This is a genomic window from Streptomyces sp. NPDC005393 (assembly GCF_040606675.1).
In the GTDB taxonomy this organism is placed as follows: Bacteria; Actinomycetota; Actinomycetes; order Streptomycetales; family Streptomycetaceae; genus Streptomyces.
Window position 1 is genome coordinate 1 of record NZ_JBEXFG010000001.1, and the last position, 56,736, is coordinate 56,736.

General features: G+C 70.1%; 51 protein-coding genes and 2 pseudogenes (1 of these 53 only partly in view). 30 read left to right on the forward strand and 23 right to left on the reverse strand.

The annotated features are described in order from the left end of the window. Window positions 1–456 precede the first annotated feature (456 nt). Complete coding sequence (gene ychF, locus ABZS71_RS00005; protein ID WP_355857866.1) at window positions 457–1,545, forward strand: redox-regulated ATPase YchF; 1,089 nt, start codon at window positions 457–459, stop codon at window positions 1,543–1,545. 717 nt (window positions 1,546–2,262) lie between these two features. Here the strand turns inward: ychF and ABZS71_RS00010 are convergent. After that, the gene (locus ABZS71_RS00010; RefSeq protein ID WP_355851136.1) at window positions 2,263–2,673 is read right to left on the reverse strand and encodes a TraR/DksA family transcriptional regulator; all 411 of its coding nucleotides are present in this window, start codon (window positions 2,671–2,673) and stop codon (window positions 2,263–2,265) included. A 22-nt stretch (window positions 2,674–2,695) separates the two neighbouring features. Then, a complete protein-coding gene (locus ABZS71_RS00015; protein WP_356206101.1) occupies window positions 2,696–3,535 on the reverse strand; it encodes an MBL fold metallo-hydrolase in 840 nt (279 codons plus the stop codon). A 183-nt stretch (window positions 3,536–3,718) separates the two neighbouring features. Between ABZS71_RS00015 and ABZS71_RS00020 the strand changes: the two genes are divergently transcribed. Beyond that, window positions 3,719–3,874 carry a DUF6131 family protein gene (locus tag ABZS71_RS00020; RefSeq protein ID WP_355851130.1) on the forward strand — a complete coding sequence of 52 codons (156 nt, stop codon included), beginning with the start codon at window positions 3,719–3,721 and terminating at the stop codon, window positions 3,872–3,874. Window positions 3,875–4,287: 413 nt separating this feature from the next. Here the strand turns inward: ABZS71_RS00020 and ABZS71_RS00025 are convergent, their stop codons facing one another. Further along, window positions 4,288–5,709 (reverse strand): M1 family metallopeptidase, encoded by a 1,422-nt coding sequence (locus tag ABZS71_RS00025; protein ID WP_356206104.1) that lies wholly within the window; start codon window positions 5,707–5,709, stop codon window positions 4,288–4,290. 179 nt (window positions 5,710–5,888) lie between these two features. Between ABZS71_RS00025 and ABZS71_RS00030 the strand changes: the two genes are divergently transcribed. The 7 genes from ABZS71_RS00030 to ABZS71_RS00060 all read left to right on the forward strand — a co-directional run bounded on the left by ABZS71_RS00030 (window position 5,889) and on the right by ABZS71_RS00060 (window position 13,022). Further along, window positions 5,889–6,641 carry a GntR family transcriptional regulator gene (locus tag ABZS71_RS00030; RefSeq protein ID WP_356206106.1) on the forward strand — a complete coding sequence of 251 codons (753 nt, stop codon included), beginning with the start codon at window positions 5,889–5,891 and terminating at the stop codon, window positions 6,639–6,641. A gap of 175 nt (window positions 6,642–6,816) precedes the next feature. Beyond that, window positions 6,817–7,017 (forward strand): hypothetical protein, encoded by a 201-nt coding sequence (locus tag ABZS71_RS00035; RefSeq protein WP_355851148.1) that lies wholly within the window; start codon window positions 6,817–6,819, stop codon window positions 7,015–7,017. Window positions 7,018–7,104: 87 nt separating this feature from the next. Beyond that, the gene (locus ABZS71_RS00040; RefSeq protein WP_356206108.1) at window positions 7,105–8,808 is read left to right on the forward strand and encodes an APC family permease; all 1,704 of its coding nucleotides are present in this window, start codon (window positions 7,105–7,107) and stop codon (window positions 8,806–8,808) included. Between the two features lie 148 nt (window positions 8,809–8,956). Then, entirely contained in the window at window positions 8,957–9,142 is a 186-nt protein-coding gene (locus ABZS71_RS00045) for an SPOR domain-containing protein (RefSeq protein ID WP_355851118.1), read from the forward strand. A 47-nt stretch (window positions 9,143–9,189) separates the two neighbouring features. Then, window positions 9,190–9,588 carry a (deoxy)nucleoside triphosphate pyrophosphohydrolase gene (locus ABZS71_RS00050; RefSeq protein WP_356206111.1) on the forward strand — a complete coding sequence of 133 codons (399 nt, stop codon included), beginning with the start codon at window positions 9,190–9,192 and terminating at the stop codon, window positions 9,586–9,588. A gap of 141 nt (window positions 9,589–9,729) precedes the next feature. Further along, window positions 9,730–10,164 carry an ATP-binding protein gene (locus ABZS71_RS00055; RefSeq protein WP_355851113.1) on the forward strand — a complete coding sequence of 145 codons (435 nt, stop codon included), beginning with the start codon at window positions 9,730–9,732 and terminating at the stop codon, window positions 10,162–10,164. 170 nt (window positions 10,165–10,334) lie between these two features. Further along, a complete protein-coding gene (locus ABZS71_RS00060; protein ID WP_356206113.1) occupies window positions 10,335–13,022 on the forward strand; it encodes a SpoIIE family protein phosphatase in 2,688 nt (895 codons plus the stop codon). A 61-nt stretch (window positions 13,023–13,083) separates the two neighbouring features. Here the strand turns inward: ABZS71_RS00060 and ABZS71_RS00065 are convergent, their stop codons facing one another. The 4 genes from ABZS71_RS00065 to ABZS71_RS00080 form a co-directional block, all read right to left on the reverse strand. Continuing rightward, window positions 13,084–13,854, reverse strand: a complete 771-nt coding sequence (locus tag ABZS71_RS00065) for a succinate dehydrogenase/fumarate reductase iron-sulfur subunit (RefSeq protein WP_355851111.1) — start codon at window positions 13,852–13,854, stop codon at window positions 13,084–13,086. Further along, complete coding sequence (locus ABZS71_RS00070; RefSeq protein ID WP_356206116.1) at window positions 13,851–15,797, reverse strand: fumarate reductase/succinate dehydrogenase flavoprotein subunit; 1,947 nt, start codon at window positions 15,795–15,797, stop codon at window positions 13,851–13,853. Before ABZS71_RS00070 ends, ABZS71_RS00065 begins: the two co-directional genes overlap by 4 nt. A 15-nt stretch (window positions 15,798–15,812) precedes the next feature. After that, window positions 15,813–16,658 (reverse strand): hypothetical protein, encoded by an 846-nt coding sequence (locus ABZS71_RS00075; RefSeq protein WP_355851105.1) that lies wholly within the window; start codon window positions 16,656–16,658, stop codon window positions 15,813–15,815. A 63-nt stretch (window positions 16,659–16,721) separates the two neighbouring features. Then, window positions 16,722–17,006, reverse strand: coding sequence for a hypothetical protein (locus ABZS71_RS00080; RefSeq protein WP_355851102.1), 285 nt, complete (start codon window positions 17,004–17,006; stop codon window positions 16,722–16,724). 307 nt (window positions 17,007–17,313) lie between these two features. Between ABZS71_RS00080 and ABZS71_RS00085 the strand changes: the two genes are divergently transcribed. From ABZS71_RS00085 to ABZS71_RS00115, 7 genes are all read left to right on the forward strand, one after another. Next, window positions 17,314–19,443 carry an ABC transporter family substrate-binding protein gene (locus tag ABZS71_RS00085; RefSeq protein WP_356206118.1) on the forward strand — a complete coding sequence of 710 codons (2,130 nt, stop codon included), beginning with the start codon at window positions 17,314–17,316 and terminating at the stop codon, window positions 19,441–19,443. A 245-nt stretch (window positions 19,444–19,688) separates the two neighbouring features. After that, a complete protein-coding gene (gene typA / locus ABZS71_RS00090; protein WP_356206121.1) occupies window positions 19,689–21,554 on the forward strand; it encodes a translational GTPase TypA in 1,866 nt (621 codons plus the stop codon). A 526-nt stretch (window positions 21,555–22,080) separates the two neighbouring features. After that, the gene (locus ABZS71_RS00095; RefSeq protein WP_356206124.1) at window positions 22,081–23,724 is read left to right on the forward strand and encodes an ABC transporter substrate-binding protein; all 1,644 of its coding nucleotides are present in this window, start codon (window positions 22,081–22,083) and stop codon (window positions 23,722–23,724) included. Window positions 23,725–23,873: 149 nt separating this feature from the next. Then, complete coding sequence (locus tag ABZS71_RS00100; RefSeq protein ID WP_355851090.1) at window positions 23,874–24,800, forward strand: ABC transporter permease; 927 nt, start codon at window positions 23,874–23,876, stop codon at window positions 24,798–24,800. Further along, the gene (locus tag ABZS71_RS00105) at window positions 24,793–25,788 is read left to right on the forward strand and encodes an ABC transporter permease (RefSeq protein WP_355851087.1); all 996 of its coding nucleotides are present in this window, start codon (window positions 24,793–24,795) and stop codon (window positions 25,786–25,788) included. The genes ABZS71_RS00100 and ABZS71_RS00105 overlap by 8 nt, the downstream gene beginning before the upstream one ends. Before the next feature lie 20 nt (window positions 25,789–25,808). Further along, a complete protein-coding gene (locus ABZS71_RS00110) occupies window positions 25,809–26,858 on the forward strand; it encodes an ABC transporter ATP-binding protein (RefSeq protein ID WP_356206830.1) in 1,050 nt (349 codons plus the stop codon). Continuing rightward, window positions 26,851–28,005: a dipeptide ABC transporter ATP-binding protein gene (locus ABZS71_RS00115; protein ID WP_356206127.1), complete on the forward strand. Its 1,155-nt coding sequence runs from the start codon at window positions 26,851–26,853 to the stop codon at window positions 28,003–28,005. Before ABZS71_RS00110 ends, ABZS71_RS00115 begins: the two co-directional genes overlap by 8 nt. An 80-nt stretch (window positions 28,006–28,085) precedes the next feature. On the opposite strand, the gene ABZS71_RS00120 is transcribed toward ABZS71_RS00115, so the two are convergent. The 3 genes from ABZS71_RS00120 to ABZS71_RS00130 all read right to left on the reverse strand — a co-directional run bounded on the left by ABZS71_RS00120 (window position 28,086) and on the right by ABZS71_RS00130 (window position 29,217). Further along, window positions 28,086–28,361, reverse strand: coding sequence for a hypothetical protein (locus ABZS71_RS00120; protein ID WP_356206129.1), 276 nt, complete (start codon window positions 28,359–28,361; stop codon window positions 28,086–28,088). Next, complete coding sequence (locus tag ABZS71_RS00125; protein WP_356206131.1) at window positions 28,358–28,717, reverse strand: hypothetical protein; 360 nt, start codon at window positions 28,715–28,717, stop codon at window positions 28,358–28,360. The genes ABZS71_RS00120 and ABZS71_RS00125 overlap by 4 nt, the downstream gene beginning before the upstream one ends. 62 nt (window positions 28,718–28,779) lie before the next feature. Further along, entirely contained in the window at window positions 28,780–29,217 is a 438-nt protein-coding gene (locus ABZS71_RS00130) for an ATP-binding protein (protein WP_356206134.1), read from the reverse strand. Window positions 29,218–29,338: 121 nt separating this feature from the next. Between ABZS71_RS00130 and ABZS71_RS00135 the strand changes: the two genes are divergently transcribed. The 3 genes from ABZS71_RS00135 (at window position 29,339) to ABZS71_RS00145 (ending at window position 31,230) form a co-directional block, all read left to right on the forward strand. Further along, window positions 29,339–30,223, forward strand: a complete 885-nt coding sequence (locus tag ABZS71_RS00135) for a helix-turn-helix transcriptional regulator (protein ID WP_356206137.1) — start codon at window positions 29,339–29,341, stop codon at window positions 30,221–30,223. A gap of 10 nt (window positions 30,224–30,233) precedes the next feature. Next, window positions 30,234–30,434: a DUF397 domain-containing protein gene (locus tag ABZS71_RS00140; RefSeq protein WP_356206140.1), complete on the forward strand. Its 201-nt coding sequence runs from the start codon at window positions 30,234–30,236 to the stop codon at window positions 30,432–30,434. Between the two features lie 274 nt (window positions 30,435–30,708). Next, a complete protein-coding gene (locus ABZS71_RS00145) occupies window positions 30,709–31,230 on the forward strand; it encodes a hypothetical protein (RefSeq protein WP_356206142.1) in 522 nt (173 codons plus the stop codon). Here ABZS71_RS00145 and ABZS71_RS00150 read toward each other — a convergent pair. From ABZS71_RS00150 to ABZS71_RS00170, 5 genes are read right to left on the reverse strand one after another with little or no spacing between them, the layout of a single operon-like run. After that, window positions 31,220–32,257 carry a dipeptide ABC transporter ATP-binding protein gene (locus tag ABZS71_RS00150; protein WP_356206144.1) on the reverse strand — a complete coding sequence of 346 codons (1,038 nt, stop codon included), beginning with the start codon at window positions 32,255–32,257 and terminating at the stop codon, window positions 31,220–31,222. The genes ABZS71_RS00145 and ABZS71_RS00150 overlap by 11 nt on opposite strands. Beyond that, complete coding sequence (locus tag ABZS71_RS00155) at window positions 32,250–33,410, reverse strand: ABC transporter ATP-binding protein (protein ID WP_356206146.1); 1,161 nt, start codon at window positions 33,408–33,410, stop codon at window positions 32,250–32,252. The genes ABZS71_RS00150 and ABZS71_RS00155 overlap by 8 nt, the downstream gene beginning before the upstream one ends. A 30-nt stretch (window positions 33,411–33,440) precedes the next feature. After that, window positions 33,441–34,499, reverse strand: coding sequence for an ABC transporter permease (locus ABZS71_RS00160; RefSeq protein WP_356206148.1), 1,059 nt, complete (start codon window positions 34,497–34,499; stop codon window positions 33,441–33,443). Next, window positions 34,492–35,415 carry an ABC transporter permease gene (locus ABZS71_RS00165; protein WP_356206151.1) on the reverse strand — a complete coding sequence of 308 codons (924 nt, stop codon included), beginning with the start codon at window positions 35,413–35,415 and terminating at the stop codon, window positions 34,492–34,494. Before ABZS71_RS00165 ends, ABZS71_RS00160 begins: the two co-directional genes overlap by 8 nt. Window positions 35,416–35,418: 3 nt before the next feature. Beyond that, window positions 35,419–37,053, reverse strand: a complete 1,635-nt coding sequence (locus ABZS71_RS00170; protein WP_356206153.1) for an ABC transporter substrate-binding protein — start codon at window positions 37,051–37,053, stop codon at window positions 35,419–35,421. Window positions 37,054–37,182: 129 nt separating this feature from the next. Between ABZS71_RS00170 and ABZS71_RS00175 the strand changes: the two genes are divergently transcribed. Next, window positions 37,183–37,965 carry a GNAT family N-acetyltransferase gene (locus ABZS71_RS00175; RefSeq protein ID WP_356206155.1) on the forward strand — a complete coding sequence of 261 codons (783 nt, stop codon included), beginning with the start codon at window positions 37,183–37,185 and terminating at the stop codon, window positions 37,963–37,965. A 52-nt stretch (window positions 37,966–38,017) separates the two neighbouring features. Next, window positions 38,018–38,410 carry a hypothetical protein gene (locus tag ABZS71_RS00180; protein WP_356206158.1) on the forward strand — a complete coding sequence of 131 codons (393 nt, stop codon included), beginning with the start codon at window positions 38,018–38,020 and terminating at the stop codon, window positions 38,408–38,410. A gap of 8 nt (window positions 38,411–38,418) precedes the next feature. On the opposite strand, the gene ABZS71_RS00185 is transcribed toward ABZS71_RS00180, so the two are convergent. From ABZS71_RS00185 to ABZS71_RS00205, 5 genes are all read right to left on the reverse strand, one after another. Then, window positions 38,419–39,519, reverse strand: coding sequence for a dipeptide ABC transporter ATP-binding protein (locus ABZS71_RS00185; protein WP_356206159.1), 1,101 nt, complete (start codon window positions 39,517–39,519; stop codon window positions 38,419–38,421). Window positions 39,520–39,538: 19 nt separating this feature from the next. Then, a complete protein-coding gene (locus ABZS71_RS00190) occupies window positions 39,539–40,609 on the reverse strand; it encodes an ABC transporter ATP-binding protein (protein ID WP_356206162.1) in 1,071 nt (356 codons plus the stop codon). A gap of 20 nt (window positions 40,610–40,629) precedes the next feature. Beyond that, entirely contained in the window at window positions 40,630–41,607 is a 978-nt protein-coding gene (locus tag ABZS71_RS00195) for an ABC transporter permease (protein WP_356206164.1), read from the reverse strand. Between the two features lie 116 nt (window positions 41,608–41,723). Beyond that, complete coding sequence (locus ABZS71_RS00200) at window positions 41,724–43,514, reverse strand: ABC transporter substrate-binding protein (protein WP_356206166.1); 1,791 nt, start codon at window positions 43,512–43,514, stop codon at window positions 41,724–41,726. Between the two features lie 80 nt (window positions 43,515–43,594). Further along, complete coding sequence (locus tag ABZS71_RS00205) at window positions 43,595–44,599, reverse strand: ABC transporter permease (RefSeq protein WP_355851038.1); 1,005 nt, start codon at window positions 44,597–44,599, stop codon at window positions 43,595–43,597. Window positions 44,600–45,044: 445 nt separating this feature from the next. Here ABZS71_RS00205 and ABZS71_RS00210 point away from each other — a divergent pair, with 445 nt between their 5' ends. Then, window positions 45,045–46,202, forward strand: coding sequence for a hypothetical protein (locus ABZS71_RS00210; protein WP_356206169.1), 1,158 nt, complete (start codon window positions 45,045–45,047; stop codon window positions 46,200–46,202). Here the strand turns inward: ABZS71_RS00210 and ABZS71_RS00215 are convergent. Then, window positions 46,109–48,391, reverse strand: a complete 2,283-nt coding sequence (locus ABZS71_RS00215) for a prolyl oligopeptidase family serine peptidase (RefSeq protein ID WP_356206171.1) — start codon at window positions 48,389–48,391, stop codon at window positions 46,109–46,111. The genes ABZS71_RS00210 and ABZS71_RS00215 overlap by 94 nt on opposite strands. Window positions 48,392–48,709: 318 nt before the next feature. On the opposite strand from ABZS71_RS00215, the gene ABZS71_RS00220 reads away from it, so the two are divergent. The 6 genes and pseudogenes from ABZS71_RS00220 to ABZS71_RS00245 form a co-directional block, all read left to right on the forward strand. Then, on the forward strand, window positions 48,710–48,904 hold the full coding sequence (locus ABZS71_RS00220) for a hypothetical protein (RefSeq protein WP_355851029.1): 195 nt from the start codon (window positions 48,710–48,712) through the stop codon (window positions 48,902–48,904). A gap of 65 nt (window positions 48,905–48,969) precedes the next feature. After that, window positions 48,970–49,854 carry an N-acetyl-1-D-myo-inositol-2-amino-2-deoxy-alpha-D-glucopyranoside deacetylase gene (gene mshB, locus ABZS71_RS00225; protein ID WP_356206174.1) on the forward strand — a complete coding sequence of 295 codons (885 nt, stop codon included), beginning with the start codon at window positions 48,970–48,972 and terminating at the stop codon, window positions 49,852–49,854. Further along, window positions 49,851–50,219, forward strand: a complete 369-nt coding sequence (locus tag ABZS71_RS00230) for a DUF6113 family protein (protein WP_355851023.1) — start codon at window positions 49,851–49,853, stop codon at window positions 50,217–50,219. The genes mshB and ABZS71_RS00230 overlap by 4 nt, the downstream gene beginning before the upstream one ends. A gap of 196 nt (window positions 50,220–50,415) precedes the next feature. Next, window positions 50,416–52,497 carry a peptidoglycan binding domain-containing protein gene (locus ABZS71_RS00235; protein ID WP_356206176.1) on the forward strand — a complete coding sequence of 694 codons (2,082 nt, stop codon included), beginning with the start codon at window positions 50,416–50,418 and terminating at the stop codon, window positions 52,495–52,497. Window positions 52,498–52,632: 135 nt separating this feature from the next. After that, a pseudogene (locus ABZS71_RS00240) lies at window positions 52,633–52,824 on the forward strand (ATP-binding protein); the annotation flags it as partial. 2 nt (window positions 52,825–52,826) lie between these two features. Next, a pseudogene (locus ABZS71_RS00245) lies at window positions 52,827–53,148 on the forward strand (response regulator transcription factor); the annotation flags it as partial. 18 nt (window positions 53,149–53,166) lie between these two features. Here the strand turns inward: ABZS71_RS00245 and ABZS71_RS00250 are convergent. Then, window positions 53,167–53,994: a transglutaminase-like domain-containing protein gene (locus tag ABZS71_RS00250; protein ID WP_355851017.1), complete on the reverse strand. Its 828-nt coding sequence runs from the start codon at window positions 53,992–53,994 to the stop codon at window positions 53,167–53,169. Window positions 53,995–54,439: 445 nt separating this feature from the next. Beyond that, window positions 54,440–55,450, reverse strand: a complete 1,011-nt coding sequence (locus ABZS71_RS00255) for a GNAT family N-acetyltransferase (protein WP_356206179.1) — start codon at window positions 55,448–55,450, stop codon at window positions 54,440–54,442. Between the two features lie 114 nt (window positions 55,451–55,564). Between ABZS71_RS00255 and fdxA the strand changes: the two genes are divergently transcribed. Further along, the gene (gene fdxA, locus ABZS71_RS00260) at window positions 55,565–55,891 is read left to right on the forward strand and encodes a ferredoxin (protein ID WP_355851011.1); all 327 of its coding nucleotides are present in this window, start codon (window positions 55,565–55,567) and stop codon (window positions 55,889–55,891) included. Window positions 55,892–56,025: 134 nt separating this feature from the next. Then, window positions 56,026–56,736, forward strand: partial view of a succinyldiaminopimelate transaminase gene (dapC, locus tag ABZS71_RS00265; RefSeq protein WP_356206182.1) — the 5' portion only. Its footprint extends 387 nt past the window's final position; the window shows 711 of its 1,098 coding nt (coding positions 1–711); its start codon is at window positions 56,026–56,028; its stop codon lies beyond the right edge, outside the window.

Consider the following 56,736-nt stretch of genomic DNA (forward strand, 5'->3'; position numbering starts at 1 on the left):
GCTCCAGCCCAAAGCCGCTACGCCGACCTCGTACGGCTTCCTCGCGCGGCATCAAGAGCCGAGTGAACAGCGTTAAAGCGAGCCCATGACGCCAGGCGGCGCGCGCCGCGTCGTCCCGGCGCCCGGGACGCCCGCGGCACCCGGGCCGCGCCGCCCGCGCCTGCCCTGCCCTGCCCCGTGCTCCTGCCTCGGCCCGGATACGTGTCGTCCGCGGCCGGGCGGGGCGACGGGGCCGCCGCACGGCGGGGCGTACGTGTGCTGTAGTACTCCACCCGACCAACGTAGGTCGACGGAAGGTGGGAATCCGCCCTTGGACACGCCCTTCGCAGGACCTTGGCAGTGTGTTCGACCGATAGTCAGCCCGGCTGGGTGATCGGGAGCGGCCCCGTAGACTGGTGGACCGGCCCCCAGGGGCCCGTCCCTGACCCCACGTTCTCGCTACGGGAAGTCGCCACCGTGTCGCTCACGATCGGAATCGTCGGTTTGCCGAATGTCGGCAAGTCGACCCTGTTCAACGCCCTGACCAAGAACGACGTGTCGGCGGCCAACTACCCGTTCGCCACCATCGAGCCCAACGTCGGCGTCGTGGGCGTCCCCGACCCCCGCCTCGACAAGCTCGCCGAGCTCTTCGGCTCGGCCCGCAAGCTCCCCGCCACCGTCGACTTCGTCGACATCGCCGGGATCGTCAAGGGCGCGTCGGAGGGCGAGGGCCTGGGCAACAAGTTCCTGGCGAACATCCGTGAGTCCGACGCCATCTGCCAGGTCATCCGCGCCTTCAAGGACGAGAACGTCGTCCATGTCGACGGCAAGGTCTCGCCCAAGGACGACATCGAGACGATCAACACCGAGCTGATCCTCGCCGACCTCCAGACCATCGAGAAGGTGCTGCCCCGCCTGGTCAAGGAGTCCCGGATCCAGAAGGACAAGCAGGCCCAGGTCAAGGCCGTCGAGGAGGCCAAGGCCATCCTCGACGAGGGCCGCACCCTCTTCTCCGCCGGCATCGTCCAGGGCAGCGAGCGCGCCGCCCTCCTCCACGAGCTGCACCTGCTCACCACCAAGCCCTTCCTCTACGTCTTCAACGTCGACGAGGAGGAGCTGACCGACGACTCCTTCAAGGCCGAGCAGCGCGCCCTCATCGCCCCGGCCCAGGCGATCTTCCTCAACGCCAAGCTGGAAGCCGACCTCGCCGAACTCGACGACGAGGAGGCCCTCGAGCTCCTCCAGTCCATCGGCCAGGACGAGCCGGGCCTCGCCACCCTCGCCCACGTCGGCTTCCGCACCCTGGGCCTCCAGACCTACCTCACCGCAGGCCCCAAGGAATCCCGCGCCTGGACCATCAAGAAGGGCGCCACGGCCCCCGAGGCCGCCGGTGTGATCCACACCGACTTCCAGAAGGGCTTCATCAAGGCCGAGGTCATCTCCTTCGAGGACCTGGTCGAAACGGGCTCGGTCGCCGAAGCGCGCGCGGCCGGCAAGGCCCGCATGGAGGGCAAGGACTATGTGATGCGGGACGGGGACGTCGTGGAGTTCCGCTTCAACGTGTAGCGCTTCGCGGGGCCGCGGGGGTCACGCCCTTCGGGGCGTGGCCCCGTTTCTCTTCCCGTGCCGGGGAGTGGTGCCGTCCGTCTCCCTGGGGCATACAGGGAGACGGACGGGCCGGGGGCGGGCCGCCGAAGACGTGTCTGGCTTCAGCCCGCACCTCCTTCGCGAAATGCTTGACCTCAATGCTTGGCCTCATACTTGCGCCAGATCAAGTGCTTTGGGATGGGGGCGTGTGCGGGGTGCGCGGTGCGGGGGTTCGCGGTTCGGTTGGGTGCGGCGCCGTTTCGCGCCTTCGGCGCCTGGGAGCATCGGGCGGGGAGGGGGCGGGGCCGGGGCCGCGTCGCCGTCCACCGGGCCGGTGGGGCGGACGGCCGGTTGCGGGCTCGGTGGTGCCGCGCCCCAGGCCGATGCCGTCCGCCGGGCCGGTGCCTCCTGGAGAACGGTTGATGTGGCACTTGCGCCAGATCAAGCGTTTTTTGGAGGGGTACCCCAGGTGCGGCCGGAAGCGAGACTCGCCTGGCCGGCTCCGACCGTCGCCGGGGCACCGGCTGGCCGGGTGATGAGACAGACGGCGAAGCCGAATGGCCATCGGGCGGTCTGCTGAGGTGCCGAACGAGGCGTCTGAGGAGTCCTCCGAGTGCTGCGGGACGGCCTGAGAACCGCGTTTTCGCAGGTGGTGGCTCGGTGCTCAACGTTCCGCTTCAAGTACCGCTTCGCAGGTCAGCGGGGGTCATGCCCTCCGGGGCGTGGCCCCCGCACCCGTTTCTCTTGTCGCTTCGTGCAGGCGACGCACAGCCCGGCATGGGGCAGGGCCATCACGCGGTCCCGCCCGATGGGGGCGCCGCATGCGGTGCAGACGCCGAAGGTCTGGTCCCGGATGCGGGCAAGAGCGGCGAGGGTTCGTTCCAAGAGGGCTTCGGCGTTTTCGATGCGGGTGTGCAGCTCCTGGACGGTGACGGCTTTCGCGCCGGTGTCCGCGGCGTCCAGGTCGCAGTCGGCGCGCAGCGCGGACTCCGTCTCCCGTGCGCCGGCGATCTCCGCGCGGAGCCGGTCTCTCTGATCCGACAGCGTGGCCGTCGCCTCTTCGAGGTCTTCCGCCCCCAGGGGCCCGCTCCTTCGTGGGCCGTTCATCGTGCCTTCCTACGGCCGGGGGCTACGAGGTGAGGGGGCCGTCGGCGTTGACGGTGACGCGATCGCCGCGGGCGCAGTGCAGCAGGGTGGACGGGAATCCGGGCCGATGCGTCTCCCAGAGAAAGTCGGAGAGCGGTGAGCGCATGACGGTGTAGTCGTCGTAGTGCACGGGCAGCACGCGGTGCGGCCGTACCGTCTCCACGAGGGCGGCTCCCTGGATGGCGTCCATCGTCACGATCACTCCGCCGGGGAATCGGGTGCCGCCGAGGTGGATCACCGCGAGATGCAGGTCCGGGCAGCGGCGGGCGATCTCGTGGATGCCCGGGAACATGACGGTGTCACCGGTGATGTAGAGGCGCAGCCGGACGGGGCCCCCGGGGTCACCGAACTCCAGCAGGCTGCCCATGACCGGCGGCAGCAGGACGTGCACGCCGGGCGGGCCGTGCCGTCCGGGCAGTGCGGTGACCCGCGCCTGGGTTTCCTCGCGGATCAGGACGTGGTCGTGCCAGGTGGGCAGGCCGGTCGCACGGCTGAAGCCATGCAGCGCCTGGAGGCGCCGGGAGGCGTGCGGGGTGGTGAGGATGGGTAGCGCACGGTCCAGTTTCCGTCGGACGGTACGGTCCCAGTGGTCCCCGTGCAGATGGGACAGGATCACGGCGTCGAGGTCCGCCGGAAGGTCCTCGATGCGCAGTGCCGGCTCGGTCAGCCGCCGGGACACCAGTCCTTTGCCCAGGTAGGCGTATTGCCCTCGGTGCAGGAAATTGGGGTCGGTCAACAGGGTCAGGGCCCCGTAGCGGATGAGCAGGGTGGCGTTGCCGATGAAGAGGATCTCGGCGGCCCCCGGGGGCGGCGCTGATCTCATGGGCGGACCTCCGTCTTCGGTTCCGGCCGGGCCGCGACGAGTACCCCTCGGAGGGCGGCACCCCCGCGGGCCGATCGACGAAGGCGCTGCGGCGGCGATCAGCGGCGGATTCGGCCTGGTGGCCGGGGGGCCGATGGGGGCAGATAGTGGAAGTGGAGCATTCCTGAAAGATCGGAGGACTCCATGATTGCTCTCGGGATCATTCTCCTCATCATCGGGTTTCTGACCGGCATCCATATCCTCTGGACCATTGGGATCATCCTCCTTGTCATCGGAGCGGTCCTGTGGGTCCTGGGCGCCGTCGGGCGCCCGGTCGGCGGGCGTCGGCACTACTGGTAGCGGAGCCGCTGCCAGGTCTGATTTCCGAAGGCCGCTGGGCCTGATCACAGAGAAAGGCTCCTGTACCCGGGGGGATCACCCGCTGGGTACAGGAGCTGCCTGTGAGCTGCCCGGCCTGGCCCTGTGCTGCCGGGGACGTCATGGGCCCGGTCAGGCGGGGGCCGCTCGCCGCGTCCGGGAAGGGCTGCGATACCGGCCGGTCAGTACGGACGCGCGGAACGAAGGAGCGGGAACCATCAACCGGGTAACGGGAGTTATTGATGAAGGTTGTCCAAGCCGCCCTCCGCAACGGTGACCGACCGGGCCGCGAGCCGGTCTTCGAGACCGTCCAGGACGACCTGGAGGCGCGAACGACGTACAAGTCGTGACGCGTCAAGGGGCCGGACCCGAGAGTCCGGCCCCTTCAGCCGTCGTCAGGGCTTCTTCGGTTTGCCGTCCCCGTAGAGCCAGACCTCGAAGAGATGCCCGAGGTCCTTGCCCGATTTCCGCTCGCACAGGGCGATGAACCGGCGGGTGTCGGCGTTGGCGTGGCGGTGATCCTTCAGCCAGGTGCGGAGGATGGTGAAGAAGGTCTTGTCGCCGACCGTCCGGCGGAGTTTGTGGAGGACCATGGCGCCGCGGCCGTAGACGGGTGGGTCCGAGACGCGGCGGGCGGTGGGCGGGGCGGCGGGCGGGAAGTCCCAGATGCCGTCGGACTCGTCGTCCGTGCCGTCGTAGAAGTCGTCGAAGATCTCCTGGGCGGTGCGGCCGTCGTGGTCCTCCTCCCAGAGCCATTCGGCGTAGGTGGCGAACCCCTCGTTGAGCCACATGTCCTTCCAGGCGCGGGGGGTGACCGAGTCGCCGAACCACTGGTGGGCGAGTTCATGGACGATGAGGGCCTCGTCCGGGGCCCCGTCGAAGTACGGCTTGGTCTGGGTCTCCAGGGCGTAGCCGAGGTCGGGCAGATGGTCGACGATCAGGCCGGTGGAGGAGAAGGGGTATGGGCCGAAGGTGCGGGTTTCCCAGTCGATGACGTCGGTGACCTGGTCGGGGAGGTGACCGGGGCCGTCGGTCTCGGTGGGGTCGACGGCGACGTACTGGGGGATGCCGTCGCCGGTGGTCGTGGTCTGGACGTCGAAGCGGCCGATGGCGACGGTGGCGAGGTAGCCGGCCATGGGCTCGCCGGTGTGCCACTGGAAGGTGGTGCGGCCACCGTTGGTCTCCTGGCGCTTCAGCTCTCCGTTGGAGACGGCGGTCAAGCCCTTCGGGACGGTGACGGCGATGTCGTACGTGGCCTTGTCGGACGGGTGGTTGTTGCCGGGGAACCAGGTCATGGAGCCGGTCGGCTCGCCGAGGCCCACGGCGCCGTCGTCCGTCTCGATCCAGCCCTCCTTCGAGCCGTCCGGGTCGGTGAGGGTCTTCGGGGCGCCGTCGTAGACGACGGTGGCGGTGAAGGTACGGCCCCTGGGGAGGGCGGCGGCGGGGGTGAGAGTCAGCTCGGTGCCGCCGCGGGCGGTCCTGGCGGGCCGGTCGTTCACCGTGGCCTTGCGGACCCGCAGCCCGGCGAGGTCGAGGTGGAAGGAGGACAGGGCGCGGGTGGCGCGGGCGGTGATCCGGGCGGTGCCCTTGAGGTGCCGGGAGTCGGGCGTGTAGTCGAGGGTCAGGCGGTAGCCGGTCACGTCGTAGCCGCCGTTGCCGAGCTTCGGGAAGAGCGTGTCGCCGACACCGGCCGCGCCCGCTGTGGCGCCGTGGCCTCCGGCGGGGGGGTCCTGGGCATCGGCGCCGCCGGAGCAGGCCGCGCACAGCACGAGGAGCAGGGCGCCGGGCAGGGCTCGTGAGGAGGGGCGAGCGGGCACGGACGGCTCCTCGGGAAAGTGAGCTGGTCATCGACCATGAAACCCGCTGAAGGGGCCCTTGTCGAAGTAAACGTCCCTGATCTGCGGTTCACCACTTCTAGTGAAGCTCTGGCCTCCAGTTGCATTCGGCAACCCTGGGTTGCCAAGCTGTTGCTGACTGTCAACCACAGGGAGTGCACGTGGCCTTTGGTGACCAGCCCGCATATCTCCGCGTCGCCGACGATCTGAGGAAGAAGATCGCCGCGGGCGAGCTGCCACCGCATGCGCGCCTCCCCTCCCAGGCCCGCATCCGGGAGGAATACGGGGTCTCCGACACGGTCGCCCTCGAAGCCCGCAAGGTGCTGATGGCCGAGGGCCTGGTCGAGGGCCGCTCCGGCTCGGGTACGTATGTGCGCGCCCAGCCCGTGCCGCGCCGTCTGGTCCGCACCGGCTTCCACGCCGCGGGCGAGTCCACCCCGTTCCGGCAGGAGCAGGCCGATGACCGGATCATCGGCACCTGGGAGTCCGGCAGCGAGCAGGAGGAGGCCGGGCCGGAGATCGCCGAGCGGCTAAGCATCGAGCCCGGCGACCGGGTGATGCGCACCCGGTATGTGTTCCGGGCGGCGGGCGAGCCGGTGATGCTCTCCACGTCCTGGGAGCCGTTCGCGGTCACCGGCCGTACGCCCGTGATGCTGCCCGAGGAGGGCCCGCTGGCCGGGCGCGGTGTGGTCGAGCGGATGGCCGCCCTCGACCTGGTGGTGGACAACGTGGCGGAGGAGGTCGGCGCCCGGCCCGGCCGGGCGGAGGAGGTGCTGGCGCTCGGCGGGGTGCCGGGTCATGCGGTGCTCGTCATCTCCCGGACGTTCTTCGCGGGCGGCCGCCCGGTCGAGACGGCGGATGTGGTCGTGCTGGCCGAGCGCTACCGGATCGCGTACCACCTGCCGGTGAAATGACCCCGGGATCGCGCGCCCGATGGCCGGGCACCGGTCACGGGGCGGTGTTCACCGGGAGTTAACGGCCGCCCGTCCGCTGTAACGGGGCGGCAATGCCAGGCCGCCGCCCCTCGTCACCTGCGGCTCCTACCTTCCTCGTTCGGACAGCTCATGGCCCGAACGACAGGGAGCCGGCATGACGGACACGGTCACACCCGAAGCGGGAGTCGGCGCCCCGCGCCGCAGTTACGCCCGGCTCGCCGCGGACGAGAGCCGCGAGGACCTGTGCTGCTCCCTGGACGCCGAGTGCGGCGATGTCTGCCGTAAGGAGCCCCGGGGCGAGCCGGTGCTGATGCCGCTGCCCACTGTCCGTACGGCCACGCTCACCGTCGAGTAGCGCGGTTCCCGCGTTATCTATGGCAAAACTCACAGAAGGCTACGTCAGAGGGGTTAGCGGAAGACGATCATCCGTTTCGCTCGTACGATGGCGCGGATTGTTTCCGGTCGTCGGGGGTCGAAGGGAGTGCCAGGAACGGTGAGTACGGAGCAGGGTTCCCACTCGCATTACCGAAGGTCACTCGGCACGGTGGCCCTCACCGCCGTGGGCCTCGGGTCCATCATCGGCTCCGGCTGGCTGTTCGGCGCCGAGCGGGCCGCGGCGCTCGCCGGACCGGCCGCCATCCTGGCCTGGGTGATCGGTGCGGCCGTCGCGCTGACCATCGCCCTGACCTACTCCGAGCTGGGTTCGATGTTCCCCAAGGCCGGCGGCATGGTCCGGTACGGCCAGTACTCGCACGGCTCGCTCGCCGGATATCTGGCCGCCTGGGCCAACTGGATCGCCATCGTCTCCGTGATCCCGGGTGAGGCGACCGCCTCCGTCCAGTACATGAGCTCCTGGAACTTCGGCTGGGCCCAGGGGCTGTACGACGGGAAGGAGCTGACCGGCAGCGGTGTCGCGCTCGCGTCCGTGCTGCTGCTCTTCTACTTCTTCCTCAACTGGTTCGCCATCACCCTCTTCGTGAAGACCAACACCGCGATCACGGTCTTCAAGCTCGTCGTTCCGGCCCTGACCGCCGGCGCCCTGCTGCTGTCGCACTTCGACACCGGCAATGTCAGCGGCAACGGCGGCTTCACCCCCAACGGCTGGAGCGCGGTCTTCAGCGCCGTCGCCGTCTCCGGCATCGTCTGGGCGTACAACGGCTTCCAGTCCCCGCTCAACATGGCGGGCGAGGCGCGCAACCCCGGCAAGTCGCTCCCCAAGGCCGTCATCAGCTCGATCCTCATCGCGCTGGTGATCTACGTCGCGCTGCAGATCGCCTTCCTGACCGCCGTCCCGGCAGCCGACCTCAAGCACGGCGGCTGGTCCGGTCTGTCGTTCAACTCCCCGCTCGCCGACCTCTCCCTGGCCTGGGGCCTGAACTGGCTGGCGATGCTGCTCTACGCCGACGCCTTCATCTCCCCGTCCGGCACCGGCATGATCTACGCGGCCACCACCTCCCGGATGGTCCAGGGCGTCCAGGAGAACGGCCATCTGCCGGGGATCTTCGGCCGCGTCGACGCCAAGACCGGCATCCCGCGCCCGGCGCTGGTGCTCAACCTCGTGATCGCCTTCGCCTTCCTCGCCGTCTTCCGCGGCTGGGGCTCGCTGGCCGAGATCGTCTCCGTGGCGACCGTGATCTCCTACATCACCGGTCCGGTCGCCGTCATGTCACTGCGCCGCCTCTCCCCGGAGCTGCCGCGTCCGGTGAGGCTGCGCGCGATGCCGGTCATCGCACCGATCGCGATGGTCTTCGGCTCGCTCGTGCTGTACTGGGCCCGCTGGCCGCTCACCGGCAAGGTCATCTTCATCATGGCGATCGGTCTGCCGGTCTGGGCCTGGTACGAGTTGCGCAAGCCGTGGGCCGAGCTGCGCCCGCATCTGGCCGCCGGCGCCTGGATGGTGACCTATCTGCTGGTCATGGCGACGGTCTCGTGGGCCGGCGGCAAGGAGTTCGGCGGCCGTGGCTATCTGCCCGAGGGCTGGGACATCCTGGTCGTCGCCCTGATCGGCCTGACCTTCTACGTCTGGGGCGTCCGCAGCGCATGGCGCAATCCCACGCTGCTGGAGGCCGAGCGCGAGCTGGCCGCCGCCCCCGCCGACGAGCTGAGCGACGAGGGCGACCGGGTGGAGGCCGCCGCGCGCGTCTGAGGGCGTGGCCGGATGCGTGCCTCCTCGTAAGAACACGTATCCGCTGAGTGAAGGTAGGGCGTAGGCTCGGGCATATGCGGATCGGGATTTCCTTAACGGTGTCGCGGAGGCGTGTGCCCGGGCGCGCCACGGCGGAGGGGGCGGGGAGATGAGTGACGGGAACGCTGTGCTGCCCTGGCTCGTCATCCGCCAGGACCACAACGGCAACCGCTACCGCGTCGGCCGCTACGCCACGAGGACGGAGGCCCAGAAGGTGGCCGACCGGCTCGACTCCCAGGGCCAGGAGCAGCTCTACGTGGTCGAGCGGACCGCCGCGACCCCTCAGTCCGGCTAGTCCCGGAGGCTCCGGGCCCCCCTCGCGGCCCCGCTAGGGTGCCACGCATGAGCAAGCGTGTGGTGGTGGGCGGAGCCGTGTTCGACCAGGGGCGGCTGCTGGCCGCGCGGCGCAGCGCCCCGCCGGAGCTCGCGGGCCGCTGGGAGCTGCCGGGCGGCAAGGCCGAGCCCGGTGAGACCCCACAGCAGACCCTGGTGCGCGAGTTGCGCGAGGAGCTGGGCGTGGAGGTCGAGCCGCTGGAGCCGCTGCCGGGCGAATGGGCCCTGCAAGCCGGCTATGTCCTGCGGGTGTGGACCGCGGCCCTGCGCTCCGGTGAACCGCGTCCGCTGGAGGACCACGACGAGCTGCGCTGGCTCACCCCGGACCGGGTGGACGAGGTCGACTGGCTGGACCAGGACCGTCCCGCGGTGGCCGAGGCGGTCCGTCGGCTGCGGGCGGCGGAGTAGGCCTCCGTGCGCCCTCCAACACACCCGCCCGCACTCCCATTGAGCCCGCCTCCGGGCGGTACTCGGACCCGGATATCGGGTATGTGCTGATTAACCTCCCTGAATCCATACATTCCGGCGGGGGCTGCACAGGGGCTGGAAGTGATCGGCGTGAGTGAGAGCGTAGGGGTGGCCGGGCCGGGGCCTGGTTTCGCCGAGTGGGTCTTCCCCGCCGAGCCGGGGTCGGTGCACACTGCCCGCTGTCTGGTCCGTGCGTCGTTGGACGACTGGGGGCTGTCGGCCGTGAGCGATGTGACGGTGCTGCTCGTGAGCGAACTGGTCACCAATTCGCTGCGGTACGCGAGCGGTCCGATCGGTCTGCGCATGTACGCCCGTCGCGAAAAGGCCGAGTCCGATTCCGTACTGATGGTCGAAGTGTCGGATCCGCTGGCCGACCTGCCCCATGAGCGCGCCGCCTCGTCCCAAGACGAGGGCGGCCGTGGTCTGCGCTTGGTCGCCGGCACCGCGCTGCGCTGGGGGACCAGGCGCCGCCGTGCCGGAAAAACCGTGTGGTTCGAGTTGGCTCTGCCTGGTTAGGAGTGTGGGGGGAGCGCTGATCTTGAGCGCTTAACCAAAAGCAGGGACGGGCACCGATGGCGGGCTGAGATAGTGCTGTGATCGTGAAGACCGTACTCCGGATGGCCGTAGTGCTGGATACTCGGCTATCTGAAGCCGGTCGGAGCACCTGAGCCGGAGGGGACGGGCGCATGAGCGAGAAGCCAACGGGGGCTGAGATGCCCGAGGAGACGGTTGGTTCGCAGGTGTCGCCAGTGTCACAGGTATCGCCGATGTCGCATATGTCGTTGATGTCGGCCGTATGGCAGAGCAGTCCGCCCGGGTCCATCTATGACTTCATTCGGGTCGCCTCCTTCTCGCTGGGGCCCGACGGCCGGATCGCGCAGTGGAGTGAACGTGCCACGGAGCTGCTGGGGCTGACGGCCCGGCAGGCCATCGGCAAGGACCCGGTGGAGGCGTTCGTACCGCCGGAGCTGCGGGAGGCCGGCCATCGCAAGGTCGCCGACATCCTGGACGGCCGGGAGTGGACCGGGCTCGTCCCCTTCCGCCGCGCCGAGGCGCCGAACGGCCACGGTATCGCCGAGGTCTATGTGATGCCCGCTCAGGACGAGCGGGGCGAGCGCTCCGCGCTGTGTATCGCGGTCGATATGAACGCGTTGCGCGGACTGGAAACCGACCTTGCCGCTTCACAGGCGGTTTTCGGTCAATCTCCGCTCGGTTTCTTCCTCTTTGGTACCGATCTGCGCATGCTTCGGGTCAACGAGCGCTTTGCGAAGGTTTTCGGCCGCCCCGCCGACGCGTACCGCGGCGCGACCCCGCACGATCTGCTGCCGCGCAGCGAGGCCGAGCGGCTCAACGCCGCCCTGCGCCAGGTCCTGGAAGACGGGCAGTCGCTGACGGACATGCCGATCGTGGGCGACGTGCCGAGCAGCCCCCACCGCCGCCGCTGGTCGGTGTCGCTGTACCGGCTGCACAGCAGCTCGGGCCGCCCCATCGGGGTCGCCGGGCTCGCCACGGATGTCACCGGCCGCCGCCGCGCCGAACAGGAGGCCGCGGGCGTACGCCGCAACCTCGCGCTGCTGAACGAGGCCGGCGCCCGAATAGGCACCTCGCTCGATCTGGAGACCACCGCCCGCGAGCTGCTGGACGTGGCCGTTCCGCAGTTCTGCGATCTGGCCTCCGTCGACCTCTACCAGGGGCTGCTCTCCGGCGACGAGACCCCGCCGGGACTGGCCGACGGCAGCGCCGAGCTGCGCCGTGTCGCCTTCGCCAGCGCCGTCTCGGACGGCCCGGTCGCCTTCGGCGACATCTACCGCGCCGACCCCGACGGCGGCAGGCCCCCCAAGCCCATCCAGGTCGGCGAGGTGCACCGCTACCCCTTCAACTCCCTGTGCGCCAACGCCCTGCGCACCGCCCAGGTCCAGGTCGTCCCCGGGCGCGACAGCGGCGAGAGCGCCGAACTCGGCGCCATGCTGCAGTCCACCCTTGTGGTGCCGATGGTCGCCCGCGACACCGTCGTCGGCCTCGCCCAGTTCTCCCGTACGAAGGGCAGCGAGCCCTTCGGCGAGCGGGACCGCGCGCTCGCCGTCGAGCTGGCCGCCCGCGCCGCCGTCAGCATCGACAACGCCCGGCTCTACCGCAGAGAACACGAGCGCGCGCTGATACTGCAGCGCAGCCTCCTCCCGCCCGGCGACCCGGAGGCCGCCGGGCTCGACATCGCCTGCCGCTATCTGCCGGGGAACGCGGCGACCGAGGTGGGCGGCGACTGGTTCGACGTCATCGAGCTGCCCGGACACCGCACCGCGCTGGTGGTCGGCGATGTGATGGGGCGCGGGCTGCGGGCCGCCGTCGCGATGGGCGAGCTGCGCACCGCCGTACGCACCCTGGCCCTGCTCGATCTGGAGCCCGCCGAGGTGCTCTCCGCACTCGACGAGATCGCCCGCGGGCTGGGCGAGCCCGGCGGCTCGCACACCACCGCGCGCTCCGGCTCACGCGCCGCGCGCGGCGGCCGGGCCGCCGACGGCTCCTCCGATCTGGCCGAGGTCTACCTCGCCACCTGCGTCTACGCCGTCTACGACCCCGTCACCCGCCGCTGCACCTTCGCCAACGCCGGCCATCTGCCCCCCGTCGTCGTCGAACCGGGGGAGAACGCGCTGCTGATGGAGGTGCCGCCCGGGATGCCGCTCGGCGTCGGCGGCGAGCCCTTCGAGGAGATCGAGGTCGAGCTGCCCGACGGCGCACTGCTGGCCCTCTACACCGACGGCCTCGTCGAATCCCGCGACCACGCCCTCGACGAGGGCCTTCAGGACTTCCGTACGGCGCTGTCCACGTACGAGGGCGCGGGAAGCCCCGACAGCTCCCTCGAGGACATCTGCGACCACGTCTTGAACAGCATCGACACCCACCACGGCGAGGACGACATCGCCCTGCTGATGGCCCGGGTGCAGGGTCTGCCGAGCGACTCGGTCGGCGACTGGAAGCTGCCGAGCGACCCGCAGTCCGTCGGCCGCGCCCGTGAGCTGGCCCGTGAGCAGCTGGAGTCCTGGGGCATGGACGACCTGGTGGACACCACCGAGCTGCTGGTCAGCGAGTTGGTGACCAACGCCCTGCGGTACGGCGAGGGCGAGATACGGCTACGACTGCTGCTGGACCGCACCCTGGTGTGCGAGGTCTGGGACGGCGGGCTGGTCCAGCCCCGGCGGCGGCGCGCCCGCGATACGGACGAGGGCGGCCGCGGGCTTCAGCTGGTCGGCCTGCTCAGCGCGGGCTGGGGCAGCCGCCGTACCCCGCACGGCAAGACGGTCTGGTTCGAACTGGCCCTCCCGGACGGCCAGTCCCAGGGCCCGGACTCGGTGGAGGCCCTGCTCAGCCTGTGGTGAGGGCGCCGAAGCGCCGGACGGGCCGCAGCCCTTCCGGCGCCCCCGGACACCACCTACGCGTCTACGCGTCGCGGCGGCGGATCTTGTTGCCGAGCCAGACCAGCGGGTCGTACTTACGGTCCACCGCCCGCTCCTTGAGCGGGATCAGCGCATTGTCCGTGATCTTGATCTGCTCCGGGCAGACCTCCGTACAGCACTTGGTGATGTTGCAGTACCCCAGCCCGTGCTCCTCCTGGGCTCCGCGCTTGCGGTCGATCCCGGCGTCGGCCGCCGCGTCCAGCGGATGCATGTCCAGCTCCGCGATCCGCATCAGAACGCGAGGCCCGGCGAAGACCTCCTTGTTCTGCTCGAAGTCGCGCACCACATGGCAGGTGTCCTGGCACAGGAAGCACTCGATGCACTTACGGAACTCCTGCGACCGCCCCACGTCCTCCTGCCGCATCCGGTACTCGCCCGGACCCAGCCCCTCCGGCGGTACGAAGGACGGCACCTCCCGCGCCTTGGTGTAGTTGAAGGAGACGTCCGTCACCAGATCCCGCACCACCGGGAAGGCCCGCAGCGGGGTGATGATGATCGTCTCGTCACGGCCGAAAACCGACATCCGGGTCATGCACAGCAGCCGGGGACGGCCATTGATCTCCGCGCTGCACGAACCGCATTTGCCGGCCTTGCAGTTCCAGCGGACCGCCAGATCCGGCGCCTGGGTCGCCTGGAGCCGGTGGACGATGTCCAAAACGACCTCGCCGTCATTGACCTCGACATGGAAGTCCTTCAGACCGCCGCCGTCCACATCGCCCCGCCACACCCGGAAGTGGGCCTCGTACGCGCTCACTGGGTCAGCTCCTCGTCCGTCAGGTACTTCACCAGTTCGTCCTTCTCGAACAGATTCAGCAGATCGGGCCGGATGGGCGGCATCTCGCGCCGCTCCAGACGGATCTGTCCGTGCCCGGCGTCCGGCGCCGCCAGCCCGCCCGAGGGATCGGAGAGACGGCAGACCAGATTGACGCGCCGCCATTCGCGGTTCATCTCGGGACAGTCGTCGCGGGTGTGTCCGCCGCGGCTCTCGGTCCGCTCCAGCGCGGCGCGTGCCACGCACTCGCTGACCAGCAGCATGTTGCGCAGATCGATCGCGAGGTGCCAGCCGGGGTTGAACTGCCGGTGCCCCTCGACCCCGGCGCGCCGGGCCCGGACCCGCAGGGAGGCCAGCCGGTGCAGCGCCTCCTCCATCTCACCGGCCTTGCGGATGATGCCCACCAGGTCGTTCATGGACTGCTGGAGCTCCTGATGGAGGGTGTACGGATTCTCGGCCGGGCCCGAGGACCCGTGCGCGTCGCCGCCCTCGGCGCTGAACGGGCGCAGCGCCTCGGCCGCCGCCAGGTCCAGCTGTGCCTCGTCCGGGGCCGGGCGGGCGCCCGAGGCCGCGGTCTCCCGCGCGTACCGGGCCGCGTGGAGCCCGGCGCGGCGGCCGAAGACCAGCAGATCGGAGAGCGAATTGCCGCCGAGCCGGTTGGAGCCGTGCATCCCGCCCGCGACCTCGCCCGCGGCGAACAGGCCGGGCACTCCGGTCGCGGCCGCGGTATCCGGGTCGATGTCCACGCCGCCCATCACGTAGTGACAGGTCGGGCCGACCTCCATGGGCTCGGCGGTGATGTCGACGTCCGCGAGCTCCTTGAACTGGTGGTGCATGGAGGGCAGCCGGCGCTTGATGACCTCGGCGGGCATCCGGGTGGAGACATCGAGGAAGACGCCGCCGTGCGGGGAGCTGCGGCCCGCCTTCACCTCGGCGTTGATGGCGCGGGCCACCTCGTCGCGGGGGAGCAGCTCGGGCGGGCGGCGGTTGTGGTCCGGGTCCTCGTACCAGCGGTCGCCCTCGTCCTCGGACTGGGCGTACTTCTCCTTGAAGACGTCCGGGATGTAGTCGAACATGAACCGCTTGCCCTCGCTGTTGCGCAGCACCCCGCCGTCCCCGCGCACCGACTCGGTGACCAGGATCCCCTTGACCGAGGGCGGCCAGACCATACCGGTCGGATGGAACTGCACGAACTCCATGTTGATCAGCGGGGCGCCCGCGAGCAGCGCCAGCGCGTGGCCGTCGCCGGTGTACTCCCAGGAGTTGGAGGTCACCTTGAAGGACTTGCCGATGCCGCCGGTCGCCAGCACCACGGCCGGCGCCTCGATGGCGAAGAAGCGGCCGGACTCGCGCTCGTAGCCGAAGACCCCGGCGACGCGCTCACCGTCCTTGACGATCCGGGTGACCGTGCACTCCTGGAAGACCTTGAGCCGCGCCTCGTAGTCGCCGGTCTCGGCCTTGTCCTCCTGCTGGAGCGAGACGATCTTCTGCTGGAGGGTGCGGATCAGCTCCAGACCGGTGCGGTCCCCGACATGGGCGAGCCGGGGGTACTCATGGCCGCCGAAGTTCCGCTGGGAGATCTTCCCGTCCGGGGTGCGGTCGAAGAGCGCGCCCCAGGTCTCCAGCTCCCAGACCCGGTCCGGGGCCTCCTGGGCGTGCAGCTCGGCCATCCGCCAGTGGTTGAGGAATTTTCCGCCGCGCATCGTGTCGCGGAAGTGCACCTGCCAGTTGTCGCGTTCGTTGACATTGCCCATGCTGGCGGCGATGCCGCCCTCGGCCATCACCGTATGGGCCTTGCCGAAGAGCGACTTGCAGATGACGGCGCAGCGCATGCCCTGTTCACGGGCCTCGATCGCGGCCCGCAGTCCGGCGCCGCCCGCGCCGATCACGACCACGTCCCACGCCTGCCGCTCGACTTGCGTCATCGATGAGCACCTCTCCTAGAAAAAGCGGGGATCGTCGAAGGCGCCGCTCGCCACCAGATAGACATAGAAGTCGGCGACGGCGACGCTGATCAGCGACGCCCAGGCCAGCTGCGTATGGCGCGCGTTGAGCCTGCTGACCCAGCCCCAGAGCCGGTAGCGCACCGGGTGCCGGGAGAAGTTCTTGAGCCGGCCGCCGACGATATGCCGGCAGGAGTGGCAGGAGAGGGTGTACGCCCAGATCAGCGCGATGTTGGCGAGCAGCACCAGCGTGCCGAGGCCCATATGGCCCCACCGGCCGTGCCCGTCCCGGAAGCCGAGCACGGTGTCATAGGTGAGGATCCCGGCGACGATCACCGCGAAGTAGAAGAAGTAGCGGTGGATGTTCTGCAGGACGAGCGGGAAGCGGGTCTCGCCGGTGTACTGGGCGCGCGGCTCGGCGACGGCGCAGGCGGGCGGCGAGGCCCAGAAGCCCCGGTAGTAGGCCTTGCGGTAGTAGTAGCAGGTCAGCCGGAAGCCGAGCGGGAAGATCAGGATCAGCAGGGCGGGGGACAGGCCCCACCACGCGCCGAAGATCTCCCAGTTCGCGCCGCCCTTCATGGGCACGCAGTTCTGCGCGATACAGGGCGAGTAGAAGGGCGAGACATACGGCTCGGCGTAGTAGTCGTCCCCGGCGAAGGCCCGCCAGGTCGAGTAGACGATGAACGCGAGCAGCCCGGCGGCGGTGACCGCGGGCGACAGCCACCATCGGTCATTGCGCAGATGGCGGTCGGGGATGGCGGCGCGCGACGGGCTGTGCACGCCGCGTGCGGCCGCCTGCTGATCGGAGGGCGTGGCGGCTTGGGGGTCGGTGCCTGTGGCCAAGGGGAACTCCGCGGTGGAGTGGTGTGAGGGGACGGTCGGGCGCGCATCCGCGCCGGGCCGTCCCTAGGGCGCGTGGCGATCGCGCGCGCCGAGGCCTTCGTCGTCGACGTCCGACCACAGCGCACTGTTGTACGGCGTATCGGGGACCGGAACCATCTCGGGGCGTGGCCGCTCCGTGGGAGCCGTATCGCGCAGCAGGGCGAGGCTCTCGCGCAGATGGTCCGCGTCGGTCCGGACGCGTCGTATCTCCAGCCCGCCGGCGCTGACCCGCTCTTCCAGCCGGGCGACGGAGCGGACCAGGTCATCGAGACAGCGTTCGACGGCCGTCACATCGTCGTTCAAGGACATGACGTGTCCTCCCTTCCGCTGTTGCGGTTGGCGACGCTCATGCGACAGCGAGTGTTACGCGCCACAGTCGTGGTTGGGAAGGGATCTGTCGCGATTGGCGGAGCCACCGGCGCGATTCCGCCTTTGTGCGCCGGGGTGTGCGCCCGTCGTATTGATCCGGCCGGGTGATCCTGCCCCCTCATGGCCGTCTCCGTGGCCGTCTCGACGTGCTGTCTCGTGAACCGTCGCTTTGAGTGAGCAGTATATGCGATCAGCGTCAGACTATGCCAAATGCGCATAAACCCGGCACTCCCCGGAGGTACGAGCCATGTCCATCGCCAAGCGCCGCTGCGCCATGCTGCTCGTCGCGGGAGTGATGCTGCCGCTGCCCGTACTGACCGGTTGCAGTTCCGACGACGACGGCCCGCCGCCTCCCGCCGCCTGGGACGTCGCCTCGGCGCCGCGCGGCGGGACCACCGGCACCGGAACGCTGCGCTGGGCCCTGGACGCGACGCCCACGACCTTCAACGCCTTCCAGACGGCCGCCGACACCGGCACCCAGCGGATCGCCGGCGCCGTGCTGCCCGCCCTCTACACGCTGGACGCCCGGGGCAGGCCACAGCGCAACGGCGACTATCTGACGTCCGCCGACATCACCGCGCGCGAGCCCAAGCAGGTCGTCGTCTACAAGCTCAACCCCAAGGCGGTGTGGAGCGATGGACGCCCGCTCGGCGCGGAGGACTTCCAGGCCCAGTGGAAGGCGCTGCGCGGTACGGAGAACGCGTACTGGACGGCGCGCAACGCCGGATACGACCGCATCGCCAAGATCGAGCCCGGGGACGAGGACCACGAGGTCAAGGTCACCTTCGCCAAGCCGTACACCGACTGGCGCTCGCTGTTCACCCCGCTGTATCCGAAGAGCGTGATGAGCAACCCCGCCGTCTTCAACGCCGGGGCCCGCAAGGGGCTCGCCGTCAGCTCCGGGCCCTTCATGGTGCACGCCGTCGCGGACAAGTCCGTCACGCTCGTACGCAACCCCCGCTGGTGGGGCGACCGGGCGCGGCTGAGCCGGCTGGTCTTCCGGACGGTGCCCGCCGAGCAGCGGGCCGGGGCCCTCATCGGCGGGCAGCTCGACATGGCCGAGGTCGACCGGACCACCGCGCGGCGCATCCAGGCCACCACCCCTGACGGGAAGAAGCAGGCCGCCGGGGCGAAGAAGTCCGGTTCCCCGGGCAAGGCGGGAGCGCCGGACCTGTCCACGGGCGGACAGGACGCGGCGGACGCCCTGGCCACCTGGGCGGCGGAGAACGGCCCGCAGCAGGACCGGTCCCAGACCGTGGCCTTGAGCAGATTCACCCTGCGCAAGGCCCTGGACCCCGCGTACACCCAGCTCGCCCTCAACGGCACCAAGGGCCCGCTCGCCGATGAGCGGGTGCGCCGGGCCGTGGCCCGCGCGATCGACCGGAAGGCGCTCGCGAACCTGGTCCTCAAGCCGCTCGGCCTGCCCGCCAAGCCGCTCGGCAACCATCTGCTGATGGCCGGGCAGAAGGGCTACAAGGACCACAGCGGCGCCCTCGGCGGTCGGGACACCCATGCCGCGCAGTCGCTGCTCGCCGACGCGGGCTGGCGCGCCAACGGCTCGTCCACCCGCCAGAAGTCGCTCGACGGCAAGACGGACGACCGGGGCCGGCGGCGCGCCGCACCGACCGCCATGGCATCGGAGGCGACGACCGGCACGGCGTCGGACACGGCGACCGGCACCGAGTCCACCGCGTCCACCGCGTCCGACGCGGCGACCGGCACCGAGTCCACCGCGTCCGGTACGGCATCCGGCACCGCGTCCGGCTCCCCCTCCGCCACCGCGTCCGGAGCGGCCCCCGCGGCGGGCGACGCGGGGCGGTCCGGCCGGGTCGGCGAGACGGCGGTCGTACGGAAGAAGGGCCGGCCGCTCGTCCTGCGCTTCGTGCTCCCCGACGACTCCGCCTCCGCCCCGCTGCGCACCGTCGGCGAGCGCATCGCGCAGATGCTGGAGGGAATCGGCGTACGCACCGAGATCACCAAGGTCCCGGGCACCGGCTACTTCAAGGACCACATCGCCACCGGCAACTACGACCTCGCCCTCTACTCCTGGCCCGCCAGCGCCTACCCGGCGACCGACGGCCGCCCGATCTACGCCAAGCCCCAGCCCGCGGCGGACGGCTCGCTGGTCGTCGAGCAGAACTACACCCGGGTCGGTACGGACCAGATCGACCAGCTCTTCGACCAGGCCCTCTCCGAACTGGACGGCAGCGCCTCCCGCTCCCTGATCGGCCGGGCCGATGCCCGCATCTGGGCGGCGGCCGGATCCCTCCCGCTCTATCAGCGCCCGGAGCTGGTAGCGATGCGAAACGGCCTGGTCAACGCGGGCGCCTTCGGCTTCGCCACCCCCCGTTACCAGGACATGGGCTTCCGTAAGTAAGGCATGGGTCCCCGGGGCCCCAAGGACTCCTGGGGACCCTCAGAAAGCGCCGCCCGGCCGGGCTGCCGCGAGGGCGGTCCCGCCGTGGCCTGAGGCCCGTGCCGGTGTGCGGGGACGGGCGGCGGCACCCGTTCCCGCGGCGTCCCCGTACCATGGGGGAGAGGCCGCGGCGTGTTCAGCCCGGCGGGCGGGCGTACCGGACCGGGCGCGCCGTCATCCACGATTCCGGGAGAAGCGCCGCGAGTATGCCCACGCGCCACGACATTCGTAACGTCGCCATCGTCGCCCACGTCGACCACGGCAAGACGACCCTCGTCGATGCCATGCTCAAGCAGGCCGGCGCGTTCGCCGCGCATCAGCATGTGGACGACCGGGTCATGGACTCCAATGACCTGGAGCGCGAGAAGGGCATCACCATTCTCGCGAAGAACACCGCCGTGAAGTACCACCCGGCGGACGGCGGCGACCCCGTCACCATCAACATCATCGACACCCCCGGCCACGCCGACTTCGGCGGTGAGGTCGAGCGCGGTCTGTCCATGGTCGACGCGGTGGTCCTGCTGGTGGACGCCTCCGAGGGCCCGCTGCCGCAGACCCGCTTCGTGCTGCGCAAGGCGCTCCAGGCGAAGCTGCCGGTGATCCTGTGCATCAACAAGACGGACCGCCCGGACTCCCGGATCGATGACGTCGTCAATGAGACGTACGACCTCTTCCTGGACCTGGACGCGACCGAGGAGCAGATCGAGTTCCCGATCGTCTACGCCTGCGCCCGCGACGGCGTGGCCTCGCTGACCAAGCCGGAGGACGGCACCGTCCCGGCCGACAGCGACAGCCTGCAGCCGTTCTTCTCCACCATCCTGAACACCGTCCCGGCGCCGGAGTACGACGCGACCGCCCCGCTCCAGGCCCATGTGACCAACCTGGACGCCGACAACTTCCTCGGCCGTATCGCGCTGCTCCGGGTCGAGCAGGGCGAGCTGAAGAAGGGGCAGACGGTCGCCTGGATCAAGCGGGACGGCACGATCTCCAACGTCCGGATCACCGAGCTGCTGATGACCGAGGCGCTCACCCGCAAGCCCGCCGAGGTGGCCGGGCCCGGTGACATCTGCGCGGTCGCGGGCATCCCGGACATCATGATCGGCGAGACCCTGGCCGACCCGGAGAACCCGGTCGCGCTTCCGCTGATCACCGTCGACGAGCCGGCGATCTCGATGACCATCGGCACCAACACCTCGCCGCTGGTCGGCAAGGGCGGCAAGGGCCACAAGGTCACCGCCCGGATGGTCAAGGACCGGCTCGACAAGGAGCTTGTCGGCAATGTCTCGCTGCGCGTGCTGCCGACCGAGCGCCCCGACGCCTGGGAGGTCCAGGGCCGCGGCGAGCTGGCGCTGGCGATCCTCGTCGAGACGATGCGCCGCGAGGGCTTCGAGCTGACCATCGGCAAGCCGCAGGTGGTCACCAAGGAGATCGACGGCAAGGTCCACGAGCCCGTCGAGCGCATGACCATCGACAGCCCCGAGGAGCACCTGGGCGCGATCACCCAGCTGATGGCGTCGCGCAAGGGGCGCATGGAGACCATGACGAACCACGGCTCCGGCTGGGTGCGCATGGAGTTCGTCGTCCCCTCCCGCGGCCTGATCGGCTTCCGCACCGAGTTCCTGACGGACACCCGCGGCACCGGTATCGCGCACTCCATCTTCGAGGGCCACGAGCCGTGGTTCGGCGAGCTGCGCACCCGTAACAGCGGCTCGCTGGTGGCCGACCGCGCGGGCGCGGTGACCGCCTTCGCGATGACCAACCTCCAGGAGCGCGGTGTGCTGTTCGCCTCGCCCGGCACCGAGGTGTACGAGGGCATGATCGTCGGGGAGAACTCCCGCTCCGACGACATGGACGTGAACATCACCAAGGAGAAGAAGCTCACCAATATGCGGTCCTCCACCGCTGATGTGACCGAGTCCCTGGTCCCGCCGCGGATGCTCTCGCTGGAGCAGTGCCTGGAGTTCTGCCGCGACGACGAGTGCGTCGAGGTGACGCCGGAGACGGTGCGGATCCGCAAGGTCGTCCTCGACCAGAAGGAGCGCGGCCGCGCCGCCTCCCGCGCCAAGCGCTGACGCCGGCGCCAAGCGGCTGACGCCCGCGCCGAGCACAGGCGCCCGCTCCGGGCGCTGGTGCGCACGCCGGCGCCGGTGACGGACCGTAGGCGCCGTACCGTGCGTCCATAAGCTGCCGACAGCCCGTGATCCCCGCTTCCGCGGCGGGGATCCGGGCTGTTGTCATGTCAGGAAGGTGCCAGTCAACTGGTTATCCGGGGAGGGGTGTCCGGATATCGGCGACCGGGCTCCGCATGATGTGTTAACAGTCCGTTTCGCGTGTGTCTGTCTGGCACAGTTTTGTCCGGATTTCGAAGCTCCGCGCGTAGATGATGTGACCAAAGCGAGACCCATAAACGGTGGTTTACAGGGCGGGCGTGCTCAATCATTGGGTCCATTGAGCTCGGGTCAATGGGTCACACGCTGTGGGGAGCGCGGACCTGCGAGCACATCTGGGGGGTTCCGGTCCCTTTCGCTGTCAGGGGTGTCAGCGTGCCTCCGGACGCCCCCACTCGTAGTGACAGTGGACTCCTGAGGAGGCAAACCCATGCGCGGTGCCAAGAGCGCCAAGTGGGTCGCGTTGGCCGCAGTTGTGGCGCTGGCCGCAACCGCCTGCGGTGGCGGCGACAGCGACAGCGGCAGCAATGACATGAACAAGGGCAAGGCGGACCCGAAGGGGATTCTGACCGCCCAGCTCAGCGAGCCGCAGAACCCGCTGCAGCCGGCGAACGCCAAGGAGAGCCAGGGCAGCCGCGTCATCCGGCAGATCTTCTCCCAGCTGGTGGACTACGAGCCCGGCACCGGCAAACTCCAGTACATCAACGCCGAGTCCGTGACTCCCAACAAGGACTCCTCCGTCTGGACCGTCAAGCTCAAGCCGGGCTGGAAGTTCCACAACGGCGAGGCCGTGACCGCCAAGTCCTATGTGGACTCCTGGAACTGGTCGGCCAACGTCAAGAACAACCAGACCAACTCCAGCTGGTTCCAGGACATCAAGGGCTACGCGGACGTCCACCCGGAGAAGGGCAAGCCCAAGGCCGACAAGATGTCCGGCCTCAAGATCGTAAATGATAACGAGTTCAAGATCGAGCTCGTTGGCCCGGTCTCGTACTTCGCCTACAAGCTGGGCTATGACGTGTGGTCGCCGCTGCCCAGCGGCTTCTTCAAGGACCCCAAGGGCTACGGCGAGAAGCCGGTCGGCAACGGCCCCTACAAGTTCGTCTCCTGGGACCACAAGAAGCTGATCAAGGTTCGTAAGTTCGAGGGCTACCAGGGCCCGAACAAGGCCAAGAACGGCGGCATCGACTTCAAGAACTACACCACCGCCGACGCCGCCTACTCGGACCTGCGCTCGAACAACCTCGACTGGATCGAGCAGGTCCCGACCACCGCCCTGACGAACTACAAGACCGACCTGGGCAAGCGCGCGATCGACGAGGAGTACTCGGCGATCCAGTCGATCGTCCCGGCGTTCTACACCAAGCAGTTCAAGGACATCGACCCCAAGGTCGTCCAGGGGCTGTCCATGGCGATCGACCGTGACACGATCACCAAGACCGTCCTCCACGGCTCCCGTACCCCGGCCGACAGCTTCGTCGCCCGCGGGGTGCTCGGCTACAAGGCCGGCGCGCTCAAGGAGCAGGTCACCTACGACCCGGCGAAGGCCAAGGCCCTCATCAAGGAGGGTGGCGGCGTCCCGGGCAACAAGATCTCGATCCAGTACAACGCCGACCAGGACCACAAGCCCTGGGTCGACGCGGTCTGCAACAGCATCCGCAAGGCCACCGGCGTCAACTGCGTCGGCGACTCCAAGCCGGACTTCCAGGCCGACCTGAACGCGCGCGACAAGCACCAGGTCAAGTCGATGTACCGCGGTGGCTGGGTGCTCGACTACCCGGTCAACTCGAACTTCATGAGGGACCTCTACGGCTCCAAGGCCGCCGGTAACACCAGCGGCTACAACAACCCGGAGTTCGACAAGCTGAGCAAGAAGGCCGACGAGGCCGCCACGCTCGACGAGACCGTGAAGCTCTACCAGCAGGCCGAGCAGATTCTCGCCAAGGACATGCCGGCGATCCCGCTGTGGTTCTACAAGGTCAACAGCGGCCAGTCCAACAAGGTCCTCGGGAAGGTCCCGTACGGCCAGGACGGCGACCCCATCTTCACCGACGTCCAGGTGAAGAAGAAGTAGGCATCGGGACCGCCGGCCGGTGCCGCCGCCTCTCCCACCGGGGAGCGGCGGCACCGGCCCGCAGGCGTGAGGCCCGCAGCTCTTCCCCCCGCCCCAGCGGCGGCAGATGAGACGTGGCCTCCGCCGCCCCCCAACGGCATGGAGGCATGATGGGGCGCTACGTCGCCAGGCGACTGCTCCAGATGATCCCGGTCTTCATCGGGACCACTTTGTTGATTTTCCTCATGGTCCACGTACTGCCCGGTGACCCCATTCGGGCCATGTGGGGAGACAAGGCCGCGGACCCCGCGCAGGTCGCGTCGCTCCGCCATGAGTTCGGGCTGGACCAGCCCCTGTGGAAGCAGTACATCGATTACATGGCCGATCTCTTCCGGGGAGACTTCGGCAAGACCTTCGGCGGCCGGCAGGTCACCGAGGAGATGGGCCTGGCCTTCCCGGTGACCCTCCGCCTCGCGGCGGTGGCCCTCACCATCGAGATGATCGTCGGCATCGGGCTCGGCGCCTGGGCCGGACTCAAGGCGGGCAAGGCCGTCGACACCGGCGTGCTGATCTTCACGCTGATCGTCATCTCGATGCCGGTCTTCGTGCTCGGCTACCTCGCCCGGTTCATCTTCGCGGACGAACTCGGCTGGCTGCCGCCCAACGTGCAGGACTCGATGGATCTGCAGCAGCTGCTGCTGCCGGGCTTCGTGCTCGCGATGCTCTCCATGGCGTATGTGGCCCGGCTGACCCGGACCACCTTCGCGGAGAACCTGCGCGCCGACTACATGCGCACCGCGCTGGCCAAGGGCCTGCCGCGCCGCCGCATCGTCGGCGTCCATCTGCTGCGCAACTCGCTCATCCCGGTCGTCACCTTCCTCGGCACCGACGTCGGCGCGCTCATCGGCGGCGCGGTCGTCACCGAGGGCATCTTCAACGTCCAGGGCGTCGGCAATCTGCTCTTCAAGGCGCTCGGGCAGCGGGAGGGCACCACGATCGTCGGCACGGTGACGGTGTTCGTCATCGTCATTCTGCTGATCAATCTGCTCGTCGACCTGCTGTACGCGGTCCTGGACCCGAGGATCCGGTATGCCTGACGTGACCAAATCCCAGTCCGACACGGCAGCCGACACCGCGGCCGCCACGGCGGTCGACGCCGTGGCACCGCCCACCGAGGTGGACGCCACCCGGGCTTCGGCCGCGGGCCACGCCTCCCAGGGCAAGCCGCGCTCGCTGTGGGGCGACGCCTGGTACGCGCTGCGCCACCGGCCGCTGTTCTGGATCTCGGCAGTGCTGCTGCTCCTGCTGCTGACCATCGCGGCCTTCCCCGGGCTGTTCACCGGCGCCAACCCCCGGGACGGGGACCTCACCAACCACTTCCTGACCAAGCCCGAGCTGACCCACTTCTTCCAGGCCGACTGGTTCGGCTACGACGGACAGGGCCGCTCCATCTACGCCCGCGTCATCTACGGCACCCGCGCCTCGATCATGGTCGGCGTCGGAGTGACCGCGGTGGTCACCCTCGTCGGCGGTCTGCTGGGCATGGTGGCCGGGTACTTCGGCGGCTGGATCGACTCGATCGTCTCCCGTATCACCGACATCTTCTTCGGCCTGCCGTTCCTGCTCGGCACGATGGTCATCCTGAACGCGTTCACCGAGCGCAAGGTGTACGTGGTCATCGCGGCCCTCGCCTTCCTCGGCTGGACCACCATCGCGCGCGTGATGCGCAGCTCGGTGATCACCGCCAAGCAGGCGGACTACGTCACGGCGGCGCGGGCGCTCGGCGCGGGCACGGGCCGGATCCTCTTCCGGCATGTGCTGCCGAACGCACTGGCCCCGACCATTGTGGTCGCGACCATCTCGCTCGGCGCGTACATCTCCGCCGAGGCGACGCTGTCCTTCCTGGGCCTCGGCCTGGCCGACCCGACCATCTCGTGGGGCATCGACATCTCCGACGCGAAGGACGCCATCCGCGACAACCCGCATGTGATGCTCTTCCCGGCCGGCATGCTGAGCCTCACCGTGTTCGCATTCATCACGCTCGGCGACGCGGTGCGCGACGCCCTCGACCCCAAGCTGCGCTAAGGAGGGCGTACGTGACCACCATCGAGAAAACCGCGAGCGACGCCGTCCACGAGGGCGCGGGTGACGACACCACCCCGCTGCTGGAAGTCCGCGATCTGCATGTGGAGTTCCACACCCGGGACGGTGTCGCCAAGGCCGTCAACGGCGTCAACTACAACGTCCACGCCGGTGAGACGCTCGCCGTCCTCGGCGAGTCCGGCTCCGGCAAGTCCGTGACCGCCCAGGCCATCATGGGCATCCTCGACATGCCGCCCGGCAGGATCCCGCAGGGCCAGATCCTGTTCCGCGGCGAGGACATGCTCACCATGTCGGGCGAGGAGCGCCGGAAGATCCGCGGCCGGAAGATCGCCATGATCTTCCAGGACGCGCTCTCGGCGCTGAACCCCGTGCTCACCGTGGGCTATCAGCTCGGCGAGATGTTCCGCGTCCACCAGGGCCTCTCCAAGAAGGAGGCCAAGGCCAAGGCCATCGAGCTGATGGACCGGGTCCGCATCCCGGCGGCGAAGGAGCGGGTGAACGACTACGCGCACCAGTTCTCCGGCGGTATGCGCCAGCGCATCATGATCGCCATGGCGATGGCGCTGGAGCCGGACCTGATCATCGCCGACGAGCCGACCACCGCGCTGGACGTCACCGTCCAGGCGCAGGTCATGGACCTGCTCGCGGAGCTGCAGCGCGAGTACCACATGGGCCTGATCCTGATCACCCACGACCTGGGTGTGGTGGCGGACGTCGCCGACAAGATCGCGGTGATGTACGCGGGCCGGATCGTCGAGACCGCCCCCGTGCACGAGCTCTACAAGCGCCCGGCCCATCCGTATACCCGCGGTCTGCTGGAGTCCATCCCGCGGCTGGACCGCAAGGGCCAGGAGCTCTACGCGATCAAGGGGCTGCCGCCCAATCTGCTCAAGATCCCCTCGGGCTGCGCCTTCAACCCGCGCTGCCCCAAGGCGCAGGACATCTGCCGTACGGATGTCCCCGCCCTGGTGCCGGTCACCGAGCAGGACGGCGCGGAGCTGCCGGGCCGCGGCAGCGCGTGCCACTTCTGGAAGGAGACCCTCCATGGCTGACACCGAGAAGAACGACAAGGCCATGGAGCCGGCCGACGCCACCCCCAACGTCACGGAGGTGGAGACGGTCGACGCGGCGACCGAGGAGGAGGCCGTCGCGGCTCTGGAGGCCCCGGTGGACCGCGGCGAGCCGATCCTCCAGGTGCGAAACCTGGTCAAGCACTTCCCGCTGACCCACGGCATCCTCTTCAAGCGGCAGATCGGCGCGGTCAAGGCGGTCGACGGGATCTCCTTCGACCTCTACCAGGGCGAGACGCTCGGCATCGTCGGTGAGTCCGGCTGCGGCAAGTCCACCGTCGCCAAACTGCTGATGACCCTGGAGACCGCCACCGCGGGCGAGGTCTTCTACAAGGGCCAGGACATCACCCGGCTGTCCGGCCGCGCGCTGCGCGCCGTCCGCCGCAATATCCAGATGGTCTTCCAGGACCCGTACACCTCGCTCAACCCCCGGATGACGGTGGGCGACATCATCGGCGAGCCGTACGAGATCCACCCCGAGGTCGCCCCCAAGGGCGACCGGCGCCGCAAGGTCCAGGACCTGCTGGACGTCGTCGGCCTCAACCCCGAGTACATCAACCGCTATCCGCACCAGTTCTCCGGCGGCCAGCGCCAGCGCATCGGCATCGCGCGCGGCCTCGCACTCAACCCGGAGATCATCATCTGCGACGAGCCGGTCTCGGCGCTGGACGTCTCCGTCCAGGCGCAGGTCATCAATCTGATGGAGAAGCTCCAGGACGAGTTCAACCTGTCCTACATCTTCATCGCCCACGACCTGTCCATCGTCCGCCACATCTCCGACCGGGTCGGCGTGATGTACCTGGGCAAGATGGCCGAGATCGGCACCGACACCGAGATCTACGACCACCCGACGCACCCCTACACCCAGGCGCTGCTGTCGGCCGTCCCGGTCCCGGACCCGGAGTCGCGCGAGGGCCGCGAGCGCATCATCCTCACCGGCGACGTCCCCTCCCCGGCCAACCCGCCCTCCGGCTGCCGCTTCCGCACCCGCTGCTGGAAGGCCGAGGACAAGTGCGCCAAGGAGGTCCCGCTGCTCGCCATCCCGGAGCGCTTCGCCGGATCGGACTCGCCCGCGGCACACGAGTCGGCGTGCCACTTCGCGGAGGAGAAGGACGTGGTCCACGCCTAGCGCTTCCGCGCGGGCCGCTGTTTAACGACGAGGGCCGCCCTGACCGTGACGCTCACGGTCAGGGCGGCCCTCGTCGTCGTTCAGGCCCCGTCCGACTCGGGCCAATGCTGCACCCGGACGATGAAGACGGTCGTGAAGCGTCGATGCTCCTGATACCAGACGATCAGTCGACCTTCTGCGTGGTCGAATAATCGAGACACCCCGGACTCATGAATCGGTGGGTCGCCGAGGTACTTGACGGCAGCGGCGTCGGCCAGCCGCTGGGCAAGTCGCTCCACGTCGTGCTTGATCTGGGGATCCAGACCGCCGACCACGTTCTCGGCATCGGGCAGGTACTCCCAGGTCCAATCGCTCACGCGGCGACCTCGCGGCGCGCGGCGTCCAACAGCACTCCGATCTCGGCCGAAGCGCGCCTGGCATCCTCGACGCTGGGCGCCTCGGCGACGGCCACCTCCAACTCGTGGAGCCGTCGAGCCCGCTCCGGATAGCGCCGCAGAGCCACGAAGACGCCCCAGCGGTGGAGGAAGGTGTGCATGGGGACGGTGCTGTCGGTCTGCACCGCCTCTTGCCAGGCACTGTGGAACTCCTCCTCGAACCGGACAGCCGCGCTGAGGTCCACGGAGCGCACGGCGACCCGCAGTGCCTGTTCGGTCAGCGGCGGCATGGGGAACAGCGGCTCGTCGTGGGAGTCCTCTATGGGCTGTGTGCTCACGGCGCTGTCTCCTCCGCTGTGCCGTAGGTCGTCCACGTAGGGTGATCGGTGCAGGCCGATGTTCATCCAGTTTGCCCCATCGCGGGTGGGGGCGGGTTCAGCGTGAACCATACGGCCTTGCCGGTGACGCCCGCGTCCTTGTCGGTGTAGTCGTGCACGCCCCAGGTGTCGGAGCACGACTCGACGAGCGTGAGGCCGCGCCCGTTCTCGTCCTCGGCGTTCGCCACCACCGGCTGCGGCAGCCCGCAGCCGGAGTCCCAGACGGTGACCCGGAAGTCGGGTGACGTCGGCTCCCAGTCCATGCTGACGTACGCGTCGGTGGTGGTGTTCCGGTACGCGTTGGTGACCAGCTCCGACACGAGCAGTTCGGCCCTGTCGATGATGCAGTCGAGCCGGGCCGCCTTGAGGACGTGACGGATGGTGGCCCGTACGACGCCCACAGCGCGGGGGTCGTGGGGGATGAACAGGCCGTAGGACCAGGGCTCTTCGGGCGTGCGCATGGGGCAGCCTCCGGTTGAGTGCCTATTGTGACTGGCGCCATACGTAAGGTAGCCAATGGGGTTGTGAATCCACAACCTCGTTGGCTGGGGCATACTGCTGAGCGATGTCGAGGAGGGGCGTATGGGGCTGAGGGCAAATCCCACGTATCGTCAGCGCCGGTTCGGCTCGGAGGTGCGCAAGTTGCGCGAAAACGCTGGCCTGAGCGTTGGGGAGAGCGCGGCGGTCATGGGGATGCGGCAGTCGCATATCAGTAACGTCGAGTCCGGCCGGACTGGTCTGTCACCGGAGCGGTTGCGCTCCCTCGCGGCGGCTGGTGGTAGTGAAGACTCGACCTACGTTGACGCCCTGGTCGAGATGGGGCAGGCGTCGGGCAAGGGGTGGTGGACGGGGTACCGGGAGCGGGTGCGGCCGTCACTGCTGGACGTCGCCGAGTTGGAGGCTGGTGCCCGTGCGCTCCACTGCTACGAGCCCATGTTCGTGCCCGGGTTGCTGCAGACTCCCGAGTACGCGGCGGCCATCCACCGTGCTGGATACGTCCGCACCTCCCGGCAAGAGGATGACCTGGCCATCGAATTCCGGCTGAAGCGCCAGCAGGTATTGCTCGGCGAGTACGCTCCCCGGCTCCACGCGGTCGTCCACGAAGCGGCCCTTCGCGCGACGTTGGACAGCCCTCGCCTCATGCGGGGTCAGTTGCTGCGACTGATCGAGCTGTCGCGTCTGCCGAACGTCACCCTGCAGGTCATGCCGTTCGACGGGCCGGTGGCGTTCGGCACGTCCTTCGCGCTGATCCAGCCCGAGGTATGGGAACTGAGCACAGTGGTCGTGGGACACGTGGAGAAGTCGCTCTACCTGGGTGACCGTAGCGATCTCGTTCGATACGGCGATGCCTTCGCTAAGGTGTGCGAAGTGGCGTTGCCTCCCGTGGACGCAACGGTTTCACCGGAGGCGCATGACGCCAAGGACTCGTTGGGCCTCATCCAGCGACTCCTGTATCCCCTGCTCTAGGAGGGCGCTGATGTCTCACCTCAGGTGGCGCAAGTCGAGCTTCAGCGAGGGACATTCCGACACGTGTGTCGAACTCGCCGCCGACTCCGTCGGCACCCCTCACCTCCGCGAGAGCGACGACCCGGAGGTCGTCATATCCACCACCCCGGCCGCGCTCCGCGCGTTCCTGCGGGCCGCCAAGGCGGGGAGATTCGACCGCCTCGAAGGGTGAGCCGCGTCCCTCCCGGTGCCCCTTCCAAAAGTGCTTGATCTCGCGCAACTAATTTGTCAAACGTTTTCCAGAGGGGTACCCCAACCCCCCGGCAATCCGGAGGCGATCCGCCAGTCCGGCAACGGCCTCGGCCCCCGAGCACGGACGCCGTCACCGGCGCTCACTCCCGGCGGCCGGCGCCCGGCGACGGCGCCCCACTCCCCACCTGCCGACCCATGCTCAAATGCGCCGAAGGCGCGAGACGGCGCCGCGCTGCACCTCGTAGGGTCGTGGCATGTCTGCCCCTCACTCTCCGGTGTATCAGGAGTACTACACCCGCACCCCTTTCCAACTCTTCTCCGGCGTCGGCTGGAAGCGGCTGGTGGCCTTCCGGGCCGATGAGTCGGGCGTAACCCTGGGCGGCCCCGTGACGTGCTACCGCCGGTTCACCGCCGTCGTGCCGTGGTGGGACATCGAAGCCGTCGTTCTGTGGTCCACGAAAAAGACCATGGAGAGGCCGATACGGCGGATAGGTCTGAAGTTGCGGCCGGGCGTGCCGGACCCTCCCGGCCTCAACCATGAGCTCACCCCGCAGCTCAGCGCGGGTATCGCGCCGCATATCGAGCACGAGGTCGTCAGGAACAGCCGGTTCATCGCCTTGTGGAAGGTGGACCACACCCGGCTCTCCACCGCCATGCAGGCGTTCGCGCCCCAAGTTCAGTTGCGTGTCCACCCGGTGCACGAGGTGGTGCCCCAGGGGCCGGGCACGAGGCTGGGGAACGACTCTGGCGGGAGCATTTTCGACATCATGCCCTGACCCCCGCGCGCTCCTCCGCGAAGTGGCAGGCCGACGCATGGGCGGCCGCCCCCGCCAAGCCCGTCGGCACCGCCAGCACCGGCACCTCCGCCGCGCAGCGCTCCTGCGCCTTCCAGCAGCGGGTGCGGAAGCGGCAGCCGGAGGGCGGGTTGGCCGGGGAGGGGACGTCGCCGGTGAGCAGGATGCGTTCGCGGCGCCCACGCGACTCCGGGTCCGGGACCGGGACGGCGGAGAGCAGTGCCTGGGTGTACGGGTGCGTCGGGTGGTCGTAGATCTCGGGGCCCGTCCCCGTTTCGGCGAAGCGGCCCAGGTACATCACGGCGACCTGGTCGGCGATGTGCCGGACCACCGACAGATCGTGGGCGATGAAGACGTAGGCCAGGCCGAACTCGTCCTGCAGCCGCTCCATCAGATTGACCACCTGCGCTTGCACCGACACGTCCAGCGCTGAGACCGGCTCGTCCGCGACGATGACCTCCGGCCGTAGCGCCAGGCCCCGGGCGATGCCGATGCGCTGGCGTTGGCCGCCGGAGAACTGGTGGGGATAGCGGTTGAGGTGCTCCGGGCTGAGCCCCACGACCTCCAGCAGCTCCTGGACCGCCCGCCGCCGGTCGCCCTTGGGCGCCGCCTCGGGGTGGATCTCGAAGGGCTCCCCGATGATGTCGCCCACCGTCATCCGGGGGTTGAGCGAGGTGTACGGGTCCTGGAAGACCATCTGGATGTTGCGGCGGACGGCCCGCAGCGCGCGGCCCGAGAGACGCGTGATGTCCTCGCCCCGGTAGTGGATCGTCCCGGCGGTCGGCCGTTCCAGGCTGACCAGCAGCTTGGCCACGGTGGACTTGCCGCAGCCGGACTCGCCGACGATGCCGAGCGTCTCCCCGCGCCGCAGGGCGAAGGAGACCGTGTCGACCGCCCGGACGGCGCCGATCCGCCGCTTGAACACCACGCCCTGGGTCAGGGGATAGAGCTTGGCCAGGTCGCGGATCTCCAGGACCGGCCCGTCGGGCTCAGACATGCGCTCAGGCATGCAGCTCCTCCTTCCAGAAGTGGCAGGCGCTGGTCCGCCCGCCGGACGCGGAGGACACCAGGGACGCGGGGGACGCGGAGGACGCCGGGGGCGCCCCCGGCGGGGATGCGCCCGCCGGAGACTCACCCGCCGCCGCCACCTCGTACAGCGGCGGCCGCTCGACGCGGCAGACCTCCTGGGCGCGCGGGCAGCGGGGGTGGAAGGGGCAGCCGGAGGGCATGGCGAGGGGGCTGGGCGGCGCTCCCCTGATCGCGTAGAGCTCCCCGCCACGGTGACCTCCATGGCCCCCGTGACTCTCGTGACCCCCATGATCCCCGTGACGCCCATGATCCCCGTGACCCCGGCGGGCTTGCCCGCCCCCGTGGTCCACGCGCGGCACGGAGTCCAGCAGTCCGCGGGTGTACGGATGGGCGGGGCGCCGGTAGAGGTCGCGCACCGGCGCGGTCTCCACGATCCGGCCCGCGTACATCACGGCGATGGTGTCGGCGACGTCCGCGACCACGCCCAGGTCGTGGGTGATGAGGATGAGCCCCATGGCGTACTCGCGGCGCAGCTCCGCCAGCAGATCCATGACCTGCGCCTGGACGGTGACGTCCAGCGCCGTGGTCGGCTCGTCGGCGATGATCAGATCCGGCTCCAGCGCCATCGCCATGGCGATCATGATGCGCTGGCGCATACCGCCCGAGAACTGGTGCGGATAGTCCCCGGCCCGCTGCTTGGCCGCCGGGATACGGACCCGGTCCATCAGCTCGACGGCCCTGATCCGGGCGTCCTTACGGGACATGCCGCGGTGCACCTCGTACATCTCGGCCAGCTGGGCTCCGACCGGGATCACCGGGTTGAGCGCGGAGAGCGCGTCCTGGAAGATCATCGCCATCTTGGCGCCCCTGGTCCGGCGGCGCTCCTCCCGGCTCGCCGTCAGCAGATCCCGCCCCTGGAAGAGGACTTCCCCGCCGGTGACGAAGCCGGGCGGGGAGTCCAGGATGCCCATGACGGCCTGGGCGGTCACGGACTTGCCGCACCCCGACTCGCCCAGCACGGCGAGCGTCTGCCCCGCGTCCACGCCGTAGCTCACCCCGCCGACGGCCTCGGCGACGCCGTCCCGGGTACGGAACTCGACCCGCAGGTCGCGTACGTCCAGCAAACGGGTCACCGGCGGCTCCTTACGACATGGCGCGAAAAATCAGCGCAGCTTGGGGTCCAGGGCGTCGCGCACCGCGTCGCCGAGCATGATGAAGGCGAGGACCGTGAGGCTCAGCGCCCCGGCCGGCCACAGCAGCATGTGCGGGGCGTTGCGGATCTGGGTGGCGGCAGAGGAGATGTCGATCCCCCAGGAGACGGTGGGCGGTTTGAGCCCCACGCCGAGGAACGACAGCGTCGCCTCCAGCGCGATATAGGTGCCGAGCGCGATGGTCGCGACGACGATCACGGGGGCGACGGCGTTGGGCGCGATATGGCGCAGCAGGGTGCGGCCGCTGCCCGCGCCGAGCGCGCGCGCCGCCTGGACGTAGTCGTGCTGTTTCACGGCCACGACCGAGCCCCGCGCGATACGGGAGATCTGCGGCCAGCCCAGCAGCACGATGAAGCCGACGACCGGCCAGACCGAACCGCTGGTGACCACGGAGAGGAAGACCAGGCCGCCGAGGAGGATCGGGATACCGAAGAAGACATCGGCGATCCGCGAGAGCAGCGCGTCACACCAGCCGCCGAAGAACCCGGCGAGGCCGCCCAGCACGCTGCCGAGCAGGGCCGCGCCGGCGGTGGCGCAGGTGCCGACGGTGATGGAGGCGCGGGCGCCGTAGACCGTGCGCGTGTAGACGTCGCGGCCCTGGAGGTCGTAGCCGAAGGGGTGGCCGGGCGCCGGGCCGTCCTGCGCCTTGGCGAGATCACCCTGGTACGGATTGCCGCTCGCGATCAGCTGCGGCCAGATCGCGATGACGACGAGGAAGAGGATGACGAGCGCGGAGACGAGGAAGACGGGGTTGCGTCGCAGCTCGCGCCAGGCGTCGGACCACAGCCCCCGGGTGCCGGGGACCGCCGGCCCGCCGCCTCGTGTGCCGCGCCGCCACGGGGCGCGCCACGGGCCGCGCCGTGCCCCGCTCTCCAGGGTGCCGGCGCCGGAGGCGACGAGGTCCAGCGGACCGCTGCCCCCCACCGACGGGGCGATCGCCTCGGTCGTGTCATGCGTCGCGTACGGCGTCTCGTGCGGCGTTTCATATCGTGTGTCAAAAGGCTCAGGCATACCGGATCCTCGGGTCGAGCACGGCGTAGAGGAGGTCGACGAGCAGATTGGCGAGCAGGAAGACGATCACCAGGATGGTGACGAAGCCGACGACGGTCGGTGAGTTCTGCCGCAGAATGCCCTGGTAGAGCTGGTAGCCCACGCCATGGATATTGAAGATCCGCTCGGTGACGATGGCCCCGCCCATGAGCGCGCCGACATCCGTGCCGAGGAAGGTCACCACGGGGATCAGCGAGTTGCGCAGCAGATGGCGGGTGACGATCCGGCGGCGCGGCAGCCCCTTGGCGACGGCGGTACGGACGTAGTCGGCGCGGGCGTTCTCGGCGATCGAGGTACGGGTGAGCCGGGTGGTGTACGCGAGCGAGACCAGCCCCAGCACCACGCCGGGCAGCAGCAGTTCGGTCAGCGGCGCCTCCGGCGAGACGGACGGCCTGGCCCAGCCCCAGGTCACGCCGAACAGATACTGGAGCACCGTGCCGCTGACGAAGGTCGGGATGGCGACCACGACGAGGGTCAGCAGCAGCACCGAGGTGTCGGTCCCCCGGCCGCGGCGCAGCCCGCTGAGCACACCGAGGGTGATCCCCACCGCCATCTCGAAGGTGACCGCGACGACCGTGAGGCGCAGGGTCACGGGAAAGGCGCCGGCCATCAGCTCGGTGACGGGCTGCCCGTTGAAGGCGGTGCCGAAGTGGCCGCTGAAGACCTGCCCCATGTAGTGCGCGTACTGGCGCCACAGCGGCTCATCCAGATAGAGGTCCTCGCGGATCCGGGCGGCAGTGGCGGGGTCGGGGGCCTTGTCGCCGAAGAGCGCGGCGACCGGGTCGCCGAGTGCGTACACCATGAAGAAGATCAGGAAGGTGGAGCCGAGGAACACCGGGATCATCTGCAGCAGCCGCCGGAGCGCATAGCGGCCCATGGCTCAGCTGACCTTGATCTGGTGGTAGACGGGCACGCTGAACTGGTTGAGGGTCACCTCGCTGAGCCGGTCCGAGTAGCCGGCGCTGCCGTTCTGGTACCAGAGCGGAATGGCGGGCATCTGCTCGGCGAGGATCTTCTCCGCCGTCTGGAAGCCGGTGATGGCCGCTCCGTCGGCGGAGGCGGCATTGGCCTGGTTCACCAGCCGGTCGAAGCCGGTGTCGCTCCAGTGGCCGTCGTTGGAGGAGGCGCCGGTGTAGTACAGCGGCTGGAGGAAGTTCTGGATGAGCGGATAGTCCATCTGCCAGCCGGCCCGGAAGGGCCCGGTCATCTCCTTGCCGGCCATCTTGTTGCGGTAGTCGGCGAAGGTGCCGACGGGTTTGCCGACGCACGCCCGGTCGCTCCTCAGCACGGAGTTGACGCTGTTGCAGACCGCGTCGACCCAGTCCTTGTGCGAGCCGGTGTCGGCGTTGTACGTGATCGTCATCCGCCCGCCGGGCAGTCCGCCGGCCGCCTTGATCAGCTTGCGCGCCCGCTCCGGGTCGAAGGAGCAGGCGTCGCCGCACAGCCCCGGCTGATAGCCGCCCTGACGGCGCAGGACCGGTGAGGTCCAGTCGGTCGCCGGGGTGCGGGTGTTACGGAAGATCCGGTCGGTGATCTGCGCGCGGTTGATCGCCATCGAGATGCCCCGGCGGAGCTTGGCCTTGCCCGGACCGCTCCAGGCGCGGTCGTACATCGGGAAGGTGAGGGTCTGGATGATCCCGGCGGGCTGGTTGATATAGCGGTTGCCGAGGTCGGAGCGGACGAACTTCAGCTGCTGCGCCGGGACATCGTCCACCAGATCGAGATTGCCCGCCTGGAGATCGGTGTAGGCGGTGTTGCTGTCGGTGTAGACACGGAGATCGACACCCTTGTTACGGGCCTTGTCGGGGCCGGGGTAGGCGTCCCAGGTGCGCAGCTTCATCACCGAGCCCTTGGCGTACGACCGCACCAGGTACGGGCCGTTGCCCACGGGCTTCTTCAGCCAGGCGGCATGGTGCTCGAAAAACGCCCGGGGCAGCGGTGCGTAGGCGTTGTAACCGAGCGTCTCGGGCCAGGTGGAGAACTTCTGGGTGAGTCTGACGGTGAAGGTCCGGTCGTCCTTGACCCGCAGCCCGGAGAGGGTCTTGGCGGTGGGGCCGCCGGAGTCGGGGTGGACCTTGTCATAGCCCTCGATGTACTCGAAGAAGTAGGCGTTGCGCTGCTTGTGGTCGATCCGGGCGCCGTAGTTCCAGGCGTCCACGAAGGACCTCGCCGTCACCTTCTCGCCGTTGCTGAACCGCCAACCGCCCTTGATGGTGATGGTGTAGTTCCGCTGGTCGGAACTGAGGATCCGCTGAGCGAGCGCGTCCTTGGCCTCACCGGTCCTCGGGTCGTACCGCTTGAGCCCCCGGAAGATCATGTCGAGGACCTTGCCGCCCTGGACCTCATTGGTGTTGGCCGGCTCCAGCGGGTTCGGCGGATCGCCCCAGGAGGAACGGACGACCCCGGACCCGGAACCACTGCCACCACCGCAGGCCGTCGCGGCCACCCCGACGGCGGCCACACACACGGCGCCCAGCGCGCACCGGGCACACGTACGGTGCAGGGCTCCGCGCATGGCGCCTCCCGAGGATCCGGTCCACGATCCGCCTCAAGGTCCATCTGACATCCGGTGGACCGACGGCGCACGTCGATGACCGCTGTCCGTGGCGGCAGGGGGAGCATTCCGGCGGCCTATGATCGCGACGTGTCGCACAGCGATCTTCAGCGCGTTCAGGACTTCCTGCTCTCCTTCGCCCGCCGCCAGGCCGGCGAGGTACGGGAGGTGCCCGGGGGATTCCTGGTGCGGCATGAGGGCTATGCGCGCTCCCACGAGCACAATCAGCTCCATATCGCCGGGCCCGTCGGCCCCGAGACGCTGCCGGCCGTCGCCGACGCCGCGATGTCCGATCTGCCGTACCGGCGGATCACCGTCCATGACGACGACCTCGGGCTCGCCTGCGCGCCCGTGCTCGGCCGGGCGGGTTACCGGCACGCCACCGAGGTCGTCATGGTCCACACGGGTCCGGTGCCGCCGGAGCCCGGGGCCGAGGTCGTGGAGCGGGATCTGGGGCCGGATCCGTACGGCCCGCTGCGGCGGGCGCTGACCGCCCAGCAGCGGCGGTGGATGCCCGACGCCGACGAGGAGACCGTGCACGACCTCGTGGACCGGCGCACGGCGCGCCGTGAGGGCGCCGACGAGGTGCTCTTTCTGGCCGTCCACGACGACATCGGCGAGGTCGCCTCCTGGGCCGACCTCTACATGGCGCCCGCCGACGCCATCGCCCAGATCGACGAGGTGGTGACCGCCGATCCGTATGTGCGCCGCGGCTATGCCGACGCCATACTGGCCGGCGCCGTGCGCCGCGCGGCCGCCGCCGGATGCGGGCTGCGCTTCCTGATGGCCGACCAGGACGACTGGCCCCGCCACTGGTACGCCCGCCGCGGCTTCACCCCCATCGGCCGCAGCCACGTCTTCACCCGCCCCTGAGCCACCCGGAAATGGCGTGCCGAGGCGCGGTGGCCGGGGCTATGGTCCAGTCATGCCCCACACCACCCCCTTGGACATCCGGATCGGCGTCTACGCGACCGAGGGCGAGGCCAGGAGGCTCGGCGAAGGGTGCGAACGGCTGCTGAACGGCCGCGCGCTCGCCTACCGCCTGTCGGTCGCAGGCCCCGGGGAGGCGACGGCCGGACCCGGGTCCATGCCGCTCGCCGCGTTCTACGACGACCTTCCCGAGCAGTGGCGGATCGGCCACCCCGGAGAGGACCCCGGAGCCCGCGCCGTCCATGAGGTCCGGGTCGCGCTGCACACCACCCGCCCCCGGGCGGAGACCCTCCGCGAGGAACTGACCCGCGTCGTCTGCCCCGGTCCCGAACACCGTTCGCCCTGCCCGGTCCCTTGGGCCTCCCACTGCGTCGGCCCGACGGCGTAGGCCCGGTCTCAGTCCTTCCGCAGGTCCTCCGCCGCGATCAGCGCCGGGTCGAGGACGACGTCCTCCTCGCGGGCCTCGATGGTCGGGGCCTCGGGGAAGTGGCAGGCGGACAGATGGCCCTCGCGGTTGCCCTCGATGCGCAGCAGCGGGGGCTCTTCCCGGGCGCACGTGTCCTGCGCCTTCCAGCACCGGGTGCGGAAGCGGCAGCCGGAGGGCGGATTGATGGGGGAGGGGACGTCGCCGGCGAGCCGGATGCGTTCGCGGCGGGTGGCGTTCGCCTCGTCCTCGGCCATCACCACCGCCGCGTCCGGGACGGCGGACAGCAGGGCGTGGGTGTAGGGGTGGCGCGGGCGGTGGTAGATGGAGTCGCGGTCGCCGACCTCGACGATCTTGCCGAGGTACATCACGGCGACGCGCTGCGAGAAGTGGCGTACGACGGCGAGGTCATGGGCGATGAACAGGAAGGCGATGCCCAGTTCGCGCTGGAGCTGCTGGAGCAGATTGACGACCTGGGCCTGGATGGAGACGTCCAGCGCCGAGACCGGTTCGTCGGCGACGATCAGCCTGGGTTCGAGGGCGAGCGCGCGGGCGACGCCGATGCGCTGGCGCTGGCCGCCGGAGAACTCGTGCGGGAAGCGGTTGTAGTGCTCGGGGTTGAGGCCGACGGTCTCCAGCAGTTCGCGCACCCGGGCCTCGTGGCCGCCCGGCGGGTTGATGCCGTTGATCTCCATCGGGCCGGAGATGATGGTGCCGACGGTCTGCCGGGGGTTCAGCGAGGAGTACGGATCCTGGAAGATCATCTGGATCTCGGAGCGGACCGGCGCGAGCGCCTTGCGGTCCGCGTGGGTGATGTCCTGGCCCCGATAGGTGATCGTGCCACCCGTCGGCTCCAGCAGCCGGGTCAGCAGCCGGCCCGTGGTGGACTTGCCGCAGCCGGACTCGCCGACCAGGCCGAAGCTCTCGCCCGCGTGCACGGTCAGATCGATGCCGTCGACCGCTTGGACGGCCCCGACCTTCCGCTTGATCGGAAAGCCGCCCATGATCGGGAAGTGCTTGGTCAGCCTCTCGGTGACCAGGAGGGGTTCCGGTTTCCCCGACGCGCTGCTCATGTGTACCGCTCCCTAGGCCCTAGCCCAGCCGGGGCTTGATCTGCTCGATGAAGATGGTCTGCTGCCGCTCGGGCGTGAGATGGCAGGCGGCGCCCCGCCGCTCGGGCAGGACGGGCCGTTCGCCGACGCACCGCCCGTCCGCCACCTCGCCCGTGAAGCCGCAGCGCGGATGGAAGGGGCAGCCCGTCGGTGGGGTGAGAAGGCTCGGCGGGGCGCCGGGGATGGGGTTCAGCGGCTCGTCGATGTCGGAGGAGAGCCGCGGCATGGAGCCCAGCAGCCCCCAGGTGTACGGATGCTGGGGCGCGCGCAGCACCTCGCGGACCGTACCGCGCTCGACGGCCCGGCCCGCGTACATCACCAGCAGATCGTCGGCGGTATTGGCGACCACGCCCAGATCGTGGGTGATGAGGATGATCGCGGAGCCGAACTCCTGCTGGAGGTCCTTGAGCAGATCGAGGATCTGGGCCTGGACGGTGACGTCGAGGGCGGTGGTCGGCTCGTCGGCGATCAGCAGATCGGGGTTGCAGACCAGCGACATGGCGATCATCGCGCGCTGCCGCATACCGCCGGAGAACTGATGCGGATAGTCGTCCATGCGCAAGCGCGCGTTGGGGATGCCGACCTTCTCCAGCATTGCGATCGCGCGCGATCGCGCCTCCCGCTTGGAGGCGCCGGTGTGCTTGCGGAACGGCTCGGCGATCTGGCGGCCCACCGTGTAGTACGGCGACAGGGCGGTCAGCGGATCCTGGAAGATCATCGCCATCTTGTTGCCGCGCAGCCTCTCCAGAGTGCGCTCGGGCGCGCCGGTCAGCTCCTGCCCGTCCAGCAGGATCTCGCCCCGGATCTCGGTGGTGCGCGGATCGTGGAGGCCGAGCACGGTGAGGTTGGTGACGGACTTCCCGGAGCCGGACTCGCCGACGATGCCGAGCGTGCGGCCGCGTTCGAGGTCGAAGGAGAGGCCGTCCACGGCCTTGACCACGCCGTCCTCGGTGGAGAAGCGGACGTACAGATCGCGTACGGACAGAAAGGCGCCGTCGTCGGGGGCGGCAGCCGGCGTCGCGCCGTCGTCGGGCTTGGTGAGTGTGGTCATCTCGGCAGGCTCCCGGTCTCTCAGGCGAGGCGCACGCGCGGGTCGATGAAGGCGTAGGCGGCGTCGACCAGGATGTTGAACACCACGATGGCCGCGGCGCTGACCAGCATCACGCCCATCAGCATCGGCAGATCGGTCAGCTGCACGGATTCGACCGCAAGCCGTCCGATGCCGTGCAGGGTGAAGGTGTACTCGGTGACCATCGCCCCGCCGAAGAGCGACCCGAGGTCGATGCCGAAGATGGTGATGATGGGGGCGATGGCGCCGCGCCAGGCGTAGCGGAAGAAGACCGTACGGCCGGCCAGGCCCTTGGCCCGGGCGGTACGGACATGGTCCTCCTGCAGCTGCTCGACCATCTGGGAGCGGGTCATCCGGCTGTAGTTGGCCATGAAGATCAGGGAGAGCACCAGCCAGGGCAGCAGCATCCCGCTGAACCACTTCGCCGGATTGTCGGTGAAGGGGTAGTAGGCGGGCTGATCCATGATCCCCAGGCCGCTGACGAACCAGGCCAGACAGAGCACGCCGACGAAGTAGATCTGCAGGGACGCGCCGAGCAGCGACAGCGAGCTGAAGAACTTGTCGATCCAGGTGCCGCGCCGCCAGGCCGCGATCATGCCGATGCCGATCCCGCAGACCAGGAAGACGGCGGCGCCGCCGATGGCGAGCGAGAGGGTGGTGGGGAAGCGGTCGACGATGGTGCCCCAGACCGGCTCCTGGCTGACGAAGGAGTAGCCGAAGCAGGGGGCGTCGCAGTGTCCGACCGCGAAGTCTCGCCCGACGAAGATCCCGACCATGAACTTCCAGTACTGGACCGGAACCGGCTGGTCCAGGCCGAGGTTCTTGTTGATGATCGCGAGCGATGTGGGATCGCAGCTCTTGCCGCAGGCGAGCCGGGCGGGTTCGGCGGGCAGGGCGAAGAAGAGGAAGAACGTGATCGCGCTGATCAGCAGGAGGATCACGATCGCGCCGAGGGACCGGCGGGAGAGGAATCTCAACATGGCGTCGGGGATCTTCCGCTAGGGGCGGGCCCCGGCCGCGCCGCGACGACCGTACTACGGCGGTGACGGCGTCTGCGGCGCGGCCGGGCTCCGGGCGGCTCTCTGGGCTGCCGCGGCTACTTGATGAAGACGGCCGTCGGGTCCACGGCTCCGTAGACCGAGTTGTACTTCACGCCGCCGAGACCGGAGCCCCAGAGGGTGAACAGCCGGTTGTAGTAGGTCGGGACCGCGGGGACCTCATCGGTGAAGAGCTTCTCGCTGAGCTTGATCCAGTCGGTGGTGGCCTGGTTGAGATCGCTGACCTTCGCGACCCGGTCGATCTCCTTGTCGACCGACGGGACCTTGAGGTGGGAGTAGTTCGCGGAGTCGTCGTAGACGTTCTTCCCGCCGTACACCGGGGGGACCACGGTCGAGGCCGACGGCCAGTCGGCGCCCCACGAGGACCGGTACAGGTCGTACTTGTTGGCGACCTTGCCGATCTGCGTGTAGTACGTGGTCTGGTCGATCTCCTTCTTCTGCACCTTGAACCCGGCCCGCTCCAGGGCCTGCTGGACGACCACCGAGGCGTCCTGGTGGGTCTCGCCGTTGCCGTAGGCGTAGACGAGCTCGTAGCCCTCCTTGCCGGCTTCCTTCAGCAGCTCCTTGGCCTTCTTGGCGTTGCCGCCCGGGTACTTCTTCTTCTCGAACGGGTCGAAGGACGGGTCGTAGCCCTTGAGCGTGGGGCCGACCAGACCGCCGCCGACCTCACCGGCCTTCGGACCGCCGAACTGCTGGAGGTACTGGCCGCTGGGGAAGGCCCAGGCGATCGCCTCGCGCACCTTCTTGTCCTTGACCCGGTCCAGGTTGATCGAGACGACGTCCACATACGGCTGGGTCTTGGTCATCGAACGGGCCATCGCGGCCTTGTCCTTGAGGACCGAGGAGATCTGCGAGGGGTCGACCGCGTTGGTGAACGTCATGCCGTTCCGGTCGGCGCCCTTGTCGGCCTGGAGCCGGCGGGTGGAGTCCACCCACTGATGGCCGAAGGAGACGTTGAAGGTGTTGACGTACTGATGGCGGATCGAGTCGGTGTTGGGGTCCCACTGATCGTTCTTGACGAACTGGATGCCCTTGCCCGCCTTGAAGTTCCTGATCTTGTACGGGCCGGAGGACACCGGCGCCTTGTCGTACTTCTCCTTGGTGTCCTTCGCCGGCGGCACCGCGGTGATGTTCGGCATGGCCACCGCGAAGGGCACCTCGGCGCGCGGCTGGTCGAAGTGGAAGACGACCGTCTTGTCGTCCGGGGTGTCCAGGACCGACGTGGGCAGATGCTTGCCCTTGTACGGGCCGTCCGGCAGCGCCTTGCGGTACTTCTGGCCCTCGCCGGAGAGCCACTGCTGGAGATAGGTCGGGCCGTTGGTCTCGAAGGGCGCGTAGAGCCGCTCCACGGCCTGCCGTACGTCCTTGGAGGTGATGGGCGAGCCGTCCTCGAACTTCAGCCCGTCCTTGAGGGTGTACGTCCAGGTGCGGCCGCCGTCCGAGGACTTGCCGGTGTCGGTCGCGAGGTCGCCGACCAGCTTGACCTTCCCCGTCTTGTCGTCGACCTGGTAGTTGGTCAGCGTGCGGTTGTAGAGCGTCTGCATGATCAGCTCATCGCTGACGTAGATCTGACCCGGGTCCAGATGCTCGAACGCGTCCCGCTGCAGCACCGACACGGTGCCGCCCTTCTTGGCGCCCGCCAGGTCCTTGGCGGGCCCCGTGGAGTCGGCGGCGGTGCCCAGGCTGATGTCCTGGCTCTCCATCTTGGGTTCCTTGGACCCCTTGGGATCGGAGCCGCCGCCCCCGCTGCTGCACGCCGAGAGCGCCAGGGCGCCCGCGGCCAGGGCGACGGCGTATGTGCGCGTTCTGCGCCTGCTGGTCAACGTCATGGTCGTCACTGCACCTGCCTCATCGGACGGAACACTTGCCGTTCTCTGCGTCTGCCGTACTGATCGGCGCCGGCTGTGCGTCAGCGCGTGGTCTTCGGGTCCATCGCGTCCCGGACCGAGTCCCCGAGCAGGTTGAAGGCGACCACGAAGACCACCATGGCGATGCCGGGGAAGAACATGTAGGTGATGTCGCCCTCGTAGAAGTTCGCGCCCTTGGCGAACATCCGGCCCCAGTCGGGGGTCGGCTCGACCACGCCGACGCCGAGGAAGGACAGCGCCGCCTCCGTCGTCACGAAGTTCGGCAGCATCAGCGTGGACTGCACCAGGATCGGGGTGCCGAGGTTGGGCAGCAGCTCCCTGCGGACGATCCGCCCCGGCGAGGCACCGGTCACCTTGGCCGCCTCGACGAACTCACGCTCCCGCAGGGACAGCACCTGGCCGCGCAGCAGCCGGGCCAGCTGCATCCAGCCCAGCAGCCACAACACCACCACCAGCGCCGTCACCCGGAAATAGGTGGGTGTCTCCTTCTGCGGACTGACGAACAGCGCGGTGACCACCGGCATGAAGGCGACGAAGAACAGCTGCTGCGGGAACGACAGCAGCAGATCGATGAGCCGCCCGAGGAAGTAGTCGGTGCGGCCGCCCATATAGCCCGCGACGACGCCGATCACGATGCCGGTGACCGTGGACAGCAGGGTCGCGGCCAGCCCGATCAGCAGCGAGGTGCGGATGCCGTACACCAGCTGCATCAGCACATCACGGCCGAGCTTGGGCTCGATGCCGAACCAGAACTCCCCGTCGATACCGCCGTTGGGCTTCATCGGATAGCCCGTGATGGGATCCAGCAGCTCGGGGCGGTCGAGACCGTAGGTGGTGTACGGATCCTTGCCGTACAGCCATCCGATCACCGGGGCCAGGACGGCGACGACGAAGAAGAACAGCACGACGAAGGCGGAGATCACCCCGGTCCGGTCGCGCCGGAAGCGACGCCACATCAGCTGGCGGGGCGCCAGACCGGCCGGCTGGCCGCCCTCCGCGACCGGCGCGGTCTTTTCGACCACGGTGGTCCGGGATGGACTCGTCATCGCGTCACGCCCCCCGCACTGGTGTCACACCGTCAACTCGCTTATCTATGCGCGTCATGCCGCTGCCCGCTCGCCCTGCCGTGCGTGCGTGTCGGGTTGAGCGGACTGTCGCAACCGATTAACGGCCCAGTCAAGGGGCGGGCGAGGGCGGATCTGCCGCTCATCGGAGTCTTGAGCGAAGATTTGGCAGATCGACGTGCCAACGTGCTTGACAGGGATCTCCGTATGCCGACAAAGCATGGCCTATGAGCATGAAACGCGTTAACGCACAGGCAACTTGACTGTCGCAATACCGATATACGGACGCGCCAGGCTGAACTGCGTGCGGCCGTGCGGGTGCCGTAGACCGGCCGGGGCGCGCCATGTCGTCCCGGCCGGTCACCATCCGTGATTTCTTCGTGCCCCGACGGTTGCCGGGGGTGCGAGGTGGGGGAAACCTACGGCTATGGGGCAAGGACGGATACTTAACCGCGGAGCGCGCGTCTTCGGCGCACTCGTCTGCGCTGTGCTCGGGCTGATCTCGCTGGCGTGGATCATCCGTGACCTGGACAAGGCCGACGAGGCGAGCGATCTGTGGTGGGCCTGGTCGGGGCTGCCGTTCCGGGCCTCGGGGTCGATCTTCGGCTCGTCCCTGCTCGACCTCGTCCTGCTGGTGGTCTACGTGGCCGTCGGGATCGCCGCGCTGCGCTCCCCGGCCGCCGCGGGCGCGCTCGGCACGGTCGCCGTGGTGACCGTCGCGGTGCGCCTGCCCAGCCTGTGGAATCTGAACGCGGACTGGATGCAGGGCGTCCCCGACGATCTGAAGACCCGGGCGAACCTGAGCGTGTGGGTGGGCGTCGTGCTCGGCGGTCTCCTGCTGGCGACCGTGGCCGCCGCGCGCCGCCCCGCCGATCTCGGCCCGTACCCGGCGTCGCCCGCCGACCAGCCGCCCGCCCGGCCGGGGCCCGGGGCGGCGGTCACCGCCGCCCTCTCCCTGGGGGCCGTCGGGGCCGTCATCGGCGCCTGGCAGATCTACTGGGCCCAGGAGCGCGGCTGGGTGTTCTACAAGTATCTGCTCACCGGCAAGCACACGCTGGCCACGCTGCTCTCGGCCCCCGGCGCCTGGAGCGCGTGGGCGTCGGTCGCACTGTGCCTGGCCGCCGCCGTCGCGGCGCCGGCGCGGGCGCCGCTGTCGCGGCCGCTGGGGATGACGGCGGCGGCGCTGGTGCTGACCATCGGGATCAGCGAGGTCTCGCTCTGCTTCAAGCTGGAGTACGTCGACCATCTGGGCGATCTGCCGACCGTGGGCGTGCTGAGTGTGCTCAGCGCGTTCTTCGAGGCGGCGGCGGGGCTGATCGCCCTGGTCGCGCTGGCGCGGCGGGGAGTGGGCGCGGACGAGGCGCCGCTGGGCGGCCCGCCGCGGCCCGAGGCCCCGGCGTACGGCGGCGGATACGGCGGCTACGGCTACGGGGCCGGTGGCGGCTACGGGGGCGGGGGCTATGGGGACAGCGGCGGCTACGGGGGCGGGGTCTATGCCCCACCGCCGCCCGCGACCCCGCCGCCCCCGGCTCCGCCGTCATCGCCTCCGCCCGCACCGCCGCCCGCGCCCCCGCCGGGCTGGTAGCCGCCGCCGGGTGGGCCGCCGGCGGACTGGCGCGGCCCCAGGGAGCGCTTGAGGAAGTCCACTTGCAGCAGGAGCAGATTCTCCGCGACCTGCTCCTGCGGGGTCATATGGGTCACTCCGGACAGCGGCAGCACCTCATGCGGGCGGCCCGCGGCGAGCAGGGCCGAGGAGAGCCGCAGGGTGTGCGCGACGACCACATTGTCGTCGGCCAGACCGTGGATGATCATCATCGGCCGGGCCTCGTCCGCTGCACCGGACAGCCCCTCGTCGGTCACCAGCGAGTTGGCGGCGTAGACCTCGGGCTGTTCGTCCGGATGGCCCAGATACCGCTCCATGTAGTGGGTGTCGTACAGCCGCAGATCGGTGATCGGCGCGCCCACCACGCCCGCGTGGAAGACATCGGGGCGGCGCAGCACGGCCAGCCCGGCGAGATAGCCGCCGTAGGACCAGCCGCGGATGGCGACCCGGCCGAGGTCCAGCGGATAGCGCTCGGCGAGCGCCGTCACCGCCTCGACCTGGTCCTCGAGCGTCACGCCCGCGAGATTGTCGCGTACGGCCTTCTCCCAGCCGGGGGACCGGCCGGGGGTGCCCCGGCCGTCGGCGACGATCACCGCGAAGCCCTGGTCGGCGAACCACTGCGAGGTGAGATGGGCATTGTGCGCGGCGACCACGCGCTGGCCGTGCGGCCCGCCGTACGGGTCCATGAGGACCGGCAGCGGCCCGTCGCCCTCCTGGTAGCCCGTGGGCAGGAGCACGGCGCACGGGATGTCGTTCCCGCCCGCGAAGACGAGCTCGGGGCGGGCGGTGATGACGGGCTGTTCCGCGTACGAGGCGATCTCGGCGAGCCGTTCGGCCGCGCCGTGGTCCGCGGGCCGCAGCAGCTCCACCCGGGCCCCGGGCCGGTCCACCCCCGCGTACGACAGGGCGACCACCTCGCCGCCGCGCACGGCGGAGTGCACCGCAGGGAAGGGCCGCTTGCCGACCGGCTCCCAGCCGCCCTGATCCCCGCTGCCCCGGAACCAGGCCCGGTGGACATCGATCTCGCCCGGCCGCTCGGGCAGCTCCGCCTCGGCCCCCGGCGAGGCCGAGAACAGCACATCGTCCTCGCCGATGCCGAGCACCGCGCGCACCTGGAGGGCGCCGGAGGTGAGCTTGCGGTCGCCGACCATCAGCACCCGGGCGCCGCCCTCGTCCGCGATGCGGACGAGCCGGCCATCCTCCGTCCAGGCGGGCACCCCGGGGAAAAGATCCAGCCAAACCGGGTCCTCGTCGGCATGGACCGTGCTGGTCCGCCCCGACTCGGTGTCCACGGCCAGATAGAGCTGGCTGCGCTGGTCCCGCGCCTGGACCAGCAGCAGCGGCGGGCCGTATGACGACCAGTGCACCCGTGCGAGGTACGGATAGCGCTTCCGGTCCCACTCGATCTCCGTACGGGAGCCGTCCAGGCCGAGCAGCACCAGCCGTACGTCGGCGTTGGCGGTGCCCGCGGCCGGGTACGCGATCTCGGCCGGCTTCCGGTCGGGGTGGGCGGGGTCGGCGATCCACCAGCGGCGTACGGCGGCGTCGTCGACCCGGGCGGCCAGCAGCGCGTCGCTCCGCGGTGACCACCAGAAGCCGCGTGAGCGGTCCATCTCCTCGGCCGCGATGAACTCCGCGAGGCCGTAGGAGACCGTGTCGCCCTCCGGCTCCGCGAGCGCCCGGTCGCCCTCGCCGTCGGCGCCCGTGACGCGCAGCGCGCCGCCCGCCGCGTAGGCGATATGGCGGCCGTCGGGCGACGGGCGCGGATCCACGACCGGGCCCCGGGCCCGCAACTCGCGGGTGGTGCCGGCGGTCAGGTCGGTGGTGAACAGCCGCCCGGAGAGGGCGAAGGCCGCGCGCTCCACCGCCGTGTCCACCGCGTAGCCGACCACCCCGGCCGACCCCTCGCGGCTGCGCTCGCGCCGCGCCCGCTCCTCGGCGGACAGCTTCTCGTCGGCGCCGCCGAGCAGTGCGACCGGGTCCGCGGCCGGGTACTCGCGCTGCCCGGCGAGGTCGTACACCCACAGGAGGCCCGTCCGGTCGGTGCCGGTGCGGGAGCGCAGGAAGACGACGCGTGAGTCGTCGGGGGCCACGGTGAAGGCCCGCGGCGCTCCAAGGGTGAACCGCTGGGTGCGCGCGTGCTGCCGAGGGAAGGAGAGCTGTCCGGTCATAGGGCGAGGGTACGGCTCCGGATGAGCGCAAGGGCCGTACGGCCCGCCCGTCGGGAACGGGGTTGCCCACGGCACAGTCCAGCCGTCGAGGCGTCCAGATCAAGCCAGCTCCGACGATGGCGATATGGCGCATAACCAGCGGGAAGTCGCCCCGGGACCTGGGGAGTCGGTGCGATCGGGCATGCGCCCCTGTCATGCTCCCGTGCACCGAGTCGTGCGCACGCACCCATAGTTATGATCGATTGCGCATAGTGGGTAGGACTCCCGTGGCATCAATAAGTTATCCGTCCGAGCGCGTGTACCTGGAGGTGAGCCGCTGTGGCGCTCTCGATCTCGTTGTCAGTGCTGCTGCTGATCATCGTCTTCATGCTCGTCAACAAGGCAGGGCTGAAGGCGGGGCACGCGGTCATCTGTGTGCTTCTCGGCTTCTATCTCGCGAGCTCATCGGTCGCTCCGACGATCGACGACCTCACGACCAATGTGGCGGACATGATCGGCGGCGTGAAGCTCTGACCCCGGGGGATGGGTGTCGGGGCCACGACCCATGGGCACTGGTGTGCGACTCGTAGGCTGTGCCCATGACCGTTCTTCCCGCCCGTCGTCTGCTGCTGGTCCACGCGCATCCGGACGACGAGTCGATCAATAACGGCGCGACCATGGCGAAGTACGCCGCCGAGGGCGCTCATGTCACGCTGGTGACCTGCACCCTCGGCGAGGAGGGCGAGGTGATCCCGCCTGCCCTCGCGCATCTCGCCGCCGACCGTGACGACGCGCTCGGCCCGCACCGGACCGGCGAACTCGCCGCGGCCATGAAGGCCTTGGGCGTCGAGGACCACCGCTTCCTGGGCGGACCCGGCCGCTACCGCGACTCCGGGATGATGGGCGCCCCGCAGAACGACCGGCCGGACAGTTTCTGGCAGGCCCACCTCGACGAGGCCGCGGGCCATCTGGTGGCCGTGGTCCGCGAGGTCCGCCCGCAGGTCCTGGTGGCGTACGACCGCGATGGGGGCTACGGCCACCCCGACCACATCCAGGCGCACCGGGTCGCGATGCGCGCGGTGGAGCTCGCCGCCGACCCGGACCACCGCCCGGAGCTCGGCGCGCCGCACGAGATCGCCAAGGTCTACTGGAACTGCGTTCCGCGCTCGGCCGTCGAGGAGGGCTTCGCCCGGCTGCGGGCGGCGGGGCGGGAGTCGCTCTTCCCAGGGATCGCCACCGTCGACGACGTCCCGGGGGTGGTGGACGACACGGAGGTGACCGCGGCGATCGACGGCACCGGGTACGCCGCGGCCAAGACGGCCGCCATGCGCGCCCACGCCAGCCAGATCGCCGTGGACGGGCCCTTCTTCGCGCTCTCGAACGACCTGGGTCAGCCGCTGTTCGTCAAGGAGCACTACCGGCTCGTCAGGGGCGAGGCCGCCGCGGACCGCGAGGACGACCTCTTCGCGGGGGTGACGGCATGACCGCCGGGCGGCTGGGAGGTTACGCGCTGCTGGCCGTAGTCGGGGCGCTGGTGGGCATCGCGGGCGCGCTGGTCCAAGCCGCCTGGTTCCCCGGCGGGTTGCTGCTCGCGCTGCTGGGCGTCGTGGCCGTGTGCTACGGCGGGGTCAAGGCCACCGGGACCAGGCTGGGCGGCGGAGTGCCCGCCGGGGCGTGGACGGTCGCCGTAGTTCTGCTCACATCCGCCCGACCGGAAGGGGACTTCCTCTTCGGCGCGGGCCTGGGGTCGTACGCTTTCCTCCTGGGCGGAATGTTCGCCGGTGTGATGTGCGCCACGTTGCCTTTGGTGCCGCAACCGGGCAGGCCGTCGGTCCGACTTGGTAAGTGACGTGACGTTTTCGGCGTGACGTCCCCGGGACTCGACGGGGCGTTCCGAGTGCGCCGGACGGTGTGCCATGGGCACACAGGGTGCGCTGAAAGGGCGGCCGTCAAGTACGCGACCGTGACGCCCAGTATGGTGGTGCGCGCCGCCGAGCCGCCCGCGCGAGTCTGACGGGCGGCGGAGCTAACTGGGAGAACCTGCTTTGAGCCGTGAATCTGACAGTTCGTCCTCCGGGCCCCGGGGGGGTAGCGGTGGTGCCGCCTACCCGTCGGGCACCCCGCCGTACGGATCGCGCCAGTACCCGTCGCCGAACCCGGCGCAGGACGCCCCTCAGGGCGGCGCCGACGACGGCGAGGGGCGTGCCGCGGCCAAGCCGGAGGAACCGAAGACCGAAACCACTCTGACGACCCGGATCCGGATCAACATTCCGGGTTCGCGGCCCATCCCGCCGGTCGTCATGCGCAGGCCCGTCGCGGAGGAGGGCGTGCCCGCCCCCCGCTCCGGTGAGGACGACGAGTCCTCCGAGCGCACCGGCAGCACGCCCCGGCCCAGCCTCGCGCCGGCGCCCGAGTCCGGCGCGGCGGCCGAGGCGCGGGCGGACGGCCCGGAGGGCAGGGAGAACAAGGGGGGTAAGGGAGGCAAGGGAGACGGCGAGCGGACCAGCGACTGGTTCGCGCCCCGGAGGTCCAAGGGCGGCTCGTCGACGACCGGGAGCACCCCGAAGCCGCCGGTGTCCCCGGCCCCGGAGACCACCCAGCAGTTCCCCGCCCCGTCGCTGGGCGGCGGCGGACCCGTCTCCGATCTGCCGTACTTCACCGACACCCCGGCCACCGGCGGCTTCCCCGCGCGGGAGCCGAACGGCCCGACCACCGGCCCGGTCTCCGGCGACATGCTGATGCCGCCGCGGGGCCCCGGCGCCGGCCGGCGCGACGACGATCTGCTGGCCCCGCCCGGACCGGGCTCCGCGGGCAGCCCGTTCGACGGCGGCCCGCGGACGCCGGGTGGTGTGGGGCCGCTGGGTGACGCCTCGGGCCCCGGCGCGCAGCCGCCGACTCCGCCGGGCGGCTCACCGCTGTCCGGCAGCCTCGGCGCCACCACGGGCGCGGGTCCGCTGGGCGGTCTCGGCGGGGACCTCGACACGAGCCCGTCGCTGTTCCGCGACCCCGACCCCACGCCCAGCGGCGGAGTGCCGCCCGAGCAGGTCTCCAGCGACACGCTGGTCAGCGGGGTGCCCGTGGTCCCGCGGTCCGAGGGCCGGCAGGGACCGCCGTCCCCGCCCGCCGCGCCCGGCGGCAGCGCCCCGGCGCCGTCCGCCCCCGCGGCCGGCAAGCCCAAGAAGAAGGGCCGCTCCAAGATCGTCATGGCCGTGGCCCTGCTCCTCGTGATCGGCGGTGGGGCGTACAGCGCGGGCCTGGTGATGAACCACGCCGATGTGCCGAACGGCACCACCGTCCTCGGCGTCGACATCGGCGGCACCTCCAAGGAGGTCGCCGTCGGCAAGCTCGACTCCGCGCTCGGCGACCGCACCAGCGCCCCGCTGAAGGTGTCGGTCGACGGCCAGCAGAAGGAGATCAAGCCGTCCGTAGCGGGCCTGGTGCTGGACACCGACGCCACGGTCCGGGGCGTCGCGGGCCGGGACTACAACCCGGTCACCGTCATCGGCTCGCTCTTCGGCGGCACCCACCAGGCCGACCCCTCCGTAACGGTCGACGAGGAGAAGCTCCGGGACGCCCTGAAGCGGCTCGCGGGCACCTCGGGCACGGCCCGCGAGGGCTCGATCAACTTCGCGTCCGGCCGGGCCGTCGCCGTGTACGGCAAGGAGGGCAAGGCCCTGGACGTGGACCAGGCGGTGCAGGCCGTGTCCGACGCGTACCGCCAGCGGGCCGAGACCGGCCAGGACAAGGTCATCACGCTGCCCGTCGGCGTCAAGCGGCCGACGGTCAGCAAGGCCGAGGTCGACCAGAAGATGAAGAGCTTCGCCAAGCCCGCGATGTCGGGCCTGGTGACGGTCCAGACGGACCCCCAGCACTCCATTCAGTTCGGCCCGGACAAATCGCTGCGGAAGATCCTCTCCATGCGGGTGGTCGACGGTCATCTGACCGAGCACTACGATCTGCCCGTCCTCAAGCAGCTGTACGGCAGCACCTTCGACGGCGTGCTGATCGAGCGCGGCAACGGCTCGAAGAAGCCCGTCACCCCGCAGGACGTGGTGGCGGCGCTGCGGCAGGCGCTGGTCGGGAAGACGGCGAGCGAGCGCGTCGGCGTCATCGGCCAGGACAACTGAGCCGCCCGTACGACGGTCACGGCCCCTGCCCGGCACCCGGGCGGGGGCCGCGTCGTACGCGGCGTCGCGCCGTCATTCCGGTGGCGTCATGTTCCGGACCTGGACCGGGCCGGCGTCCACCACCCGGACTTCACCCCCGACCGCGAGGAGGCGCTGGCCTGGGCGCTGCGCGAGGCGATCACCAATGTGGTGCGGCACAGCGGCGCGCGCGGCTGCGCGGTGACGCTCACCGAGACGGCCGACGACCTCTGTCTGACGGTCACCGACCACGGCCGGGGCCCCGCGGGCCCGCCCGGCAACGGCCCGACCGGGCTCGCCGAAGCCATGGGTCAGGAGCCGACGCCTTCCTGGTCAAGGACGCGCCCGCCGCCCAGCTCGCGGACGCGATACGGCGGGTGCTGCGCGGCGAGCGGGTCATCGGCCCGACGCTCGCCGCCGCCGCGCTCGTGGACGGCGCCGGCCCGCTGACCGCGCGGGAGCGCGAGGGTGCTGCGGGCCTCGGCGGACGGCTCGACCAACGCGGAGCCGGCCCGCGCCCTGAACCTGTCGCAGGGGACGGTCCGCAACTACCTCTCCACGGCCATCCAGAAGACCGCCGCCCGCAACCGCACCGAGGCGGTCCGCATCGCCCGCGACAAGGGCTGGCTGTAGCCCGGGCCGCCAGGGCTCCTAGTTGAGCATCGCGCGGGCCGCGCGCGCCTGGCGCCGTACCGCCTCCGCCGCTTCGGGCTCCACCGCCGCCACGACCTCCGCGTAATCCTCCAGCTCGTTGGCACCGGCCGTGAAGTCACCCCGCTCCACGAGCAGTTGCGCCCGCTCGTAGCGCAGCCGGGCCGGATGGCTGGGCAGCAGCAGGGCCAGCTCGACCGCCCAGAGCTGGACGTCGATGCGCTCGGGGCGGGCGGCGGCCCAGGCGCGGATGTTGTTGAGGATCCGCGCCACGATGTCCAGCGGAGAGGCCGAGGTCAGCATCGACGGCGACAGCGGGGTGCCGGTCGCCCCCGCCACCAGCAGGGCCGCGTCCTCGTCCGACAGTGGCCGCCCGCCGTCGAAGGGGTCGGCCAGCACATGCTGTCCGTACGGATCGCCGAAGCCGACCACGAAGTGGCCCGGCAGCGCCACCCCGTACACCGGCGCGCCCGCCCGCCGCGCCACCTCGATCCACACCACCGACAGCAGGATCGGCAGACCCCGGCGGTGCCGCAGCACCTGATGGAGCAGCGAGGACTCCAGCCGCCGGTAGTCGGCCGCGGCGCCCCGGAAGTCGTAGCGCTCGCCGAGGAGGCGGGCCAGCGCGGTGGCCCAGGCCTCGGGGCCGCCGGGGGAGAAGGGGAGCAGACCGGCCAGCCGGTCGAGCTCGATCTGCGCCTCGTCGATCCCGGTCTCGTCCAGCGCGGGGTCGGCCTCCAGGCCCACCAACAGGCACAGCAGGGCCAGGTCGGGGCGCTCCTCGCGCGCCGCGTCGGCGAACCGCCGCCGTCGTGCTGTGTCGTTCATGCGTGGCCCCCTCTTTTTTGTGGCTCGGTTCGCCTCCGGGGCGCTCAAGCCCCTGTCGACGGCCGACCGTGCTCGGCCCACCTTTTTTCGGGGCTCGGTTCGCCTCCGGGGCGCTCAAGCCCCTGTCGACGGTCGACCGTGCTCGGCCCACCTTTTTTCGGGGCTCGGTTCGCCTCCGGGGCGCTAAAGCCCCTGTCGACGGTCGACCGTGCTCGGCCCCTCGTTCCTCGGGGCCTCCGCGCGCTCTCCCTTTCGACAGCGGCGCGCCCCTTCGGCTCACTCGCCGGGGCCCCGGGGGCTCCACGGCGGCTCGCCCCTTCCGCTCGCCCCCAGCTACCACTGGGAGGTGCCCCCGGCCGGAAGATCCTAGGACCCCATACCGATGGGAACCCAGGGGCCCCATAACGCTGGGAAGCCTCGGAGTCTCCGGGGTGCATCAGCCGGCTCACTCGCTTCGGGGTGCGCGCCAGTGGTGGTAGGTGTGGTGGACGGTGAACCCCATGGGCTCGTAGAGGGCGTGGGCACCCTCATTATCCGTCTCGACCTGGAGGTACGCGGCCGAGGCGCCCTCCTCCAGCGCCGTGCGGGCCAGCGCGGTCATCACGGCGCCGGCCAGACCCTGCCGCCGTCGCTCCGGGGCGACCTCTATCGCCGTGAACCCGGCCCAGCGGCCGTCCACCACACAGCGCCCGATCGCCGCCGGAACGCTGCCCTCCGCCTCGGACCGTATGGTCGCGAACCACACCGACGGGCCGCCGGAGAGCACCGCCCGCGCCTCGGGGGAGGGCCGGGCGGAGCGCTGGTAGCGGGCCAGCCAGGCGTCGTCGAGCTGCCGGGAGAGCACCACGGCGGTGGTGTCGGCGTCCCGGTCGCCGACGGGGGCGAGGGCCGCGACGCGCAGCTGCGCGGAGACCTCCCGGGTCCAGCCGCGGGTGCCGAGCTCCGCGGCGAGCAGCTCCTGGGTGTCCTCGGCGCCTGTGCTGACCTGGAGGTACGCGGGAAGATCGCGCGCGGCGTACCAGGCGGTCACCCGGCGCAGCGCGTCGTCCAGCGGCATACCCGGATCGCCGAGCGGCAGGACGGAATTGGCGCGCCGGGTGAATCCGCCGGAGGCGCGCAGCTCCCACTCGCCCAGCGGCTCGCTGACGACCGGCGGCCAGCCGCGGGCGGCGACCCGGTCCAGCTCACGGGCGCTCGCGGCCGGGCCGCGGCGGCGGGCCGGGGCGGCGGGCACCACCTTGCCGGCCACCAGCGATGCCTCGGCGATCTCCACGACCTCCCCGGTGCGCCGGGTGATGGACAGCGTCTCCTCGGTCCACGATGTGAGAACTCCTACCACGTCGGTGAACTTCTCGTGGCGTGCCCCGGCGCCGGTCAAAAGCCGCACCGAAACGCGTTTTCCCACGTCATCCGGGGTGATCCGGACCTCGAGACGTCCGCCAGTGGTGAAATCCACAGCTCTGTCAGCCCCTCATGTGCGTCTGGTGCCCAAGAACGGAGATACTAGGTGCGGGCATCGACGACGCCGCGCTCCCGCGCGATAGCAGCCCTAACGAGGAGGAACGACAGCGTGACCTACGTCATCGCGCAGCCTTGTGTCGACCTGAAGGACAAGGCGTGCATCGAGGAGTGCCCCGTCGACTGTATCTACGAGGGCCAGCGGTCCTTGTACATCCACCCGGACGAATGCGTCGACTGCGGGGCCTGTGAGCCGGTCTGCCCGGTCGAGGCGATCTTCTACGAGGATGACACTCCGGAGGAGTGGAAGGACTACTACAAGGCGAACGTCGAGTTCTTCGACGAGCTCGGTTCGCCCGGCGGTGCGAGCAAGCTCGGCCTGATCGAGCGCGACCACCCCTTCATCGCCGCGCTTCCGCCGCAGGAGCACAACGAGTGACCCTGCCGCGGCCCTAGGCGCAGCCCTCGGTCCCGTACGGCCTGTGGCCTGCGGGGCCGGACTGTTTTCCCGGGCACCCCCGGGTTCCCCGGGTCGCCGTACCCGGGCTGCTGAACAAGAAAGTGAGCCACCCCGTGCCACCCGTCTCCGCTCGCCTCCCGGTCTTCCCCTGGGACCGGCTCGAACCGTACAAGGCGACCGCCGCCGCCCATCCCGACGGCATCGTCGACCTTTCGGTGGGCACCCCTGTCGACCCGGTTCCCGAGCTGGTCCAAAGGGCGCTCGCCGGTGCTGCGGACAGCCCCGGCTATCCGACCGTCTGGGGCACCGCCGAGCTGCGGGACGCGCTGGCGGGCTGGGTGGAGCGGCGGCTGGGCGCGGCGCGGGTCGAGCACACCCAGGTGCTGCCGGTCGTCGGGTCGAAGGAGCTGGTGGCCTCGCTGCCGGCGCAGCTGGGCCTCGGCCCGGGGGACCGGGTCGCCTTCCCGCGGCTGGCCTACCCGACGTACGAGGTGGGCGCGCGGCTGGCCGGTGCCGAGCCGGTGCCGTACGACGAGCCTACGGAGCTGGACCCGGCGGGGCTGGGGCTGCTGTGGCTGAACTCCCCGTCCAACCCCACCGGCCGGGTGCTGGACCAGGACGAGCTGCGGGCCGCGGTCGCCTGGGCCCGTGCGCACGGGGTGCTGGTCGTCAGCGACGAGTGCTATCTGGAGCTGGGCTGGGAGGCGGACCCGAGGTCGGTGCTGCACCCGGAGATCTCCGGGGGGAGCTTCGAAGGGCTGGTCGCGGTCCACTCGCTGTCCAAGCGGTCCAACCTGGCGGGCTATCGCGCGGCGTTCCTCGCC

Coding starts and splice junctions, on each gene's coding strand:
- ABZS71_RS00150 (WP_356206144.1), bottom strand. CDS start 32,257: ATGCCTGAGCGCATGTCTGAGCCCGACGGGCCGGTCCTGGAGATCCGC.
- ABZS71_RS00145 (WP_356206142.1), top strand. CDS start 30,709: ATGTCTGCCCCTCACTCTCCGGTGTATCAGGAGTACTACACCCGCACC.
- ABZS71_RS00230 (WP_355851023.1), top strand. CDS start 49,851: ATGACCGCCGGGCGGCTGGGAGGTTACGCGCTGCTGGCCGTAGTCGGG.
- ABZS71_RS00050 (WP_356206111.1), top strand. CDS start 9,190: ATGAGCAAGCGTGTGGTGGTGGGCGGAGCCGTGTTCGACCAGGGGCGG.
- ABZS71_RS00160 (WP_356206148.1), bottom strand. CDS start 34,499: ATGCCTGAGCCTTTTGACACACGATATGAAACGCCGCACGAGACGCCG.
- ABZS71_RS00115 (WP_356206127.1), top strand. CDS start 26,851: ATGGCTGACACCGAGAAGAACGACAAGGCCATGGAGCCGGCCGACGCC.
- mshB (WP_356206174.1), top strand. CDS start 48,970: ATGACCGTTCTTCCCGCCCGTCGTCTGCTGCTGGTCCACGCGCATCCG.
- ABZS71_RS00020 (WP_355851130.1), top strand. CDS start 3,719: ATGATTGCTCTCGGGATCATTCTCCTCATCATCGGGTTTCTGACCGGC.
- ABZS71_RS00010 (WP_355851136.1), bottom strand. CDS start 2,673: ATGAACGGCCCACGAAGGAGCGGGCCCCTGGGGGCGGAAGACCTCGAA.
- ABZS71_RS00190 (WP_356206162.1), bottom strand. CDS start 40,609: ATGACCACACTCACCAAGCCCGACGACGGCGCGACGCCGGCTGCCGCC.
- ABZS71_RS00080 (WP_355851102.1), bottom strand. CDS start 17,006: ATGTCCTTGAACGACGATGTGACGGCCGTCGAACGCTGTCTCGATGAC.
- ABZS71_RS00100 (WP_355851090.1), top strand. CDS start 23,874: ATGGGGCGCTACGTCGCCAGGCGACTGCTCCAGATGATCCCGGTCTTC.
- ABZS71_RS00015 (WP_356206101.1), bottom strand. CDS start 3,535: ATGAGATCAGCGCCGCCCCCGGGGGCCGCCGAGATCCTCTTCATCGGC.
- ABZS71_RS00060 (WP_356206113.1), top strand. CDS start 10,335: ATGAGCGAGAAGCCAACGGGGGCTGAGATGCCCGAGGAGACGGTTGGT.
- ABZS71_RS00200 (WP_356206166.1), bottom strand. CDS start 43,514: ATGACGTTGACCAGCAGGCGCAGAACGCGCACATACGCCGTCGCCCTG.
- ABZS71_RS00195 (WP_356206164.1), bottom strand. CDS start 41,607: ATGTTGAGATTCCTCTCCCGCCGGTCCCTCGGCGCGATCGTGATCCTC.
- ABZS71_RS00040 (WP_356206108.1), top strand. CDS start 7,105: ATGGCGCGGATTGTTTCCGGTCGTCGGGGGTCGAAGGGAGTGCCAGGA.
- ABZS71_RS00105 (WP_355851087.1), top strand. CDS start 24,793: ATGCCTGACGTGACCAAATCCCAGTCCGACACGGCAGCCGACACCGCG.
- ABZS71_RS00035 (WP_355851148.1), top strand. CDS start 6,817: ATGACGGACACGGTCACACCCGAAGCGGGAGTCGGCGCCCCGCGCCGC.
- ABZS71_RS00140 (WP_356206140.1), top strand. CDS start 30,234: ATGTCTCACCTCAGGTGGCGCAAGTCGAGCTTCAGCGAGGGACATTCC.
- ABZS71_RS00215 (WP_356206171.1), bottom strand. CDS start 48,391: ATGACCGGACAGCTCTCCTTCCCTCGGCAGCACGCGCGCACCCAGCGG.
- ABZS71_RS00250 (WP_355851017.1), bottom strand. CDS start 53,994: ATGAACGACACAGCACGACGGCGGCGGTTCGCCGACGCGGCGCGCGAG.
- ABZS71_RS00185 (WP_356206159.1), bottom strand. CDS start 39,519: ATGAGCAGCGCGTCGGGGAAACCGGAACCCCTCCTGGTCACCGAGAGG.
- ABZS71_RS00095 (WP_356206124.1), top strand. CDS start 22,081: ATGCGCGGTGCCAAGAGCGCCAAGTGGGTCGCGTTGGCCGCAGTTGTG.
- ABZS71_RS00045 (WP_355851118.1), top strand. CDS start 8,957: ATGAGTGACGGGAACGCTGTGCTGCCCTGGCTCGTCATCCGCCAGGAC.
- ABZS71_RS00210 (WP_356206169.1), top strand. CDS start 45,045: ATGGGGCAAGGACGGATACTTAACCGCGGAGCGCGCGTCTTCGGCGCA.
- ABZS71_RS00070 (WP_356206116.1), bottom strand. CDS start 15,797: ATGACGCAAGTCGAGCGGCAGGCGTGGGACGTGGTCGTGATCGGCGCG.
- ABZS71_RS00180 (WP_356206158.1), top strand. CDS start 38,018: ATGCCCCACACCACCCCCTTGGACATCCGGATCGGCGTCTACGCGACC.
- ABZS71_RS00135 (WP_356206137.1), top strand. CDS start 29,339: ATGGGGCTGAGGGCAAATCCCACGTATCGTCAGCGCCGGTTCGGCTCG.
- ABZS71_RS00170 (WP_356206153.1), bottom strand. CDS start 37,053: ATGCGCGGAGCCCTGCACCGTACGTGTGCCCGGTGCGCGCTGGGCGCC.
- ABZS71_RS00130 (WP_356206134.1), bottom strand. CDS start 29,217: ATGCGCACGCCCGAAGAGCCCTGGTCCTACGGCCTGTTCATCCCCCAC.
- ABZS71_RS00165 (WP_356206151.1), bottom strand. CDS start 35,415: ATGGGCCGCTATGCGCTCCGGCGGCTGCTGCAGATGATCCCGGTGTTC.
- ABZS71_RS00085 (WP_356206118.1), top strand. CDS start 17,314: ATGTCCATCGCCAAGCGCCGCTGCGCCATGCTGCTCGTCGCGGGAGTG.
- typA (WP_356206121.1), top strand. CDS start 19,689: ATGCCCACGCGCCACGACATTCGTAACGTCGCCATCGTCGCCCACGTC.
- ABZS71_RS00205 (WP_355851038.1), bottom strand. CDS start 44,599: ATGACGAGTCCATCCCGGACCACCGTGGTCGAAAAGACCGCGCCGGTC.